The following is a 57671-nucleotide window of genomic DNA, read 5'->3' on the forward strand; positions in this document are numbered from 1 at the left end:
AACGACTGGCTAAACGGATTGGAGGTCCCCATGTCCCATAACCAGAGGAAACAACGACATGCAAGTTATCTTTACGGAGGTAACCCCAGTCCAGTTCGAATAACCGTTTGGTGATCCAGTGATTAGGAGCGATCTGTCCACGGTGCGTATGACCGGAGAGCAGAATATCTACCCCTTCCTGGGCAGCGATATCAAAACCGGTAGGCTGATGATCCATCATGATCACAGGACGCGTCAGATCGAGGCCATTCAATAAGGAGCTTACGCTCAATCTACCACCAGCTTCCATCGTCTCGGCAGTCTTATCTTTTCGCCCTACAATATACGTTCCCGCCACTTCTTCAACCTCATCCTGTAGGACTTTAATGCCTATGCTACTCATCAAATCGGTATATTCCTTAATCGAACCACCGTAATATTCGTGATTGCCCAGCACTGCGTAGACACCATAACGCGCTTTTAATTGCTTCAGCTGTTCACTCATACGATTGCGAATAAAAGGCTCAATACTATCGTCAAGTACATCCCCAGCCAGCAAAATCACATCAGGCTTCATAGCGTTCATCTGTGCAACCATTTTTTTGAGATGCCGATTGCCGACGATATTTCCTAAATGCAGATCGGATGCAACCGCGATGGTAAGTGGCGTACTAGTTCCGATGGATTTATCAATGAGAATAGGATGTGTACGAACTACTGTACTCCAAGCGTTGATCGAACCCCAGACTAGAAAAACTACCAGTAGTATCAGTAGTGTACCACCCGCTTCTGAGATGTAGTGCGTTCGATCGACACCCGTCCATCCCAGCAGCACATACAACAGATCAGCTAATGGCAACATGATAAAAGCGAATTCCATGCAAGCTAGATAATACGATCCAATCACTTTAAAGAATCTGGCTAACGGCTTCACTATTGTAGGCCACGGTATCATTCCAACGACATACGCAAAGGCAACAAGCAGGAATAATGTCCAGAACAGAACAGAAGAAGCACCTGAGAACCATTCATGGACAAGCAGCCAACCGTGATACCCAATGTAAAAATTAACAAGGCCCAGAATAAACAGCATAGCAAACCCTGAAGCTAACATTCGTAATGTTTTCATCGTTCCACTCCCCTTCACCATACTAACGCTATACGTCATATCTCAAATCATAACACAAACCATTAACCCAGTATAAATTACGGAGCTGTCTTCGGAAAACGGATCAAATAACTTACCACAATTCTTTATCACATTCCCTAACAAAAAAAAAAAGAAAATGCCCGTGGCATCTTCATTGGGGGTTTAAGTTATACTGCTCTTTCACGTGTAGCCATACATTCACCGATTAGCTTATCGCATTTATTAATGTGATTCAGAAGCCAATCGGTTAACGTACGGTTAAGTTTAATCGTTGAGAGAACGGAAACTCCTTTGGTTTTGATGGTTTCTTCTAATTCCAGAACGGCTTTTACAAAATTAGCATGCGTCTTACGATGTTCCGCCAATTCAGGAAAATCGATCTCCTCCATCAATTGCTCTTCGTTGCTAAAATGCTCGATGGTATATTCCTTCAAGAATTTCAGCGTTTCTTCGATCTTCTCTTTCCCCTGTATGTCCGCTTCTACTTCATTACTGGTTCTATGTGGACAAGCACATTTGAAACCTGGTGCCGATCTTTCAATTGCTCTTCAATTTCTTCCGTAATATCATGGCTCTGCACCACACTAAGTTCGGAATCTACTAGTACAGTTGTATCTACTAGCACGTTATTCCCGTGGATCCGAGCTTTAATATCTTTAATGGATTGCACACCGTCTATTTCAGCAACGGTTTCTTTCATGAGTTCAAGCTCTTCCGCATCAAAACCATCTGTTAAGTCATGTGTAGCTTTACTAAAGATGTCCCATGCCGTCTTGCAGATGATCAGGCCGACAATAATCGCTGTAAGCGGATCAAGCCATGGAATTCCAAATCCAGCAGCCACAATTCCGACAAAAGCACCCATGCTAACTAAAGCATCGGATCGATTGTCTAGTGCTACGGCTCGCATAGCGTTACTATTAATGGAGCGGGCCAATCTAATGTTGTACATATACACGGCCATCATTATCACAGCACAAAAAATTGCCGTCCATGCTGCTATAAGATCTGGACTTTCCAGTTCAGGTTGGATAAATTTATTCACACCCTGGTACAACACTTGAAGTCCTACCACAATCATAATGAATGAGGCAATTAAGGACGCCACGGTCTCCGCTCTAAAATGACCGTAACTATGGTTGGAATCAGGCGGTCTCCTGGAGATCTTAAGACCGATTAGTACGGCGATAGAAGCGATAATATCCGTACTGTTGTTCAGGCCATCTGCAAGTAGCGCTTGTGATCCCGCAACCGTACCAATAAACAGTTTGATGGCGGATAGGAAGATGTAAGCTACTATGCTCAGCCAAGCTCCTTTTTCACCTTGTTTGATGTCGTTGTAATTTTCCAAAAAAAAGAACCCCCAAAGAATAGTATTGTTCTATACTACACTTCTGGATTCGGGTGGGTCTAGAGAAACAGTGTTGCTAAGAGGCGTAATAGTTCCCTCTGTCAAATAGAGTTGCTAGATCATAACTGTTTTGCGGAGCGCAACATAGTTTGCCTTTGTTCAACTTTACTTCCAAAATATAAGAAAGTATCAGGACGCTGAAGGAGTTTATGTTTGTTCTACGGAATTAGTAACTTTTTGCCATTTAGAATGTCTAATTATTGTAATCACTATTTATAAGGGGCGTGGAACAATGATTCAGTCTTTGCACAAGACAATGATTAAAGTTTTAGCTGTTGCAAGTATTGCATCCCCATTAGCTTACAACGGAACATTATCCGTCATTTCTGCAGAACAAGCAGTCATAAGTACAAGTAATCCCTACTACAATGAAGTCAAAGCACCCCTTCTTGTACCTGTATGGTCATCACCGCTTGCCATCTTAAAAGAAGATAGAATCACTGGGCAGAACGTTACCGCCCTTGCGGAGAATGGGAAGGTATTTGCCTTGCAGCGGAATGGTAAATTAGTCGCGTTGAATGCTACAACAGGTAAAAAAATGTGGGAATTCGGAAGCGCGTTAGCTCCATTATTCTCATACAGTAATGGTTTTATCTACGGACTGACCCAAAGTGGCTCCCTATATGCCGTTAATGAATCAGGTAAAAAAGCATGGTCAGCTTCATTATCACTACCTAAAGCTACAAGTATACAGCGGTTAGGCTCCACCATTTATGTAACACAAGAGAGTCAACTTGCAGCTGTCGATGCCGTCAGCGGGAAGATCAAATGGAAGGCTGCCGAGGAAAGTAATAACTTTACTGGCTTATCAGAGCTTATGGAAACCGATGGGGTTGTTATTCGAAGTTACCTCTCACAAGGAGCCTTAACAACTACTGGTCTTGCCGCTTATGACAGTCTAACAGGAAAAAAACTATGGGACCAGACCCGTCAATGGTGGCCACTAACAGTAAAGGATGGCCTCCTCTACTCCATTACCAATACGTTAATGATGGATGATGACGCTGTAAATCGTAATGTCAAAGTTTCTGCATTCAACTTAAAGTCGGGTGAACTCAAAGGAGAACGTTTATATAAATGGACAGATACCGAGAATAAAGATGGAGCATTCACATTTGGTGGTGTAAATGGGACCGCGTTCTTAGACGGGAATGACTTCTATATTTTCCAGGGCAAAAAGCTTGTGAAATATGATTTCTGGAATTACTCAGCGGAAGGAAAACCGGTTCAAACCTGGACCTCAATGGCTAAAGAGAAAGACTATCCGCTAAACCAAGTCCATCAGCAAAGAATGTTATATTCCAACTATGATACGGGGATGTTATCCGCGCTTAAACTTGGAAATGGGCAGGCTGTAGTTCTCAATAATGGTGAGAATCCTGTAGTTCAGACGGATCTTTTCGGAAATGTGGTCTATAGTGGACAATCAGATGGTCTATTTCACGCTTACGACCTATTGACTTTGAAGCCTATTTTTACCGTGAAGACCGGATCTCGAAACTTTGCCCCTTCACTTAAAACTGGAGACATGCTGATGATCCGAACGGATAATAAACTGCTTGCTATTAAACTGCCTTCATCCATAAAATAAAAAGAAGCCTGATTCTCAGGCTTCTGGGCTACAACTCCACTTATTCAGCAGGAGCTGTAAAAGTACGTGCAGCAAATTCAGCATCCAGCATGTAGAAGGCGTTGCTATCTTTATCAATTCTTTTGAGTTTACTAATGATATTGCTAAAGAGCGCTTCCTCTTCTACTTGCTCGTCAATAAACCATTTCAGGAAATAGATCGTTGCATGCTCACGCTCATCCAGCGCCAAGTCAGCCAAATGATAGAAGCGTTTCGTGTTTTGTTGTTCATGCGCGAACGCATGTTCAAAAGCATCCAGCATTGAAGAGTACTCGTTCTTCGGCTCTGGGAGAGCTTCGAGTGTGGCCCGATTATCACGATCATTAAGGAACTTATAGATTTTCATGGCATGGAATCGTTCTTCTTCAGCTTGAATCAAGAAAAAGTTTGCGAAACCATCCAGACTTTCTCCGGAACAATAAGCAGCCATAGCTAGATAAACATGAGCGGAATAAAACTCGAAATTCATCTGTTCATTAAGTGCGTTTACTAATCCATCTTTCATTTGACAGTCACCTCATAATTCAATTTTAATATGTAAAGATTTAAGTTCATCTTATCACCGTGTATCTAAGTCAGCAAGGATTCATCTTTCTGACATCTAAATAAGCAACGAAGGGACGACTTTTCTGATGACCAGATTCACTCGTAACATCTCTAGACCTATATTCTCCGGTAGCCATTTTATGGCTTCTGCTATGTTATCTATACTTCTCTTAACTAGCTGCTCTTATAGCAGTAACAGTTCCCAACCTGTCGTTACAAATTCGCCGACTGCCGAATCTACACCATCACCTACTACCAGTGCCACACCTGTTCCTTCCTCAGAGAGTGATCCGATTACTCTTCAGGTTTCCAGTATGAGCCTTGAAGAAAAAATCGGACAAATGCTACTTGTTGGCATTGATGGAACCGTTCTAGATGATCAAGCAAAAAAGATGATTACCGAAGACAAAGTCGGTGGAATCATCCTTTATAAGAACAATATTCAAAACCTCAAGGGTATGGTCAGCCTTGTTAATTCCATGAAAGAGAGTAACAGCGGCAACCCTGCCCCCTTATTTATGAGTATCGATCAGGAAGGTGGAAAAGTCAGCCGAATGCCTAAAGAGTATGCTTCCTTCCCCTCTAACGGAAAGGTTGGTACTCGTAATGATGCTAACGCTGCCGAAATGATGGGCAAGCTGCTCGCAAGAGAAGTGATTTCAGCCGGATTTAATATGAACTTCGCTCCCGTCCTTGATATCAATAGTAATCCAGATAATCCTGTGATTGGAGATCGCTCCTTCGGCAACTCCGCTGAACTAGTCAGTACACTAGGGATCGCCGAAATGAAGGGCATTGAGAGCGAAGGTGTTGTTCCTGTTGTTAAACATTTCCCTGGTCACGGTGATACTTCTGTCGACTCCCACCTTGATCTGCCGATTGTGAAAAAGACCGCTTCAGAGCTCGCTGAGTTAGAATGGCTCCCTTTTCAAGCGGCGATTAAAGAGGGAACAGACGCTGTTATGGTCGCTCATATTTTGTTTCCTAAGCTTGATGCTGATAAACCAGCATCTTTATCCAGTAAAATAATTGGTCAGCTGCTTCGTGGAGACATGAAATACCAAGGACTCGTAATCACAGATGATCTAACCATGGGTGCTATCATGAAGAATTATGACCTTGCCACAGCTGCGGTAGATACCGTTAATGCAGGCAGTGATATTCTACTTATCGCTCACGGCTATGATAATGAGAAGCGGGTAATTGAATCGCTTCTAGACCATGTAAAAAAAGGTAAGATACAGGAAACACGGATTGATGAGAGCGTCTATCGGATTCTAGCATTGAAAGCTAAATATAATCTATCCGACGAGCCAGTTCCGGTTCCTGACCTTACCGAGCTAAACAAAGATATTAAGTCTTGGAAACTCTCGATTGAGAAATAGGCTTAGCCTATTTCAATCCTTACTGAAGTACAACAACATCTCCTACCTTCAACCCTGAGACGGCCTCTGTTTTGTCAGACGTCTCCATACCCACTTCAATATCTCTTCGTTCATATTCCCCATTGCCTTTGTCCAGCATCACGTAGGAGATATCTCCTTCATGCATTACAGCGATGCTGGATACAACGATGGCATTTTCTTTGCGGACCGTCTCGATTTCTCCACTCAAGCTTAGTCCACCAATCAAGTGCTCGTTAGACTGCAGTGAGATTACCACTTCAAATTGTGGAACCGAAACAGCAGGAGCATTCGGGCCCGAAGCCGTCTTAGCAAATTTAGATACCTTAGTTACCTCTCCAGAGAGCTTTAAATCTTTTAAAGCTGTCATTTTAACATCAACCTTCATTCCCGTCTTAATACGGAAGACATCTTGCTCACCTACAAGAGCTATAAACTCAAGCTTGTTCATATCTACAATTTTGCCGATGTATTGATTGTCCGTCACCGTCTGCGGAATTTCACTCGCGCTATCGAATAGAAAAACGCCAGATGCCGGAGCATGGTAGAGCGCTGTATTAAGCTTAGTCTTCTTTTCTTTTAATTCACGAGCCTGTATATCAGTATTCACTTGGTTAAGCTCATCCCCTAACCGTGCCGTTTCTTGGGCTGCAAGTGCTTTTATACGTTCGGCTTCTGTTGCACCAAGGGCTGCATTCTCCTGGTCCTGCTGACTAACAAATTCATTTAATTCCGCTTCCAGCTTAGCCTTTCGGATGGTCGCCTCCTGTGTAGCAATCTCATTCTTTAAGACTTCCTGATCGAGGGAAAACAGCAAATCCCCCTTCTTTACTTGCCCACCGTTCTCAACTTTCCATTTTGTTACTTTTGAAGCATATGGTGCATATACAAGCGTTTCTTTCTCATATTGTGAATTCCCTTTGACCTGAACGGAGCTCGTCATTGTTTCCTGTGTCACTTCAAAAGTTATCGCTTGTGGTGGTTCAACAGGTTCTAGCGGTGCCTCGGGTTTATACATCTTGTTGTATACAAAATAACCTGCTGCAATAATGATCAATAACAATACAATCCACTTAATTCTCCTCTTCATCACTTCTGCTTCCTTTCAACTTAAAAATAGCTAATCCCGTTTTATCGCCGTGAGCGCATTCGTTCTGGATGCGCTGATCGCCGGATAAATTCCTGATAGTACTCCTGTCATCACTGCAAATGCAATGCCAATTGGAAGGGTCATCAGAGGAATAGTAATAACCAAGGGTTCACCCATCCCCATTCCTGCGGTACCAATAAGCTTGTTTATGCCAAATACAATCAAGTATGAAAAGACAATACCGAGCAGCCCACCCAGCATTCCGAGCAATGCCGCCTCTGTAATGAACATATTTCGGATCTGCCCCATATTAGCGCCCAACACCTTCATAATGCCGATCTGACGCCGACGTGCATGAGTGGACATGGTCATCGCAACGATGATGGAGATCGAAGCTATAATCAGAATAAATACACCAATACCAAGCGCTGCTTTCTTGATCATGCTGAATTGATCGGCGATTGCCTCTTTTTGATACAAATTCGTACTTGTCGTTAGTGTGAGTTTCTGTATAAGCTTCTCCACTTGTACGATATTGTCCGTACTGTCGACTTTTACTATGGCTGAGTTATAAACATCCTTCTGCCCAGCGGTTCCATTCGTTAGTTTCAGTTGTTCAACCAGACGCTCACCAGTCTCTAGCGACACGTAGATCTTCTTGTCGTACATCGCCATATCTGGGTTCCCCCCGCTATCCAATATCCCAACAATTTGTAGTGGCGAGCTGACTAGCGATTGTCCATTTTGAGAAGCGGGATCATACGATTGTAATTGAACCTGTTGTTTGTACATATCCGACGGAAGCATGCTTAAACTGTTGTACTGTTCCATTAACTTATTATTGTAAGGATCTGTATTCAGTTGTTCAAAAAGACGCTGCCGAGTCTCGGTATCTATCAATCCTACGGTCGCTCCATCGTTTAGCACTGCCATACCAACCAAATCAGAAGGACCACCCTGCTTAAAGCGATGGTCGTATTTCGTTAGCAGTCGAAGATCCGTTCCGATAAGCTGTAAGTCCGTAATTTTGTTATCGATAGTAGTCATTTGTATGTAGCCAAGCTCTTGAAAAGGTGCTGCTGCGGTTACATGTTGCAAGCCCTGGACAATTTTCAGCTTCTGAGCCGTTAGCCTGCCGGGATCAAGTTTTGCATCAGTAGCAGAAGCTCCACTTCCTTCTCTGCCCCCTTGTGAAGGGATACCACCATTTGGCGTCACTGTAATTTCATCCATTTTGAAATTCCGATTAATTTCCCGCTCCGTATAGCTTTGCGCGGAATCTCCTATACTTAAAGCAACAATAATAGCAGCACAGCCAATTGATATACCAGCCATACAAAGACCTGTGACAACTTTCCGTCGTTTGACTTGCTCCCAAGCCAAACGTGAAATATCACTAATCCTCAATGAGTTTACCCCCTTCGAGTTCTGTATCCGAAGAAGTTTGTTTCTCAGTAATCATATATCCATCCTGAAGCGTGAAAATCCGTTGCATTTGTTCTGCAACTTTGAGCTCGTGTGTTACAACGATGAACGTGGTCTTCATTTTTTTGTTCAGGTTAAGCAGGATATTAATAATTTCCTCTTCTGTCTTCGAGTCCAGGTTTCCAGTCGGTTCATCTGCGAAAATAACAGACGGCTCCGTGATCAAGGAACGTGCGATACTGACCCGCTGCTGCTGTCCCCCAGACAACTGAGAAGGGAACAGGTCGGCTTTATCAGGAATGCCGACCCCTTCCAGCAAAGCTAGAGCTTTTTGCTTACGTATTGATGGTGAGACGGATTGGAAGACTAGCGGCAATTCTACATTTTCACGGACGGTCAAGCTAGTAATTAGTTCATAAGCTTGAAAGATAAACCCGATATGCTTTCTACGAAATTCGGATAGCTTGTTCTCGCTCATCTTCACGATATCTTGGTCAGCAATGTAAATGTGACCTTCCGTAGGCTTCATCAGACCTGCCATCAGGTTTAGCATGGTTGACTTACCGGAACCCGAGCTCCCCAGTAAAGCAACCATCTCCCCCTTTTTCACAGAGAAATCTATCTGATGAAGGACTGCCGTCGTTTCATTACCATTCTTAAAAGAATGCGTTACATTTTCCACTCGCAACATTGGAGCTGCTCCTTCTCGTACATTAATAGATATGAATTCCTACTTCTCAGTTACTTGTCTATCGATCTTTATGCTATATGCCTGGCTGGCCAGCTCGATCCGTTCTCCTTGGAACTCATCATACAGTGTGATTCTGTAGGCGCCACCTGACAAGTTTTTATACATATTATTGGTAAATGTTGCAGTATACGAGTTGTTATTTCCTTCAAGAAGTTCAGTACCGATGTTCAAGCTTCGTTCCTGTGATAGGCCATATGGATCTGTCATTTTGAGCACCAACTTATGGGTGAAGGTTCCCATGTCATAGGTACTGTCACGAAGTAGGTTGTAATTCATTACGATATCTATAGTGTTACTGCCTTGCAGCGATCGCCCTTCTGAACTTAGAACAGACATCGTGTACGGATATAGCGCAACCTTCGTCAAGTTATTCTCCGGTGGAGTAGAAACTGGATTTAGACTCAATGAAGCAATGTTAATGAATCCCGTTGGTTCCTGACCAGGTTCAGACAGCTTATTCCCGGTAATTCCTGGACCTAGATACATACTTACGTCTGATGGAATAACGGACTTAGGCAATTTTGCCCAGTATGTTATTAATTGCTTACCACCCGGTGTAGCTGAAGTATCTGGCTGATTCACTGTAGCTTCGAATAGCTGGCCATCTCCCGTTTTAAAGTAACCCTGAAGGCGAGCCATTTTGCTTTGTCTTTTTTCCTCACTGCTAAGCAGTAGCTCTGTATAAACGATATTAGAATTGAGACCTTCATAAATAATTGTTTTGTTCTCTTGAACACTAGCGTTCTTGCCTTTACCGGTGATTGCATAACTTCCACCACGTTCGATAGTGGATACAGCATTCATCGTACTGTTTGTGCTCAACGACAGGAACGAGCTCTTTTCTTCTTTTACCGTTGTAAAGAGGTTCACTTTTAATTTATCGAACTCTTGCGTATAAGGGATTTTGGCAAATACATAGATTTCCGCATTTTTTCCTGGCGCAATCGTCGAGGTTTCCTTGTCCATAAATAGTTCTGTAGAAGAAGACACATCGTCATTGTCTACCTGCACAGATCCTTTTAATTCTGGTAGCGTTAATGCCACCGACTGGGAATTCTTAATATTTATTCTAGCAACAACAATATCATCATCTTTCCAAGGAAAACGCTGTAATGACAGCAAGTTATAAGTGAAAGAGCCATATTCATTCGATGCGCTATACTCCACGCCTTTTTGAATCTCAGGTCGTAGTGTATAGGAAATTGTGTAGTAGGCAACGGGTACTGTCAGCTTAGCTGTATTGCCCGTACTGACATTCTTCCCTTCAGATCCTGTTCCCTCACCTGCACTGCCCGTATCTGTATTAGCTGGAGCTGAAACAGCCTCTATCATTTGCAATTGCAGCGAACTCTGCTCAACCTCAAGCGGAATTTGTGCGGTAAGTGGAATGATTTTTTCCTCCAAAGGCTTTACGGTTAAGCCGCTTAATCCCTTCGCATTGATCGGAAAGGTTGTCCCTGTTGAAGATTTGACGGCAAGCTCATACGTTGGCAACGTAACGGCCGTCTTCCCTACATTTTTCACTCGAAGCTGGAAGGTCCAAATCCCTTTATTATTCTCAGCGTATACGTTTGCGTTGTTTAACTGAGTTTCTATCGGATTATTATTAATGGTGATTTTCTTGGTCACACCTTTACCTACCACCAAATTAGGTGTTGTGGCTGCCGGTAGCTTGTACGAGGATTTAGCGATCTCAAGCTTCAGTGCTTCATCTTTTTGCGTAAATTGCAGCTTCATATTATCCGTCTTCATATAAGGAGGAATCTCGGCAAGATAATAGATGGTCTTTTTCTCCTGCGGCTGGATCTTGTAGCTAATCTGAGAACGATCAAGTGCTAAATCATACGAACTTCCACCTGCAGAGAGCAAATAAGCCGCATAACCCGGATCACTGAGTACCTTACTGCCTTTATTGGTCAGGCTTATGCCCACCTTGGCATAGACCTTTCCATTGTATTTATAGAGCTCCAAGGACTCACTTTTGGCGATGACTGGAATGTCATTCATTGTGGTGCTAACATTTTTCCCATTTACAGCGGTTGGGGAATAATTAGCTGGAACAGTAAAACTTCCTGCGTGCTTTAAATAACCTTTGGTTTTGGAATCCCACACATACATAGGAATCTTGATCCCTTTTAACGAATTAGTCTTGCCTATGTTGACGTAATATGTAACGCGCAAGCTTTCTTTAGCACCAATCTTCTTCTTAAGTGCGTCGGCGCTCAGCGGGTTACCTGGAATAACAGAACCCCCTGGCGTCATCACTCTCGAAAAATAGTACATTAGGTTTGCATTTTTACTGCTACCATTCGAATAATTCAAAGTATAGGTTAAAATATTCCCACCAGATTGTGACCAAATATTGACATCTTCTAATGTGGCTTTAATATTTGCTCCTAAAGAAATGGAACCCAGATTGCTAGTAGCTGTAACTGTCGCCGCTGCTACAGCTTGATTTGTCCGAACATCATTAGCGGATGCCGCAGAAGCGGTATGTCCAGTCAGTTGACTGATGACAAAGGTACTTAATAGTAAAACAACATATGTACTGCTATGCTTTCTCATTTACTTCCCTCCACGAGTGTTTTGCTAGAATTATTATAGTGGTAAGTGCAAAACCAATTGTATCCATGTTGTAACACTTTTGGACCGTTTGTAACCTATTTGTTCCTATTTGCACGAATTTGAAGAATATTCTAATCTATAATTTCAATTCATCTTTCAAAGCAACCACATCATTAGCAGAAGGATTTTCTTCTCCATATCTAGCTTTTTCATATAAATCAATCAATGAATTCGAAGTGTTAACAGCAATTTCATCGCCCTTACGTTTATGCTTGTTTAGAGCATTCCATTTAAAAATATCGTCTTCTGTTTCCTTCGGCGTAAGATAACTCTTAACTTCATAACCATGATCACTTTTCAAATGAAGCCAACGTCGATATAACCACCGAACACGTTCCTGTTCAGTATTCATCTGCTCCCAGCGGTCTTTTCGATTTCTTGGTGTAACGCGGGTGCTCCAGAAATTCCTCAGACCTTGAAGCGTTTGTTCCCACGTAAATACACTTTTCTCCTCATCAAGATAAGCTCTATTGTCCTTGGGAGTATGTTCCCTACGAAGCATGTTTAGCAAGGTATCTAAGACTCTCTTCAATTTCCCTCCGGCATTTCTATACAACCACCGAAGTGTATAATAAGCCGCGACGCCCAATAACACAGCTCCAGCAATATACAAGGCGACATCTAATATAGCGGCTAGTAGACCAGGCTTTTGATCTCCTACAAAAGGTAGTTCTGGGCTTGCTTGCGGTTGTTCTACTGGCGGAGGTTGCGGATCACTTGCCCCAGAGAATAGCTTGCTAATCCATCCGAAGAACGAACGCACCATATTCCATAGCAGTGTTCCTATAGCTTTTCCTACTCCTGCCGCTAACACGGCCGCAACAATTCCTATACCAATGACATATATACGGTTATTCCTTTGTAACCCTTTTGGCAGGGCCTTGCCCTCTTGAGAGAGCGTACTATATTGTAAATAACTACTGTTAGATATAAGTAGGGTGAGCAATAAACATAAACTGCCACACCAGGTTAGAAGGGTAACATTTGACTCTAAATCAGGAATTCTACGAAAGACAATGGTCGCAACAAAATAGATCACAATACCTATCCAATACTTCCTACTGGTCTGATCTCGAGAGTCAGCAGTCAACCCTAGATACGCGCATATAAAACCTGCAATACCTAAAGGCAGACTTTCGATAGATAAACTCCCTGATGACAAAATACCAATCGTTACCCCAAGAATGAATGCAGCCAGCAGCTGTTTCCATCTGACACTACACTGTCTCCGCAGCAAAATGCCCCCTAATGATACTAGTGGCATCGCATTCAACCACATAGGTTCAATTTGCTTCGGTAGTACATAAACCTGAAACAGAATCCATAAAGGTAGAACTAATAATAGTTCTAGAATAGAGAATATCCAGAGTTTGATCGTACTCCATACGTAACCAGATAACGTAAGCTTCATGCACTCTCTTCCCCCTGTTCCGGAATATCCAGCCATTCCACACCGTTACCTAACAGGAATAGGTGGTCAGCGGCCACTTGTAATTCAGCTCCTCTATGACAACTAATGATCAGAAAATCCGTATCACTTATTCCGCTCTCGGCCTGCAGGTCTAGCAATCGGCTCATAGGTAGCGTTCTATCTAGCTCCAGTTTAGCTAACAATTCTAGCAAGTCTTCCAGCTCAGCCATACGTTCTGCTTCAACAGGATCCCTTTCGCCCCCGTTATCCAGTCTGCCGTTACAGATAAACCCCGTCTCAATTCCATGGCGCATAGCGTATTCGGCGATAGTGGCTGCATACCTTATTCCTTGCTCGATACGTTCTACATCCGTTACCGCTCTCCACATAGAATCACTGTCCTCTATATTCAAGCAAATGACGAGTCTGGAATCCGCGGTGTAGTCTTTCTTATGTACCTGCATTGTACCTGTACGCGCTGTAGCCTTCCAGTTTATGAGTCCCATAGAATCTCCTGAGCTATACTCGCGAATACCTGCAGTCAGGAATGGATCTTCTACGATCCACCTTTTCACAGGAAGTTCACCCAGCCAACTATGTATCGGTAGTGGTAGATCATCTAGGCTCAGTAGATTTGGATAGACTAATAACTCTAATTGGAGGGGGAAAGTTTTGTTTTTCCGAATCAAACCAAAGGGATCTCCAGTGGTCATAGTGACCGTCTCCAAACGGTATATCCCACGTCGCTCGCAAGTTACTTGATGGCGCCGTTTAATATGACGGTATGATTTCAGATAGAACAAGCTGATATGATTTTGATAGATTTCACCCGTGCTAATGCCGAGATTATCCTGACTACCAAATTCCAAACCTCTGGCAATACTAGATTCCAGCCGAAGCCAAGGTAATGGCAAAAGCTTCGCATTAACGATCTCCTCTATCATTTCAAGGTTATCCCCTTCATAAGCAACCTTAGTTGAGAAATAGCGCGTATAGCTAAGTGCTCTCAGACCACTTCGTTCATAGATAGCGGCAAGAAGGAACAACAGAGCTACTGTAATGAAAATGAACCAAGGCAAAGCCATAGCTCATTCCACCTTTCCGCCTCTTAAGGATGTAACGAGTTCAGTCGGCACCTCTACCTCACGAAGCACTTGTAACACAATATCTGCAGCCTGTCCTTCTTTTGAACCCAATCCACGATGAAGAAGTAATCGATGTGCAAGCACTGGAACGGCTACGGCCTTAATGTCATCTGGTGTTACGTAAGATCTACCTCGAATAAGAGCATACCCTTGAGAAGATTTGAGCAATGCCCCGCTTGCTCGTGGACTCGCACCTAGTTTTACTGCCGTTGATTTGCGAGTTGCTTCTGTAATCCGAACGATATAAGCTAGCAAATCATCACTAATACTCACGGAAGCGGCCAAACGCTGCGCAGATTGAATATCTTGAGCAGTAGCTACTGCAAAAGTCTCTTCAAGCGGATTATTCTCTCGGAAACGCTGTAAAATATGAATCCCTTCGTCAAAGGAAGGATAACCCGTAGTAATCCGCATCAAAAATCTATCTAATTGAGCTTCGGGCAACGGAAAAGTACCCTGATTGTCAATCGGATTCTGAGTAGCAATAACCAGAAACGGGGCTTCTAGACTATGAGTCACACCATCGATCGTGATTTGCCGCTCCTCCATACATTCCAATAGACTGGATTGAGTTCTCGGGGTTGCACGATTAATTTCATCAGCCAACAAAATATTCGCAAAGACTGGACCGGGTCTAAACTGAAATTCACCTGTCTTTTGATTGTAAAAATTAATCCCGCTTAAATCAGAAGGCAGCAAGTCTGGTGTAAATTGAATACGCTTAAATGTACAATCCAAAGATTTAGCAATAACTTTTGCTAACAAGGTTTTACCAGTGCCTGGAACATCTTCGAGTAGAACATGGCCATTCGCAAGTAATGCGGTTAGTAGCAGATCTACTCCATCTTCTTTACCTACAATGACTTTAGCTAGATTGGTTCTAATAGATTTGATGAGTTCAGTGACTTCTTGAAGATTCATGTAAATACACCATCCAATCTGGGAAAATAATGTAATAAGTCCTTTAATCATAACAGAAAGTGTATCTAATATATAATTCACAAGAAAAGGCCCTGTCCATTAAAAAGACAGAACCTAGATTCCCCCTCTAAATTTCATTTACTTCGCAGTTTTGTTCCGAAATCGAAAGAAGGCTGTGATGGCGTAATAGATCGGAATGCTTTCAACGATTAACCAAATAACAGCAATAGCATAACTATTATAATGTTTATAATAACTGCCTATGTGTCGTGAATACAAAAAAGCTATCGTGATTGAAGCTATTGTTAAGAAAGGAATATACATTTTACTAGCTTTTGTATTAAACAAGCTGGATACACATCTAGAGGCTATGTAGATAAGGAATGAGCTGTGAATGAACATAGAAGACGACCATATTCCAATTAAGAGCGGGTCCGTATTTCCTAGCAGATTATCTTGTTTAGAGCTACGTACCATTTCAAGAAACGGGTACTGTAGTTGCTGGCCCAAATGTGGTCCAAAAGTCATCATCGTTAGTGACCAACCAATTAATACAGTAATTAAGACACAGATTCCCGTAATCACCAATCTTTTTAGCATCTTAGCTTCAAGTTTCAGATCGGGTGCAACAAACAAAAGGACAATCCATTCTCCAAACCATGACATGACTTCAATAGAGTCTTTCATAGCAATCCCGGGATCATGATAATGAATGAAGGCCGGTAGCATATTGAAGTCCGCGTTCGGGAGGAATAAATTAAATAAAACGATCATCATTATAAAAAAAATCAGAAAAAGTCCATCCGCCATATACGCTATTGTTGTAAATCCTAGACTAGCCGTATACATTATCACCAGGCCAATCACGATCTGAATTAATAGGAACGGAGTTCCTCTTAAATAATTTGAGCCGAAAAACAGTACAAAATTCTCAATATCATATGAGACATAATATACACACCAGCTTAGCAGGAGAAGCAGCATGAACTTATGTGGCCATTTGCCTAAAATATCTTTTCCAAAATTCACCCAAGCCTGATTAGGATGCAGCATACCGACATGGAAGGTAAACCACAGTAAAATCAAACCTAATAAAGACCCAACTATTAATGCTATCCAACCTTGATAGGAAGAACTACCAATAATAATCGGTATCAAAAAAATAGTGGTTTGGGAGCTAAAAAAAATAATGAAAAACCGAAACAGCTGCCATTTCGATGCTCGCATAACTTCTCCTTCTGGATGTCTTTATTTTGCTGTTCCAAAATCTACAATGTGAAAATCAGTCTTCACCTTAATATCAGCCTCTTGGGCATAATAATTCTCCCACCGCTCTTTGAGTTGATTCCATTGTTTTGGATCGTTCCATTCCAATAACAACCCGAGTTGCAAAATGTCGGCACCTACTTTTTGGGTAATAAGAATGGCTTGGGTAAGATGATTAGAGACCTTCTCATTAAGCTTCTCAATGATAATTTGGCTGAGTTCCTCTTCATCCCTATTCTTAGGGTCCCTTAAATAAATAATACTAGCCTTCCCCTTTAAATTCACTGTGAAAACAGGACCATTGTCCGTTAGGTTTATTTTCTTTGATGATTTGGTGCTATTAAATACAACGCTTGCTGCGCTTTTTCCCTCATCCCAAGATACGGAATATACTGCTATCTTAAGTCTGCCCTCCGCCCAAGCTAATGCCCTTCCCTCTTTCAGCTTAAGTATTCCCTTCATTTTCTCTCTTTGAAACAACATCGCCCCTTGAATTCCTGCCCAATACTGCGGCTTACCTTCACTAGACTTCTCTTCTTTTTGACCATATGAAAGATTATTTATAGCGAATCCTACATTCGATGCTTCTGCGAACATGCAATCTTTGATCGTAGTAGCAAACATAAATCTTTCCGTTCCAAAGTTTTTTAGGACTTCAGCAGGAAGCTGTTCATAGATTGGAGTCAATGTATTCATTTCTTTTGCACTGCCTGGACTAGCCATAATAAAAGCTCCAAGCGGAAGACTAGGCTCTCTTTTTATCCATAAGAGCAATTCACTAATTCCTTGTTCTGCATAGGATTTCCCTAAGATAATTATTTTCAACTGAGCTAGGCTAAGCTGCCGTGTTAAGTCTGTTTGAATCAATAGCATGGCATCTGCTATAGTTTCTGCTGTCTTAGAAACTGTGGAATAACTGCTTCCTCCACCTCCACCGCTAGCGGGCTGCCCTGTTGAGTTAAGACGATTAGGTAGCGGTGAATTTATAGTTATTTCAACAGTGCCTTCTTCTTTACCAGCGTCTATAAACAATCCGTAAACAAATGTTAATTCGTCCAGCTCTATCTTAGATGTTAAGCAGGCTGTTAGATTTAAGAGCAGCAGTATAATAACTCCTATCTTTAAAGCTCTCATTTTGATTTTTGTCTCCTTTGATTCCTGTCCGTATAGGCGCTACTTCGTTTCGTCATAAAGTTAGTGGGAAACCGAGATAATGTATCTTTCCAATCCTGTAATACTAACGGCGCAACAGGTTGCAAAAACGGCGTGCCTAAAGGTTTAAGATTGGCTAAGTGTCCATAAATCAAAAAGGCTGTAATATATACCCCAAGCAGGCCCATCGTTCCTCCCATAATGAGTAAAGGGAAGCGAAGTAACCGAAAGGTCAAACCGAGTTCATAATGGGGAATGATGTATGAGGCGATTCCGGTAATAGAAACAACAATAACCATTGGAGCAGATACAATCCCTGCTTGCACCGCAGCTTGACCAATAACAATACCGCCTATAATAGAGACCGTCTGTCCGACAGGCTTTGGAATACGTGTTCCAGCTTCTCTAAGCGCTTCGAAGGTAAGCTCCATAATTAAAGCCTCGGTCAGCGCTGAGAATGGAATATTCTCTCTCGCTGAGGCAATCGTAATTAATAGGTTGGATGGAATGATCTGCGGGTGAAAAGTTGTAATCGCTACATAAAGCGATGGAAGGATCATGGATATAATGGAGAACAGAAATCGTACAATTCGAATCCAACTAGCTGCATAAAAGTTCTGATAATAATCCTCAGAGGATTGTAGCATTGTAAAAAACGATGTCGGTGCAATCAACGCAGTAGGTGCGCCGTCTTGTATAATTCCGATCCGACCTTCCATCAACGAAGCTGCTACAGAGTCAGGGCGTTCTGTATATTGAAAAACCGGAAAAGGCGTGAAGCTCCCCTTTCTCAAATGTTCCGAAATATAACTAATACCTAGTATCCCGTCAATATCAATGTCATTCAGTTTCTGCTCAATTTCAGCAAGAACTTCCTTTTTGTAAAGTCCTTCAATGTACACAACATACAAATCAGTTTTTGTATACTTACCAATGATATAATGAACTGTTTTTAGATCCGGATGTTTGATTTTGTGTCTTAGCATCGACAGATTTGATTCAATATCTTCTATAAATGCCTCTTGAGGACCAATAACTACAAGTTCATTTTGTGATTCGGTCACTGATCTTTTTTGATATTGAGTAATTTCAAAATAATGAACATATGGAAGATCCTCTATACAAAGCACTACCTTTCCAGCAACGATCAGATCTACGATCTTCTGCAAGTCAAACGCTTTGAGATAGGGGATAGGAAAAACAACACCTTGATCTAGCCGTTCTAAGAAATTAGACCATTCTAGCTTTGCATCTGCTTCTGTTTTTAGTGGAAAAGCAATACTTTCATGAAGTGTCTTGGAATCGATGATGGAGGGGATATAGATCAGAAAACAGGAATGACCATGAACGGAAATCGACTGATATACCGCATCACTACATCCTTCCAGTTGTTCCTTAATGGTTTCTAAAATTCCTGACATAGGCTATACCTCCTGAGTTGTGACTTTCGAATCTGGCTTAGTTTGCCAATTGTATACGAGGTTTATACTACCTACTCCATTAAGCTGTATACGAAAAAAGAACCGGTGCGAATACCCGGTTCTTTCTTGTTTTTTTGTGTGAGTTTTGGAGTACATCAACTTTGGATTAAAGGCTTTAATACTTTCAAAGATGCTTGCAATTGCTCTGCGCATTGTTCATACATTTTTTTAGCTTTTTCATTCTCTGTCGACAAACTAAACATTTCCAGATCCGCTTCACATTTTTTGAGCAAAGCATATAATTGTGGTTTATCTTGTGGCTGTGGAACTTTGAAGTCATCAGCGTACAAATCGACCGTCAGCTCACCATAAGAATCAACTTGACCGAGAAATACATTTTCAACAGTTAACCCCATTTTCTCTAGAGCACCATCAAGCCAGCTGCGAGTCAGATTTAAAGTATCCAAAGGTTTATCTAGTACTTTTCCATCCATAATGACGGCTTGTGGCTCTTTTTCTGGAGCAACTTTAATACCGAGATGTTTGGGTGTAAGCGGCTGATTCTCTCTCTTAAGCAGCACATTAATCGCTCCATCAGATTCCATAATCGCAAATTCCACTTCAGATATATTGAATACATCCTTTTTACGTAGCTCTTCCAATAACTCATCTGTTGTTAAACGTTCCTTCTTCATATGATCTTCGAGTATTTTTCCGTCCTTAATAAGTACGGCGGACTTAAAGTCAATGAAATCTCTTGCTTTTTTACTCTTCATTTGAAGATATTCAATCCCTAAAGAACAAGCGACCCATACAATCAGTGCAATGAGTCCTAAATGCCAATGCTTATCCGTATCCAAAGAAATATATGCGGCTAAGCTGCCGACGGTTATCCCCGTAATATACTCGAAGAACGAAAGCTGCGATACTTGTCTTTTCCCCAGTAATTTAGTTAATAAGAAAAGCACAACAACAGCAAAGAGCGTTCGTAATATAACCTCCAGCCATTCCGACATCTTAAATTTCCTCCTTTTGAGTGAACCTTTGTTTATTAACACTCATTATTTGTTAAAAAAGGTTCATTCAATCCGAAATCACACTACTTATTTATGGAAAATCGGTTGCCGTGAAACGCTTGTATTTTTTTCCTGCATAACTAAAGTGAAGGTTGAGGACAATAGGAAATGTCATGCTAAAAATTCAAAATAGAGGAGAGAAATCTAATGACAGTAGCCTCACAAGTAAAAACATGTTTATCTTCTTTAAAAGGCGCTCAAGCGAGTTTGGAACAATTTGCACTTGAAACACAAAACGAAAGTGCAAAAACTTTATTCACTAATGCAGCTGAGCAAACACAACAAATCGTAACACAGGTTGAAAATCGGGTAACCGAATTAGAGTCTGAAGAACCTCAATACAAAGGCTTCTAACTATCACTTGAATACTTAAAGGGGTCTTAAGGCTAGTAATAACTAGCTTTAAGACCCCTTTTCTACATTTATTTATTTCTACAATATAACTCCAATACCACTTACTTTCTTTTTTTGGCAGGAATCAGGATCTGAACCGAAGTGCCAATTCCAACACGACTAAAAATAGTTACACCATACTCAGGACCATATTGCAGTTTAATACGTTGATCCACATTACGGACGCCATAACCTGTGTTCGTATGACCTTTCGAATCGAAGATTTGATCAATACGTTCTTGTCTGATACCTATACCATCATCAATGATACGGAACAAAATATTATCACCTTCCTTACGGCCAACAATGCGTAAATGAATGTGATCACCACACCAAGCGTGCTTCAGCACGTTCTCGATAAAGGGTTGTAGAATAAGTTTTATGGTCTCATAAGGCCAAATCTCTGTATCAAAATCAAACATAACCTCCAAGCGGTCACCGTATTTAATTTTCTGAATTTCTAAATAGGCATTTGCCTGCTCAATTTCAGTTGGAACCGGAATCATCGTACGACCTTCATTCAGTGTTAGGCGATAAAACTTCGCTAATTCCAGTACCATCTGCTGCAGCTTCTCATTTTGACCAAATTTGGCTAATTGAATAATAGATGACAAAGTATTATACAAGAAGTGTGGATTGATTTGCGATTGCAGGATTTCAAGCTCTGCTTCCTTCTTCTGGAGCTGTGTCAAATATACCTCTTTAATCAACATATCGATATTCTCACCCATATCATTCAGAGCGGTTGCTATTTGAGAGAATTCATCCTTGCCTCGATATTTAATACGCTTATGAAGATCACCTTCCCGATAGGCATTAAGAACATATACGAACTTATTTATACGGATCGAAAAAAACCGGGATATAAATATGCCCACGAAGCTAAAGACCACACAACATATGAGACACATTAAAATAATAAAGAGGCGTACCTTCACTGCATCCTTTTCAAGGATCGCAATCGGAACTAGCGCAATTAATTGCCACTCTTGGGTAGCAACCACAATCGTTTCTTTAATCGTCAGGTAATCTTTATTTAGCTCGGCTTCATTGTTATAGTTCTCCGGCAGTTCACCCGATTGATACATCGTTTTTCCAAACTCATTCTTTATAACTAGATTACTTCCTTTTCCTATCTTCGTATAATTCACACTGTCAAATAGATCTGGAATCCTTACATTAATCCGCAGGAACCCTATCTCCTTAGGCTTAAGAGGTTCGTATGTATCAATTAATCTACGGAGTAACGAGATGCGATTATTCTCTACATCGCTCTCAATCTGCCACCATTTCATAGTTTCAGCGTATTTTTCTGTTGGAAAATCATAATACCACGATTTCCCTTCAATCCTTTTCATGTGGTATAGATGATAAAAGCTACTATTATCCAGATAGCCCTCAAGTGAGTTCGAATAGATCTCAGGGATCGACTCATTCTTCAAGAATAGCGACATTCCAATCTTCACACCTGTAGATTGAATAGCTACATCAAGCTTCGGCAGTACCTTCTTAGACATCCGATCGTAATTTTCCCAGCCTTCCTCATAACTCCGAAGATTCCGATAGAAATCAAAATCACTGTATAATTGCGTCGATATTCGAGTAACTTCATCCATTTTATAATCAATATTGTCACGAATCTGCAATAACGTTCCTTTAATATTCGTATTGATATGTTCGCGTAATGAATCATTATACATGGAATGAGAGACGAACCCGATCAGAGATACAGGGATAATAATAAAAAACATATATGTCAGCATTAACTTATACCCAATTGGCACATACTTATGTCTTCTTTGCTTTTTCATAGAACATCATCCCCCATCACTTGTCGCGCTTACGATACTCCATAGGTGTCATACCATAAGCCTCTTTGAACTGTCTGCTGAAATAAGGGAGATAACGATAGCCTACCTTGCTCGCGATTTCATAGATTTTGCATGTCGGATCTTTCAAAAGCTTGCCTGCTTGATCCATTCGAAGCTGAGTGAGTACTTCACTGAACGTTTTTCCAGTTTCCTCTTTGAATAAATATCCCAAATAGTTAGGAGAGAAAGAGAACTGCTGCGCAATATCTTTAAGCGTAAAGTTATCACTCATTCTGTCCTGCATCATTTGGATAATTTCTCTAATGAGTTTATGGTTCACAGAATCTGATTTACTACGTAGATACTCTGAGATCTCAAAGGTTTTGAGTACAAGCCATGAGCGAATATCACTGATTGAATCGAATTGATGTAGAACATCTAAACTATGTATCTCCATACCTAAAATTTCAAATAAATCCTCACTAACATCCTTCAACTGCTGATCTAGCTTCCAAATGATATACATTGCCAGATTATGAATCGTGAATTTGGATCTTAAACTACTTACAGAGCGGAACAGCTTGTCGATCTCATCATAAATAAGAACTAACTCATACTCTTTCATCGCTTTAAACAGCGTATCCATGCGGGTATCTAACATACGAGCGTCGATCATCCCTGGTTCGCTGCTAACAGTTTCATACATAATAAGATTACCTTTGCCTATGAACATTTTTCCGTCCACGGCTTCCATAGCTTGTCGATAGGATATGTGGACCTGTTCCATCGAAAATGTTGGTTTCCCTATACCCACGGTCATTGTGACCGGAAACTTCACGCGAATCGAAGCGTAAATATCCTCTGTGAACTTTTCCATTTCCTGTTCGTTAATCAATAACGCAATCCGGTAGGACGATACCTTGTAGCAATGGGGCATACCATGCTTCTGACCTATTCTATTCACTTCATAAAGGAAGTCCTTGGCCATTTGATGTTTCGATAGATTATCCTGTCCTTGAAGCCAGTTAAAATAATCAAGCTCCAAAACAGCTACACGAACAGGCCAATTCAGCTTATCCAGACCGTATGACTTCACAAGCGACAACATTCCGGGCTGGCTCCCCCCCTCTCCATCCCATTCCCCTTCAAATAAACGTATCAACAAATCATTTTTGGCCATTGGAATCATATGCTGATAGGCTTCTTCGACGTCACGGCGTTTACGTTCATCGTCTAAATCCTGCCTTACTTTCTGAAGTGCAGCAATGAGTTCATTGTCATCCATTGGTTTTAGGACGTAGCTATACGCCTTCAACGACAGCGCTTGCTTAACATAACTAAAATCCTGGTAACCGCTTACAAATATCACGCGTATATCTTTTTTTTTCTCTATGGCAATTCGAGCCAGCTCTAGACCCGACATATTCGGCATATTTACATCACTAACAATAATATCAATAACATGCTGATCTAAAATATCGCACGCGGTAAACGCGTTATTTGCTGTCTCCACAACTTCCATACCAAGCTCATTCCAAGGAATAAATTGTCTCATACCTTCTAGATCAAGCATCTCATCGTCTACTAATAATACGTTGTACATCAACAAGTCCCCCTTTGAAACGCATTAAATCTATCCCTGTAAATTCTACCATTACTATTTCCCAGTATACCATTCATTTGTCAAACAGCTTTTAAAAAATGAGTCCTAAAAATAGAACGTAAAACGAAGGCTTGCTAGTAAGTAGCAAACCTTCGAATTACAAATTATTATTTTCCTAAAGCCTTCTTGTTTTCTGTCCATACTTTTGTAACATAATCAAGGAACTTCTCATAACCAACCTTCATGGAATCATCATGTGCTTTGTCAAGAATAGCTAATGCTTCTGCATCAGTCTTCGCATACATCGATTTCGCTCTTGCAGTTAACCAGATATCTCTAACACTTTGTCTGATAATTCCTTCTTCACTGTCTGGAGCCGGATCCCAATTTAGGAACTCTGTAAAGTCGCCTTGTGAAGCCCATGTTACTTCCATCTGCCAACGGTTACTAAAGTCAATCTTGTCAGCTGGAAGAGTTTGCAACATCATTTTCTTCGTATTATCCAAGAAAACCGTGTTACCTACCCATACCAAGTCACCAGCCTTGCCACTAATTTCAGACAATGCTTCTGGTTCATTTAGATATTTATCTTTATTAAATTTAGGAGTAAGTCCATCTGCTTCAAAACCATCCCAGTATGCGTCTGGTCCTGGAGGGCCCCAGTTAAGTACCATAGAACCTTCTGCACCTGTCATCCAGTCAAGCATAGCGAATACAGCTTCTGGGTTTTTAGCGTTTTTAGTGATTGTAGCAACGTTCCAACCTAACTGATTGTACGTTCCCGGTGTGATCTTACTTTGATCCAAGCCCGGTTTGTAAATTGGTTTAATAAACATATATCCATCTTCCGGATTTTTCTTCTTCATCTCTTCATCAGCAGTAGCGAGTAACTTCATCGGATCGAATGTCGCAATGACAGCGAACTTGCCATTCATCGCTTTCTCTCTAATCTGGTCTTCCGTTTGGGTATTCGCATCTTGCGTCATTAGCTTCTCACGCATTAATTTAGCACCAAAGACAACAGACTCACGGAACCCTTCATCTTTGTAAATCGAAGCCATTTTGTCGCCATCAGGTACAGCGTATATTCTAGTATACGAAAGGTTATTCTCTTTAAAAGAGGAGAACAACTGATCAATACCATTACCATCTTTCGCTAAGCCAGTCTCGAACGGAATAACATCAGGGAACTTTGCTTTAACTGCATTTAAGTAAGCATACAAATCATCAGTAGTCTCTAACTTAGGAGAACCGAGTTCTTTGTAAATCTTCTTATTAATCGCATACCCGGCATTTCCGTTTGGTTGTGTTGTATAATAATTCGGCAGCTGATAGATTTTTCCATCAGGGGAACGAAGCAATTCCAAATGTCCAGCTGTTAAGGACTTTTTAAAGTTTGGATATTTATCAATGTATTCATCCAAAGGAACTAGCATATCTGCTTGACGAAGACGTTCTACGTCAGCACCTTTCTCGGTCCATACAATATCCGGTAGCTCATTACCAACGATCATCGTTTGCAGCTTCTGAGCATTATTACCTCCAGAGCTAATTCCAGTGACATTGATTTTCAAATTATCTAAAATCCATTTAGAAGCAGCATCTTTGCCCCATTTCGGCATTTGATACCAGCCGTAGTTTCCGTAGAATGATACTTCAAGCGGTTCTTTCCCTAACTCATACAAATCAGCCGCTGGAGCTTCAGTTGCTGTGTTAACCGCTGTCCCTCCTTCGTTTGCTGGTTCAGCAGTTGCAGCTGGAGCGCTTGAATTGTTGCCACTACAACCCGCCACCACAGTCGACAATAGCAAGGTAGACAACGTTCCGAGAAGCATCTTTCTCTTAGTCTTCAATGTATTTTCCCCTTTCAATTTGTAATCTATGTTCAAAGCAATACGCTCTAAACCCCATCTCATTCTAACATCCTACTCTTTCAATGATCCCACTAAGACCCCTTTAACGAAGAACCTTTGTAGGAATGGGTACACACATACAATCGGAATGGTTGCAACCATGATCGTAGCCATCGTTAATGACTTCGACGTTATTTTCTTGGCTGAGTTTATATGAGCAATGGAACTTGCATCTACATTAGACAGCTGTTCTGAAGCAATATTAGAGAACAATATCTGTCTCAAGATGGTCTGAATCGGCATTAACTCCTCTTTCGTAATATAAATACTCGCTACGAACCACTCATTCCAGTGATTGACTGCTGTGAACAAAGATAATGTTGCGATAACAGGTCCAGACAGCGGAAGTACGATGCGGAGAAAAGTTCCCCAGTATCCACAGCCATCAATCTTTGCTGACTCCTCTAAACCTTGCGGAAGACCTTGGAAGAAGGTCCGGAATATGATCATATTCCATACGCTAACAAGTGCAGGAATAATAAACACCCAAAATGAGTTGAAGAGGCCTAAACTTCTGATAAGCATGTATGACGGAATGAGTCCCCCACCGAAATACATTGTAATGATACACATAATCATGTAGTATTTGCGACCCATCAGTTCACGCTTCGACATTCCATAAGCAAATATCGAAGTGGCCAATATCGCAGTTACTGTGCCAATTACCGTTCGTAATGTAGCAATGACGAATCCACCCATTAAACGAGAATCTTCAAATACAATCTTATAATTCTCAAGCGTGAACTCACGGACCCAGAAAGTAATTCCGCCTTTGGAAGTATCCATCCCCTCATTAAAAGAAATCACAAGTGAATTCCAAAATGGATAAAACGCGGAGAATGCCAGTAAGGTCAAGAATACATATATGAATCCAATAAATAATCGGTCTCCTATGTTAGTACGTTTCATAATTCAGTCCTCCTATATTGTGTAATTCATTACCACAAGCTGTTTCCTGCTTTTCTGGCAATGAAATTTGCAAAGGTAAGTAATGTCACACTGATAACGGCCTTGAACAATCCGATAGCAGTCGCATAGGAGTACCTGAAGTTATCTATACCGACACGTACAACATATACATCAACTGAATCTGACACTTCTCGTAGAGCCGGATTGGAAGCAAGAATCAAAATATCTTCAAATCCTGCATTCACCAGATTACCAATTGCCAGAATCATAAAGATAATTACAACTGGCATAATGGAAGGCAACGTAATCAAATATATCTGTTTAAAGCGACTCGCACCATCCATTGAAGCAGCTTCGTATAAGTGCGGGTCAATACCAGCAATGGCAGCTAAGTAGACGATCGATGCAAATCCAATTTCCTTCCATACATTGGTTGTAACTAAAATGCCCCAGAAATATTCAGTCATGGAAAGGAAGTTAATCGGTTCATCAATAAATCTCAATTTCTCAAGCAGCATATTTATACTGCCGTTATCTACGGATAGCATCGATGTAACCATTGAGCCGATAACTACCCAAGACAAGAAGTGAGGCAAGTATGTAACTGTCTGAATAACCCGTTTAAAGAACATCTTACGAACTTCATTCAGCATTAACGCCAAAATAATCGGTGCAGGAAATCCAAAACAGAACTTCAGTAAGCTGATTATGATTGTATTTTTCATCACCACTTCAAATTCAGGAGCATTAAAGAAGTAAATAAAGTGCTTCAATCCAACCCAATCACTGCTAATAAAGCTATTACCTAACTTGTAATCTTGAAAAGCGATAAGAATACCGTACATGGGGATATAGGCAAAAATAAAAACTAAAACTAGTGCTGGCAATACCATAAGCTGGAGATCTATTTGCTTAAAAAAGCGTCTTATCCCGCTGGTCCGATGCTTGCCGAGATTCGGTCTTGATGTCTTGTCTGGTGCGACGCTTGCGTTCGCCATATGTAAGTCCTCCTAAACCTAGATTCTTATAAATACAGCTTCTTTCATGGCCTTCTCTCTTTTATGCAGCCCAGTATCTCCTACTCTCCCTCCGTTGATTTGCAACCTTATGAATTAATCTTAATATCTAAGCGCTTTCAAAGGTATATGACAAAACAACTATTATTGATACTTTGACACTGTCTTGATATGGCTCGTCCGATTTTATAAAAGATTAATAGAAAAATCCACATGCAGACTATCTGCATGTGGATTTTTCATCATTTCGTAAGAGCATTTAATATGTCATCACTTATTTTCTCAGTAATTACTCTTTGAACCTTCCCATCATCTAGATAGACAATAGAAGGTACTGAATCTATTCCTAGCTTGGCAGCAAGTCCGGGTGACTTATATACATCTACTTTTGTGACCCTGACATCCGAATGGGATTGCTCAAATCCCTCAATTAGAGGCAATAACTCCCGGCAGGAAGGATCTGTGGCATTCCATAAATAAACAACGGATGCTTTGCCTTGATTCAGAATTTGATGCTCATAGACTTCACATTCAGAGATATACTTCTCAGCACCATACCCTGCAATGGCACCATCACCAACAGCGGTAGCAACTTGCTTAAGAAACTTATCGCACACATCTCCTGCTGCAAAGACACCAGGTATATTCGTTTCCATTTTCTCATTAATAAGTACATATCCATTTCGATTCAAATCTACTACACCTGATAAGATTTCTGTGTTCGGCGTATATCCAATAAATAAGAAACATGAATCGACCTTTACGTTTTGCAATTCATTAGATTTTAAATTTTTCAGGACTACGGAATTTAAACGTTCTTCGCCTTCGAAAGAACTTACCACCGTGTTCCACATGAATTCCATTTTAGGATTTTCGAGCGCCTGAGTTTTAGCAATTTCATTACAGTCCATTTTACCAAAATCATGCATAACAGAAACGATCACTTTATCTGCGAACTTGGTCAGAAACATCCCTTCTTCAATAGCTGCATCACCACTGCCAACGACCATAACCGTCTTTCCCGTATTCGCTGCAGCGTCACAGGTTGCACAGAAAGAAATCCCCTTATCATATAAGAACATTTCTTCATTAGCAGCACCGGTAATTCTTGGTTTCCCCCCACTGGCTATTATAATGACCTTGCACTCATAACGAACCCGAAAGGTCTCCACTACCTTAAAATCTTCAGCTACCGAAACAGATTTTACATCTGTCATTTTAAAATCCACACCAAATTTCTTAGCTTGTTTATGAAATAATCCCATAAGGTCTGTACCGGTCGTTCCTTCAGGAAAACCAGGATAATTTTCGATTTCATTAGTATAGGTGGCAAGACCACCTACCAGTGATTTTTCCAAGAGAAGAGTCTTTAATTTTGCTCGTCCACAATAGATTCCCGCTGTTAATCCAGCTGCTCCGCCACCGATAATGACGACATCATACTGTTCTGTCTTCTTTTCCATTCTAAATGTCCCTCCTATGTCGACTATGATTTCAACAAGCTAAAACGCCTTCGGCGTCCTTTAAGGACGGTAAGCGTTTGTGCGAGAATTATAAGGATAAAGTATATCGTGAAACTTATACTTTCTTATAATTTAAAATAGGCTGACTCTCGTCAGCACTATAAGCTCAGCCTATTTCACTTTTACATAAAGAATTTGGCTAATAATTTACTGCCTATAAATGCACCAACCAGCAGGAACAATCCAAAAATCCATCCTGAAAGCGATAAAGAGGCTATAGCCGTAAACAATGCACCAATATTACATCCATTAGCCAGTCTAGCTCCGTACCCCATGAGCAACCCGCCAAGTACCGCTGCTGCTACCTGCTTTTTGGACTTAATTTTCTTCAGCTTAAATTCAGAAGCAAACAAAGTCGCCGCTAGTGCACCTAAGATAATCCCTACATTTCGAATCGATCCACCATCATTCAAAAATCCGGAAGATAATGTTTTTTGAGCTTTCTCCGTACTAAAGTAAGCCCAGTTATCTACATTTCCTCCTACCAATCGATACGCCCAAGCTCCCCAGTCCGCGAAGGCGCTGGTTACTCCCCATCCTTTTGAGAAAACAGCCAGATGTGCTGTAGCGAACACAGCGAGAAGTACAGCTCCAGTTACATAAGTAAACGGTTCTTTGAGCAATTGCTTGTAAAAGCGGTTAGACGATATCTTCAACCAGAATTCGTTCACCGTTTCATTCACCGTCCTTTCCTATCAGCGATCCTATTTCACTTTCTCAATAACAACTTCCCACTCACCATCATCAACCTCTTCGATTTCCACATTATGTCCCTGTTTTCTCGCCCATTCTGGAACGTTCTTCATTGCGCAGCTATGATCTATAGCAACGACTAGAACGTCTCCAACATTTAGTTCAGTCATCTTCTTTTCTGTTCTCATTAACGGAACCGGACAAGCTTCTCCCATGCAATCAAGTGTAAATTCAGCCATCTTGAAAACCACCTTTATTTTTTATTTGGATGTATTGTAGTGAAATAATTCACGTAATAACTCAAACTAATCTGCGCTTCCCATCTTTTTCTCTTGCCATTTAACTGCAGCGATGTACAACAGAAGAATAATCAGGAACTGAACAACCAGTGCCCCAAGCCAACCAAATACATCTGGTAAAAATACTGTTGGTGCATCCTTTATAACATTAGCTCTCCACCAACCCATATCATGTGATCCCCAAAGTGAACCAATGACAAAAAATACAAGTGACAGCATCTGCATCGTGAACCCTTCACCTACACGCATTAATGTGCCCGAAGCGCAACCACCTGCAATAACCATGCCAATTCCGAATAACACAGCGCCAATGATCAAAGCCAAACTGATTTGACCCACATTGTCCATCCCAGGAATCGGTTTGCCTTCCAGGAACGCTGGGTATTTAATGGCTGTAAATCCGATCGTAGCGAGAGAAAATGCAATCAGTACAGCTCTCGTTACCGATGTGCTGCCTGTAATACATGGATCTCTAAGTGATGCAGTAAAGCAGAAACGTGATCTTTGCAAAATAACGCCAAACGAAATACCGAAAAGCAGGTAGATAACCATCTTATTGTGAGCTTGGTCTAAGAAAAAACCAAATCCAATAATGAGAACTGTGACCAGCAATGCGATGGGCAACTGACTCTTTTTAGGTTTTCTAGGAGCTCTGGTTCGGGTTGATCTCGTTTCGGGACTTACGGTTTGCCCCATAGTCTAACACCTCCATCGTTTTTATGTAATTGACTATGTGAAAATAGTAACATACTTATTTGTACTGTGGTTATCTGCTTTCTTTATGCTGTATAAGTGTTACTAATGGCACAGATGGAGCGTAATCAAGTATGCTATAGTTTGCACTAACAGCGGGCAACAGGAGGAATAAACATGAATATGGAAACGCTTAAATTTTTTTTAGATATAGCATCGTTAAAAAGTATATCTAAAGCAGCTCAGAAATCTCATATCACTCAATCCGCACTTAGTCAGCAGTTGAAATCTTGGGAGAATACCTTGGGGTCTGAGCTTTTTGTGCGAAGTAATAAAGGGGCTAGCCTAACCGAAGCAGGGATTATTGCGGAAAAATATGCGGGGCAAATCTGCAAATTGTATGATGATATGATCACAGAAATCAATCATTTACAGCCAACTCAACAAGAGCTGTCTATTTATGCGATTCCGGAGGTCTGTAATTATGCTTTACCCTGTACCTTATATGAGGTAAAAAAACATTTTCCCAATTGCCATATCACTTTAAATGAAGGGGCATCGTCCTTCGTAGAAGAACGATTACTTCTTGAAGAAGGTGATGTCGGCTTTATTTCCGGACCCTCTCCGAAATCCGAATTAAGCTCTCATATGGTGTTTTCAGATCAAGTTATGTTGGTAGCAAGCTGTACGACCGTTTGTCCTGATAAAATTACGTTGAATGATCTCCCTAAATATCCTTTAATCTGGTCCTCACAGCTTCATTGTGTGCAAAGGGCTTTAAATGACTTATCGGTGGGGGATCTTAAATTAAATATACTTTTTAATTTGGACTCCCTTGAGGCGGTAAAGCTTGCAGCAATAAGAGGGCATGGTCTCGCCTTTCTCCCTTATATGTCTATAAAAAAAGAGTTGTATAGTAAACAACTCAAGATTATTCCTATTGATCAGTTCCAAGTGAATAACGATGTCTACATGGTAAAAAAACAAAATCAGCGCTGTGACAACGATACGAAACAATTAATTCGCTATATTGAAAAGACATTGATTGATACTTTATGTTGAGCTTAAGCTTCAATCGTAATCTCCCATACTCCATTGATCACTTCTTGAATGGAACATTTCATATTTGAACCACGGCAATAATCAGTGATGGAAACTTTTGCACAGCTATGATCAGTAACTAACATCACTTTTTCACCCTTTTGAATAGCTTTTTGATGTTTTTTTAACATCATTACAGGTACTGGGCAGATTTCTCCCAGACAATCAATTTCAATCATGAAGTTACCTCCATTCCACAGATCATTAAAGTTCTAATAATGACCCAGCATTATTTTCTTCACAAAAGGTGTTAAAGCAAGGTTGTTTAATTGTTTGATTTCTATCCACTGTGACCCCTCAGAGTCTTGTCCGTCCCCTTCGATCTTAAGCTCAAAGTTCATATCTAACAATGAAACATTATATATGATCCCTATATGGTGTAACTCTTCTAACTGGGTATCATTGTAAGGATAAATTAACGTATAGGAAATGGAATCATGAAGCACCCCTTTTAAACTTGTAATTCCGGTCTCTTCCCAAAATTCTCTCTTAAGGGTTTCATACGGTTCCTCACCAAACTCAATAGACCCCCCTGGAAAGTCCCACTTTCCCGTATGAGGACCTCTCGCTTTCTTAATTAGTAAAACTTTATCGTTCTTCACTAAGACTCCATACACTCCAAGCTGAGTATATTTTATCATTTCCATAAATCTACCTCCCCCACAAACACCGCAGTTCCAGAAATAAAGACATCTATTCTATCAGAATCTAATCGATACACTTCTACATTTACTTTCCCATCTCTACCGATTTCTTGTCCTTGTTCTACATCAAATTGAATCGAGTCCATATGCGGATCAATATATTTTAAATAATAGGCCCCCATAACTCCCGATGCTGTACCTGTTACTGGATCCTCAACGGTTCCTGAATAAGGAGATGAGAAATGTCTGGCATGCATTAAAGCGTGCGGATCAAGCGTTTGGAGTGAAAATGGGTGAACCGATGCTTTTGGAAGCTGCGTCAAAATATCTGGAAACAACGAGTTTATCGGTTTCATTTTATTAAAGCTATCTATTCTCTTAATCGGGACTAATAGAGTCCATGCGCCAGTACAGCCATAAACAATAGGCAGATCCTCTTCTATCTCATCAAGGGTTAAACCTATGGCGTGTGCAAGCCTCGCTCTATCGCCGTTAAATTCAATATACTTCGGTTGATCTTGCTTCATTTTTATTAGTAAGTGATTATTGTTGTCCATACTGAATTGGATGGGTAGCACACCCACGTTTGTTTCGATCTTTACCGAGCTAGCCTCTCCAAGAATACCCTTTGTTTTTAAAGCAAATAAAGATGCCATTGTAGCATGTCCACAAAGATTGATCTCATGGCCTGGCGTAAAATACTTAAGCCTTAAATCAGCTACATCTGATGAGACTACAAAAACTGTTTCGTTAAATCCGACCTTGTGAGCGATGGATTGCATTTCACTTTCGCTCAAATGATCAGCTTCTAATACTACTCCCGCGGGATTCCCTTTGTTCGGATAGGGAGAAAACGCATCATAATGAAACACTTTGATGTTGTTCACTGGTAAGTCTCCTTTAAATTAATTTCAGTAAATCTGATAACTTCATGAAGTGAGAAACTCAGCTGTAAAAATCGCAATCTCACTTAAATACTCTTGGGGGTTAGATATCGCATTACATATAAAAAACGGTCTTTATTGTGCTCAAGAAATGATTTAATCAAATTAGGCTGCTTGATGATTATTTCATTGAATTCTTTTTTAAGAGCTTCACAATCAATTTCAGGATGAGTATTATGAAGTTCCTTGAGTTCAAAAGCAATGACATCTTTTTTACACTGGATTATTTCACAGACCACATCTTTTGCGTATATAGCGTGAGTTAATAAGATTCTCAACGCCGAAAGGTCGTTGGCTTTTTCCTGTGAAATCTTAATTAATTCTGCTTGTATCTGTAGGACTTGTACCGTATTCCAATGATTAATTAATACTTCAAATATCCAGTACACCCATTCTTGATCATCACTGTGTTGATTTAGTATATCTTTAACATATGGAATCACCGGATCCCCTATTTCAAGTAAAAAAACACCTATTTGCCCCGCGCCTGGCCAATTCCTATCTTGTATCCATTCAAGTAAACCCGACAATATGCTTTTCACACGTGGATATCCTAAACGCACTACTGTTTCAGCTGCTCCATCCCAATAATCTTTTGAAATGGGCTGCAATAATAAATGAAGATCCTCTTCCTTAATATTTTGCAGCTTATGAATTGCATCTTCCTTTTCCTCTTCGGGTGTGCCCCAGGATAACTTTTCGATTAAACTCGATACATTTTCCATTACATCCACCTTCTCATAATCATTTCGTCATCATTGCAAGCTTCATGGATAGCCTTATAGGTAGTGCAGCATTCCCCATCTGGTTCAAATCCCCCACCATAAATATATCTTTAACCGGATAAAAAAAGGCAAACGACCCTGTTGAACCAGAATGCCCCATTAACTCACCCTTGCCCATAAAAAGCGTAATCAACCCATCCAAAGGAATCCTCATGTAACCACTGCCATAATAGATAGGTCCCATTGACGCTTGAAGTTTATTAGATGCCGTTAGTTTTTCAAATATCACTTTATTAAACAGCTCGCCACCAAAGAAAGCCTTCATAAATATCATTAATTCACGAGCAGTGGTGATACAGCCTCCACTCGCACGGCTACTTCTAATTACTTTGGGTCGATAAATAGATTTATCCTTATAATAGATATTCGGTATAAAATCATTTTCATGTTCAGGGAGATATGTACTCTCGAGTGCTAGTGGTTCAAATATGTATTTCTTATATGCTTCTGCTAATGTTGTATTTGTTGTCTTCTCAATAATTTCACCAAGCATATCAAAGTTAATATCGGCATAGTATGCTTTTCTCTTAGTTCGAGGTGCAAAATGTGGCTTCAGCTTCTTTACCATCACCACTTGCTCACTGAAGGTTGTGTAATAATCCTCCTCAATGGCACGACTCTTAACACTATCTTTTCCTTCCTCAAACACATCCGGTAACCCACTGACCTGAAACAACAAATCAGACAGTGTCAGATCAAATGAATATTCTTTACCACCATACACATGAATACTACTTAACAGCGCTTTATCAAAATACTTTGAAAGCCTATCCTCCAAGGAAAGTTGGCCCTTCTCCAGTAAAGCTATAATACAAGTGGTAGTAAATAGCTTGGTGATACTGGCCATAAGCAAAGGGGAGTCCATATCTTTACCCCCATATCCCTTACTGTAAGAGAAGTCGCCATCAGTATTCTCTACAAATAGGACGCCTTCATGAATTTGTTTAGAACTTGTAGTTTTTTTAAAGATCTTTTCAATGGTTTGTATTCTTTTGGTTGTCATGGGTTATCCATTCCTCCTATTACATTGGCTCTGTAGATTACAATTAAAGTTGTCTTTTCCAGTGAACGGTTTAAGGGACATAGTATAATCGATAGGTAGTGATTAGTATTTTGAAGGGGGATTGAAATGGGCGTTATATTTAGGAATTTCGAGAATTCCGATTATAATAAAGTTTGTGGTTTTTTGATTGATTTATCAAATGATGACCGCACTCATATGAATTGGAATTGGGCAAGGTGGGAATGGATGTTTTTTCATCCTGACTTTGATAGTAACTTAACGGACAAAATTGGTTTGTGGTTTAATGGTGATGATTTAGTAGGTGTTGCGATCTATGACCACTATTTTGGCGAAGCATTTTTTGCAACTAAACCAGGATTTGAGGCGCTAAAAGAAGAAATTTTAGAATATACCCTAACTAATTTCAACAATGAACACGGACTTGGGATCGCAGTGAATGATTTGGATGCTAGAACATTAGACTTATTACACCGTTGGAAATTTGTAAAGAATGATCTGACTGAGAACATCCTTGAAATCACATTGGAGAAGGTTAACCTTGATTCCATAACTCCCAAAGGCATAACAATTAAGAATCTGGATATCCAAAACGACTTATATAAACATCAAAAAGTGCTGTGGGAGGGCTTTAACAACGAAGGACCTGTACCCACCGATGAAACTTCGATGATTAAACAAAAAGTAATGTTGTCGGCACCAAACTTGAATCCTACCTTACATATCGCTGCCCAAAATGAAAACGGGGAATATGTTGCATACTGCGGCTTATCGTTTAGTACAAAAACAGATTACGCGTATGTTGAACCTGTATGTACCATTCCGGAATATCGGTCTAAGGGAATCGCTAAAGCACTGCTTTCAGAATCCTTAAAAAGATGCTACGCCTTGGGAGCAAAAAGAGCATATGTTATCTCCGATGATCCTTTTTATAAGTCTTTAGGCTTTCAGCAGCATTCACATTATACTTTTTATTGGCATAACGGATAGCTCTACAGCACTGATTTCTTTCGTTTCATTATCCATATTATTAATAACACAATAACTAAAGACCCTAGTATAGAAATCCAGGTTGTTTTACTTTCCAATTGACCATTGGCATATCGACCTTTATTAATGGCTTTGACAAATTCAGCTTCGTTGGTCTTAATGGCAATGATTTCTTTTGGATCGATATTCTTAATCGAATAATATGGCGTGCCCTTAGGGTAAGTATTTGAAAAGTTGCCGTTATACGTACCTTCGTGATCAGAATATCGTGTTACTTGCCCTATCTTCTTGTCGATTTTATCCGAAGGTACGAGTTCGTCGGGTGATATTTCATAAATATCACCCGAGTACACAACAAAAGAATAGGCCCAGTCCGCATACACAGAACCTATAGGTATTAATGTAATTAAGGTTAGAATTATTATAAATATTTTTTTCATCTTAACCTCCCTTATCTACAGGATTCAATTGCTTTATACAGTTCATTAAACCCTCCGCCTTTATTTAATCCCTCAATAAGTTCCGCTAAACCTATTTTTCCTATGATCCCAAGCCATCTAGTAACTTCTGAATGGGCGATCTCATAATTTTCTTTTACTTGTGAGGGATCATAGAAAGCATCTTTATCAAACCATACAGGAACCTTATCTTTACTCTTTAATCTATGCCTGAGGCGATTGAATATAGAATGGTTGGACTAGCGCGTCTAGTATACATTCTCTTCCACTAATCCCATCTCCTCCACATAAAGCCAATCTAAATCCCTTCTATTTATATGAAAAAAGCCTCTGCTTCAGAGATTTCTTCTCTTAGACAATGGCTTGATCTGCGGTTATTATGTTGAGCTAATTCGATTGAGTTTTTTCCATTTACGAATTTTCGAACGAAAAGTCTTGAACGGTGCAACTGAATTGATATGAATCCATTTGACCATAGGCCATCTCGGATTATTCCCTGTCCATTTCCGGACGCCTTGCGTAAAGAGTTCTTCATCACTTAAAGAATCAATCCAGTCCTGCCATTGCTGTTCTGTTTCTTTTAATAAAGATCTTAATTCGTCTAATGAGTAAGCAGCATACGTATGATAATACGATTGATATAAGCCGCCAAGTTGATTCCATTTATAGTCCGGTGAAGGTGTAATGACAGTACCCCCTGCTTTTTCATCCCTATCCCATTTCATCACAAGGTTCAACCAACCCAATTGATAGGCAAGGTTTTCTGCTGGAGTACGATCGACCCCTTCCAAACGAATATCTTTTTGAGACTCATCAATATAATCAAATTCATGATCTAGAGACAGATATGCGATATGAATCGCATTTTTCAGTTCTTCTTTAGATAGATAGTCGTGTGTTGACATCATACCCCTCCTTAATGTGCTTAACCCCAGAACATTCCTCTACTATCGTTATCAACAATTTCCAGTTGTTTTTCAAAATCATCTTGGGGGGCAAAATCATCGACAAAATGCCACTTTTTCTTGCTATCTCTCCAATAGATCTTCCATTTATTTTCTTCAAATCGAAATTGTGCGATGGGTAACTCTACCCATACTTCACTGTTATATGCAGGTCTTTCTTCATTTAAAGTAACGCTATCCCCTCTGAACTTATAGTTAAGCCTTATTTGGTTTCTAATGTGCTTTGGTATCTTTGCTTCAATGTATTCTGACAATATTTTTTCAATTCGTTTTTTAGTAAATAAATCCAACATTATCGACACCTCATTAGTAAATTTACTCTTACAAAGTAATATTCTCACCAATAATAATACACTTACTGTTACTACCATGCCCGATTTCGCTTGTCTTCACGATAGGAATTCGGCTGATTTCCTTCACATAAGCTTCGACGATTGAAAATTCATTATAACTTTCAAGCTCAGTAAACGATCCAAGAATCAGTCCAGCGCATTTATCAAAATACTTAACTTGCTGTAGCTGAGCAAATAAGGAGACGATTTTGTTCGCTCTACCACTTAAACTCTCTAAGAATAGAATCTTGTTCGAAGGGTCTGGAAAATAACTTGTTCCTGCTAACTTCATAAAACATCGAATATTCCCGCCAATTACAATCCCGCTCATCTGGTTCCCACGGATCCAAAGATATTCGAAATCATAAAGATCGTTATGACCTTCAAAAAATGTTCGATAAAAAGCAGCTTGCTGCTCCGCCCCATCAGAAGAAACGAGATTCATTATCTGATAATGATAGGATTTCGAATTACTTTTCGTATATAAAGCGTTCAAAATAACCGACAGTCACTCATTCCGAAAAAAGGCTTCGGATGCAGACGAATATTATCGTAGTCGATATATTCCAAGATCTGATTCGCGGAATCCCCACCTGAAATATCAAAAATCGAACGAATTTCATTTCATAATTCTAATTAGTTCTTCTACTTTAGATAGGTTCTCCACTCTCACACCATCAGAACAAGCGATAAGTCCAACTTTATTTCCAACAGTGAGCTTTTGAGCTATACTCATCTCTATTATTCCTCTCATTTCTAATATAAGCGGTTCTCATAGCTATCCTTTAAAGACTTGGATACATCATCTTGAGAAAGCCCAAGTTTCTTCGCATGTTCTGCTATGATTACCGAGGGTTTAGGCAGCATTTCTTTTAACGGCCAATACGTATCATCCCATAGATGTGATCTCTTAAAAGCTTTAGCACAATGCATATAACACTCTTCAACCTCAACGGCAATGCCCAATTTTGGTAGTTTACCTTGAGCCTCCATATGAACCATTATTTCTTGATCTTTGATAATTCTTGCATGTCCATTTATTCTCAAGGTTTCTTCAAGTCCGGGAATAATGAATATCAGACCCACTTTTGAATTTAACAGGATATTACGCAAAGAATCAAACCGTCGATTTCCTGGTCGTTCAGGAATTACTAAATGTTTGTCGTCTAACACATATACAAAACCTGCAGCATCCCCACGCGGAGATACATCACAATTGCCAGATGAATCACTTGTTGCTATAAAGAGTAACGGTGACTTGGATATATAATCTCGGCAATGGTGATCGATGAGGGTTATACTCTTGTTGTTTACCAATTCACTGGGATACCCATACATTGACCTTAATTCTTCTTCAGAGTCTATAACTTCTTTGAAAATTTTATGGTTCATATTTCTCCCTCCTACTTCCGCAGTTTAACAAAAAATCGCTACGATGATCATTTGATCAACTTTAAATTTCTGAAATAATCCATTTTACTATCGATAAATCCATTGTCAAAGTCAGCTGCACCAATAAGTTCACCTTCACTGAAACATAAAGCAAACAGCCAAAGCTGTCTAAGCGCAACAAACATAGGAACAGCACTAATATCATTGTCACTGAGATTTCTTAAACTCTTGTATCCATTTAAAAATGCTGCCCATAACTGTTCAACTTCATCTTTATTATGGCCGCTATGAATCTCTCTTGCCAATCTAAACTCTGCGATATCATAGGCTCTCCATCCGTAGCCACAAATATCGAAATCATAATGTGTTAGTTTCCCCTCGTCCGTAAAGGCCACATTCGTATTTCCATGCAAATCGCCATGGCAGATGCCCCAGTCGAGCCCCGCTTCCAGATGTACTTCAATCTGCGCTTTTAATTGCATTACAAGTTCATACAAGAATTGATAATCCTCTTGTCGATGGTCCATATGCAGTTTAATCGTATGAAGCGGTTTTTCAATTAAATGTTCAAAATCAAGCATACCTCTCACATATTCACTCTTAAAGTTATCCGTAGCTTTGTGGATTTGTGCAACTGACTGACCAAATAAGTAGCTGTCTTCTACCGCATGAATAGGCTTTTCATTTCCTTCAGCAAAACTAAACATAACGCCATACCTCACACCCTCAGGCACCAAAAATTCATTAATCATGATTCCATCTTTTCGAGGAATAGGAATGGAGACGTTTATACCTTTTTCGTTCAAATCGTTCAATAGTTCTAATTCAAAATCAATGTCCGATCTACTCCGTCTATCCGCACGATAAACACGAAAGATGTATTTTTCTAATGCTGTTTCTAAGATATATGTATCGTTCATCCCTCTAAGAAAATACTGTAGTTTAACTGGTTCATGAATCTCATAATGATCTTTAATATGTAATAATAATGCGTCTGTTGCCAAGAGTGAGTATGTAATAGAAAAAAAACTCAAGTGTATCCCATCCCTTTATGTTTATTGATAGTAATATTTACACCATACCATATTTAGGGAATCGAATCATTTTCTTCTTGAATCTGCGAAACCAATGTATGGTTATATAAGTATAATAATACAAAATCAATTACATGGGGGTGTTCGAATGCGTAAATCACCGTTTATATTGAGTATGATTTTATTATCCCTAACGTTAATTATGGGCTGTAGTTCAGAAGTGGATGATGCCACTAAAGCCGCTGAGAAGTACAAAATTGTTGAATATACCATCAAGGTTTCTGATGATTTATTTTCTGAGGAATCCATTCTAGCGCGAAATGAAGAAATGAAACCGTACTTTACAGAATATTATACCGAAAAAGCTATGGGGAGCCGAATCACAACTATCCCTTATCAAATCGCAAATAAACAAAAGCTTTCTTTAAAACCAGATAACCTAAAATTCACCCTTTCCGAACAAAAGAAAGATATTGTTGAGTTAAAATACACTTGTGATCTTGTTTTGTTGGATAAGGATGACAAAGAAAGTAAACGTGTCCCTTTGGAGGGAATACTGACTATGTTTGATGTGGATGGTCAATGGTTAGTGCAAGGAGATCGTTTTGACTCGGAGGCTTTAATGAAATTGATTTATGACTAAATACCCTTCATATACCATATTATTACTGGAATATATTGTCTATCAATAGCAATATTAATTTCCAGTACATTGTAATATGATAAGGAGCTAATGAGTCATGAAGCGAACTGCATGGATCATAGTAACATTACTTTTATTATTAGGGAGTATTCCAATTACTGCGTCAGCAAAAGCTGAAACTGCAAAATCATGGAAGACACTTTACTCTGAGTATATCAAGAAAACGTTAATAGATGCTACTAGAGACAGGTCTTACGACGATAACTTCAATTATTTCACTTTAGTAGATTTGAACTTTGATGGTACTCCTGAACTTATACAGGGATACAGACTTGTTTAATAATGAAGTTAACAAATTCGTTCCAAATGGAATCGCTAATTTTATAAATCGTTATTCTTCATCTAAATAAAGCTTGTTGATTGATCCTCCTTCATTAGATAAAAAAGCAGACTGCTCACCATAGCAATCTGCTTTTTTGATTAAATTAGTTTTTTACTCATCCGATAATTAACTAACTGAACCCCTTTTCGTTCTACACTTTGTTCCGAAATAAGCTGGTATCCCTGTCGTTCAAAAAATGGCCTAGCTGTAATACTTGCTTCGGTATCCATTTCATGAAGAACAAGCTCCCTCGCTTTCTTTTCAAGCTTGTTCACGAGAGCAGAGGCTACGCCTTGGCCTTGGAAATCTTTGTGGACAAATAGACGATCCAAATGTCCTTCCAACGTCATATCTGAAAAGCCAACGATGTAACCATTAATTTCGGCTACATAAGTAATATTTTGACGCAAAGAAGTTCTCCAAGTATTTAGTTTGAGGGCCTTATCCTCTTTAGGTGCCCAAGCGTCAAGCTGTTCCTGTGAATAATGTTGTTTGTTTACGGAATGAACCGTCTCATAGAACAATGAGATCAGCTGACTAATATCCGATTCTTGGTAAGCTCTAATATCCATTTTGAGTTCTCCTTGCTGGCATTGCTACAATCCCACAACATCTACAAGTTCCGAAAGAGAACTAATGATATAGTTAGGTTTGAGATGATTAGGGACCTCTATATTTTGGCGATTATAGTAGCAGAAGTCAATTTCAGAATTCACAGCACCATGGTAATCATCCTGTAAAGAATCCCCAACAAACAGAACCTCGTGATTACTTAGCTGTAGATCTTTTAGGGCCATTTCAAAAATCTCTTTATTAGGTTTTCTGATTCCTACTTCATCGGAGATCATTATGGATCTGAACATTTCATAGATCTTACCGGCTTGCAGTCTTTTTCTTTGCGCTTCACTGATCCCGTTGGTGATGATCCCCATATCATATTTATCTTTAAAAGAGGATAAGATCTGTTCTGCTCCTTCTTCAAAATAACAAGAGTTGCAAAAATAATCCCAATAAGTGTCTGACAACTTGCTATGAAATAGCTCCTCCAGATTAAGCGTGTCTCTAAACGAATATCTCAATACCTCTCCTATGGTCTTCACCTCTCCTCCGCTAACAAAGTTCATCCAATGGCGAAAATTGTGACCTGAAAACTCTCCATAAAATAAAGACCAAGCATCAATATCTTCTACAAAAAGTTTGTGATCGTTACAGGTTCTTTTCATAGCTTCAATTTCACAAGCACTATAATTAATTAATGTATTATCCAAATCAAATATAATGGCTTTGTACATAATATCCTCCCCGAATAATGTTCTTATCTATCATAACATGAACATTATCGTTTGGATAAAATCAACAACTACTTTTCACAGCTCTGAAGCACTCATGAACTCGATAAGATCAATTTTCCGGCCTGTTTTAGCACTTTCCAGCGCTCCGAATACCATTGCCATACTATACCGATTATCTCTACAATTCGTCTCTGCAGAACGCTCTTCCGCTAGTGACAGGAACATTTCCTCCAGACAACCTTGATGGAAGGTTTTATTCATCTCAATAGCCTCTCCATTTATACGCTTCACGTCACGAATAAATTTATCGCTCTGATCTCCTGCTACGACCACCTCTGCATATGGCAAGTCATGACCATCCCAAATCGCAGTTCCTTTTTCCCCATTCATCCGCCAAGCTGCTTCCCATGAGGTAGAGGCGCCTTCTGCACACCAAGAACCCTGATAAGTAAATACAGACCCGTCCGACATCTCAAAGATACACACTGCCGACGCATTCCCCTTATACCATGAACCGGGAGGATTAAACTCCTGACAGTAAACGGATATCGGATTGGCTCCACTTATAAATCGTGCCTGATCAAAGGTATGAATCGCCATATCCAGCAGCAAAGGACTTTCCATGACATCGCGGAACCCTCCGAAATGTGCACCAAGGAAAAAGCTTGCGCTGATATATCCTACTCTCCCAATGGTATCAGACTCGATTAAGTTGCGTAAAGAACGGATTCGAGGGTCATAACGGCGATTCTGCATCACAGCATGGGCATTTCCGGTTTTTTCTGAGATCTCAACAATCTTAGTGCACTCTTCCATAGTCTCGGCCAGTGGTTTCTCACTAAACACATTACATCCGAGTTCTAATGCAGTGCTGGAAATGCTGTAATGGCTTCCCGGAACTGTAACGTCAAACACAAGATTAGCTCCAGTCGCCTGAATCGCTTCTTTAATGTCAGTAAACGTTAGACAGGAAATCTCATGCTTTGCAGACATCGCTTGTGCTGACTCCAATCGTATATCTACTAGAGCAACAATTTGAGTATCTGAACGTGATAAAGCGTATTCAATCCAGGCGTTAGCCATTCCTCCGCAACCTGCAACCGCTACACGGTACTGGGCTGTCATAATTCTCCCCCTCTAAGGTTACAGCGGATTAGGTACAAAGCTACCACCCCTGCATTGTTTTAAATAATTTAAAGCATGTACTTGTCCCATCATTTCCAGCTCATCCCGATAAACAGGATCATGCCAGCCTTCAATATCAATCGTACCTTTATAACCTGCCTGACGCAAAATAGAAATTACATCGGTCCAGTTCGTATCTCCAAAGCCCGGAGTACGGTGCCATACATAAGGATTTGGGCCATGAATACCATATTCTTTTACGATATCCCAAGCGATGGTGGCATCCTTACCATGTACATGGAAGATCTTATCTGTCCATTTACGGAGCTGCGGAATCGGATCAATCAATTGGACCATCTGATGACATGGCTCCCATTCGAGCCCAATATTATCAGCAGACACAGCATTGAACATCTTCTCCCAAGCTAATGGATTGTGAGCTATATTCCAGTCACCTGATCCCCAGTCTCCACCCATGGAACAGTTCTCGAAGGCAATTCGCAAACCACGATCCGCCGCTCTTTTGGACAACTCCCCAAACACCTCGGCAAACTTCGGAATGGATTCATCAATGGATACCTCTGGCAGCCTTCCTGTAAAACCTGATACCATATCCGTTCCGAACAAATGAGCATGATCAATCAGTCGCTCCCAGCTCGCGATTGCATCGGAATTATCACCAGTATTCGTCAAAGGATTGCCGAAGATCCCAACAGATGAGATCACGAAGTCATGTTCTGCTGCAAGCTCTTGCACACGCTTTCCAGTTTCCACGAGATCTGTTTCCCCTGTAGTTTGCCAGAAGGTTAAGCTAAAGGATTCAAATCCATGTCCTACAATTTGCGGAATCACTCTTACAGCATCGCCGCCACCCACTAATGTTCCAATTCGCATTGTATCCTTCATCTTGTGACCACTCCAATATTGGTTTATAGTAAGTTCTATAACCCGAGTATATACTGCTTATGAGCTTAAAACTCTCATTATCTTGTGTTTATATAGTCGTATCTTGTGGGAGTGGTGTGAAATATGAGTTATCCTAATGATCTTAAAGAATATCCTCAATTAGAAGAAAAAACGTATCCATTCCGATTATTTTTTAATGAATGCAAGAACGCAAAGATCGGTCAGAATATCCTGTATTTACACTGGCACGAGCATTTCGAAATCATCATTATGCAAGAAGGCAGCGCCATTTTTCACATAGACAGTAAGCCCTATGAACTGCATGCCGGAGAAGTACTGTTTGTTTCCTCTGGAGGATTGCATGTTGGGTACAGTCTGCGGGATGATCATGTTCGTTTTATCTCCGTCGTATTTCATAGTTCTTTATTTAAGGATTGGAAGCAGGATCCACAGCATGAGCAGTTTGTAGTCCCTTATTTAGAGAATCGTTATCAGCTACCGGTCAAACCTGCAGAGCTTGTACCTACCTGCTCCACTTATTATTCTCTTCTGGATACCATCGTTGATGAAGTGCTGCAGAAAGGGCCTGCTTTTCAACTGGTCATTAAGAATCAGCTGCATTTACTCTTTGTGCTGCTCGCCCGCACCTTTCTACCTGAACAAGTATTCAGTAGAACAAATGAGCGTCACTCCTTTAATCGCGAACGTTTTAAGCCACTACTAGAGTACATGGAGAACCATTTCGATGACAAAATGACCGTAGAAAGCGCCGCAAGATCCGTAAATCTAAATCCATATCATTTCTGCAAAACCTTTAAGAAGCTAACAGGACGAACCTTCATCGATTATGTTAATCTTTGCCGAGTAAATGAAGCAGAGCGATTGCTGCTCGAGACAGATTTTACAGTGACTGAGATTGCAGGGAGAGTCGGCTGCGACAATCCCAATTATTTTACCAAGCTGTACAAGCAGTATAAAGGTATTACCCCTTCAAGGGTTCGGAAATAGGAGATTCGGTCTTTGTTCACAAAAAAACAGCACCGTTTGCCTCTCGCAAACGGTGCTTTCTATAGGATTATTCCGTAGCAGTAAGCTCTAGCCTCCGCACACTTGCAAGCGCGGGAAAAGATTCTTCCACCATACCAGTACTCCATAGCTTGATAGATTACATCTCGGATATATCGACCCAGCGGCGCTGCTCAATAGAGCGTTCTACGGCTTCTAATACAGCTTGGCATTTCACTCCATCATGGAAATTAGGTACAGGCTGACGTCCTTCTTCAATCGCGTTGGAAAGCTCCAACATCTCGTGAATAAACGTATGTTCAAAACCAATCGTATGACCCGGCGGCCACCAAGCCTCCGCATATTCATGCGCAGGATCCGTGGCTAGCACACGCCGAAAGCCCTGTACATCCTCAGCATCTGAGCTTAAATAAACCTCGAGTTCATTCATTCGCTCGAAATCAAATTTCACACTACCGAGGCTTCCGTTGATCTCAAAAGAATTGGTAGAGCGATGACCTGCTGCGAATCTTGTAGCTTCAAAACTACCTAAGGCACCGTTATCAAAACGGGCTAAAAACAATGTGGCATCATCCACTGTAACCTTGCCCTTAGGTGCATCCTTATCACCTTTGGCACTTAATCCGGTCATTTCAGCAGCAAGTGGACGTTCTTTAATGAAGGTCTCACTCATGCCGATGACTTCCTTCACATCACCTACTAAGAAATGTGCCAGATCAATGAGATGCGCACCCAAATCACCATGTGAGCCTGAACCCGCAATCTCCTTCTGCAATCTCCACACTAACGGGAACTCCGGATCAATAATCCAGTCTTGCAGGAACCAAGCCCGAAAATGATAGATCTTCCCAAGCCGCCCGCTCTCTACTAGCTTCTTAGCAAGTCTAACCGCTGGTGAAAAGCGATAATTAAAACCAACCATATGTGTAACCCCTGCATCTTCAGCGGCTTGCAGCATTTCACGGGAATCCGCCAAGGTCAGCGCAAGAGGTTTTTCACAAAAAATATGTTTACCTGCTTTGGCTGCTGCCAGAGCAATCTCCTTATGTGCATTACTGGGAGCATTTATATCAATAAGATCAATATCCTCACGAGCGATTAGATCTTTCCAATCCGTAACACAATCCGACCATCCTAACTGAGTGGCAGCCTCTTCAAGCGCTTCAGCATTACGTCCACAAATCACAGACATCTCAGGTTTAAGCGCTTTCGGGAAAAACATTGGCAAACTGCGGTAAGCATTACTGTGAGCCTTGCCCATAAATTTATAACCGATCATTCCAATGCGAAGCTGTTTCATCTTATTCCTCCTTAGGATTCATAATTTTTGATGAAGCTCGTATAACTAGTTCTGTCGGCAGTTTAATATGGATGACTTGGGAGGACGATGATGTTTCAGAGGGGCTACAACCCAGTAATTCTAATACCTTAGTTACAGCGATTTCGCCCAGCTCATAAAAGGGAACACGCACACTGCTTAAGGCAGGTGTGGTAAGCTCAGCGGCATCCGAATCATCATAACCCACGATGGCTGGGATGTGATCCCTTGGGATACCTAGCTCCTGAAGACCTTGCTGCAATCCAATAGCCATTCGATCATTCGCGGCTACAATGGCATCAATCGCATTCAACAGAGGCAACATCTCCTTGGCAGCAATAACACCGCTTTTACGACTGAAATTCCCTTCGAATAAAAGTGAATCATCTAAAGGAAGGTTCGACTCCTCCAAAGCGCGTAAATAACCAGTTAAACGATCTCGACTATTCGAATAAGATGCTGGACCGTTTAAAAAGGCAATCCTTGTAAATCCCTGATTCAGTAAGTGCCTGACCGCTTGCCAGCTTCCTTCAACATGATCAGCATCCACCTCATGAAAAGCTTCCCCTTCAAAATGCTGATTAATCAGGCAATACGGATGACCTTCCTCCTTCAAACGGCGAAGTGAGTCTAGCTCACCTGGCTCTTCTTTGGCACCGAGTACAATACAAGCATCAATCTTCCGCATCTTAAACAATTCACTATAGTCCATGGGCTCTTCAGCATTTCGAAACAGCATTAACAGATCATAACCCTCTTCTCGCGCCTTACTCCCAATTCCACTTAATATTTCTGAAAAATAATAAGTGGAGAACCATCGAGTTTTTGGCAAATAAGGCATTACTACACCCAGGTTCCCACTCCTTCTACGAGCAAAGCTCTGCGCGAGTGAACTAGGGGTATATCCCAGCTGGAGAGCAGCTGCCAACACACGTTCCTTCGTTTCTTCCTTGAGCGGACCTACGTTGTTTAACACGCGAGAGACTGTGGCTTCTGAGACTCCGGCAAGCTCGGCAACCTCTTTACGGCTGGCGATAGAAATCCCTCCTACGAAAGCGCATTCATTAGATGTACGCGCGTACATTTTCTCATGAACCAAGTTCTTCGTCAATCGTTATTTTGGATATTTATAAATAATAAATCCCCTGAAATGAATCAGGGGATTTGCTCATTCGAAACCGTGTATTCTTAAGGTTCAGGGATTCCCCATCAACCACGCTTGTACATGCTTCAAGAATTTTTTAGTGGCAGGAGAAGCATATTTCATGGAATGTACAGCGATCCCCAGCGACCTGAAACTACGTTCCTCCAATTCAAGCATCGTTACATTATAATTCTGACGTGTTAATACAAGCTCTGGCAAAATACTAATCCCAAGCCCCTTCTCCACCATGGCCATAATGGCATAGTCATCGCCTGCTGAGAACTTAATATTCGGTTTGATGCCTGCCTTATCCAGCACACGTCTAACGTCATAATCTGAACCTGCCTTAGGAATGATGAAATCCTCTTTAGCAATTTGGGATAAGGACAGAAAAGGTTCAGCACTAAGCGGATTTTCTTTGGATACGATACCTAACATCCGGTCCTTTTTTAAGGGAATCACTTCGAACTTCTCTCGCGTAGGCAGAGAAATAAAACCACAGTCAACGACTCCAGCCTCGATCCATTGCTCAACCTCTAAGTAACCACCTTCCATCAACCTGATTTCAATATAGGGGTACTCACTGCGAAATTGCTTAATCATTCCTGGCAGCCAATGCACAGATACACTGGTGAATGTACCAATGGTTATGGTCCCGACCTCTAGCCCATGTATATCTGCTACCTCCTGCTTCAATTTTTCATTCCACTTTAGAATTTCACGGATAGGCTGTAGTACTTGCTCCCCATTTACCGTCAATTTAACGCCAGATCTATTTCTAATTAATAACGTGAAACCAAACTCCATCTCCAGGCTACTAATCGTGTGGCTAATTCCAGATTGCGTAAAACCCAGCACATCTGCTGCTTTTGTTAAGCTGCCTAGCTCTACAACTTTTAGAAAAATCTCATACTTATTAATGCTCAACCTTTATCCCTCACCTTTATATATTGCATAAGTTTTACTCATGTATCCTATGATAAACATTCAGTTACCTTATGTATAGAGCCGTATTATACTAAATTGAGTTGAAAATGAAGAAGGATGGATGAAGAGATGAAACCGCTCAAAGCTGAGCTGATGCTGTTATTTGTAACATTATTTTGGGGTTCCTCCTACATATTTATGAAGATGGGTTTAGGCACATTAGGCGAATTCAACCTGATTGCACTCCGCTTCGGACTTGCTTTTATATTAGCCGCAGTGATCTTCCACAAACGTTTAAGAAAAGTTGACATCAAAACATTGAAATATGGTGCTCTACTCGGATTCTTACTCCTTGGCGTGTTCACATGTATAACGTTCGGACTGAAGACTACAACCACCTCCAACGCTGGATTTTTAGTAGCCCTGACAGTCATTTTTGTACCGATATTAGATCGTGTTATTTTCAAAAAAAGAGTCGCACCTCCGCAAGTTTTCGGCTCCGTACTCGCTATAGCTGGAATTGGACTCCTTACATTAAACGCTACATTAAGAATCCAACCCGGTGACTTCCTCTGTGTTCTTTCGGCGGTGTTCTATGCGATACAGATCTTATTTACCAGCAAGGCGGTGAAAGAATGTGATTCACTGAATATTGGAATCTTGCAGTTAGGATTTGCCGGAGGATTTGCTTTAGTGTTATCGGCACTGTTCGAGACGCCTTCACTTCCTTCGACTTTACCGGCTTGGATAGCGATCCTCGCGCTTGGGATTCTCTGTAGTGCCTGTGGCTTCATCCTACAACCCATTGCTCAGAAATATACTTCCCCAACACGCACCGGACTGATCTTCTCCCTAGAGCCGGTATTCGCCGCGTTGTTTGGCTATTGGTTCGCCGCTGAAAAGCTATCGATGCAAGGATATGCTGGTGCAGCCCTTGTACTACTAGGGATTGTAGCATCGGAGCTACTCGGTAAAGTTAATTTCTTCCCTCAATGGACTCAGAAGAAACCAGAACATCTATAGGATGATTTTCTAATACAAAAGAGGCGTCGTTAGCTATGCAAGCTGAACGACGCCTCTTTATGTTATCTAGGATAATCGTATGAATTAATGTCCCATCATCATTGCTGCATCCGCCTTCTGACCCTCTTCGGAGGAGGAATCAGTTGAAGGAAGCTTCGGTTTGCGCAGGATAATACTCATGAGTACACCGACTACAGCTATACAGCCAGATAGGAAGAATACATCATCAAAGCCTAGAACTGCAGCTGTCAAAGGATTGCTTCCTGCTTTCAATGCTCCCATATGCACAGTAATTTGACTTGTCAGATAACCCGTCAAGCCTGCTACGGCAAAAGCCACAACCACCTGCTGTGCCGCTGCTGTAAGCGATGTGACCCGGCTCACCAATTCACGCGGCGCTGCATTCAGAACATGTGTATTGAGTGGCATCATCGCTATACCCATCCCAAATCCTAATAATGCAAGATACAACATAATTGTGTTTAAACTTGTTGTAATCGTAATCCCTGATAGGAGGAATAAGGTAATCGTAATGATGCTCAGACCCACAAATGCCAGCGGTCGTGCCCCTATCTTATCAAACAATTTACCACCAAGCGGCATGCCGATTACACAAGCTAAAGCTTGCGGAAGCAGAATTAGACCCGTCTCTAGTGGTGTATAAGCCCGAATCTGCTGTAAGTATAGCGGCACGAACAACATGGAACCAAACAATGCGGCTTGCATGACCCATGTTAAGATAATGCCGCGGGTGAAATCTGAGGAACGAAAGACGCGCAGATCCAGCAATGGTTGTTTGTGCCGCAGTTCAACGATTATAAATAGAATCAGCGCAACACCTCCAACAGATAACCCGAGAATTGCTGGAGTCGATGACCAACTATTAGCCCCACCTTCATTTACTCCATAAGCCAGCATGGAGAATGCAATCGGAGCCAGTATAATGCCTAGTATATCGAGGTTACCTTTACCGATCTTCTCCGTCTTGGGTAGATACTTAACACCAAGAATAATACCAACAATCCCAATCGGCACGTTAATCAAGAAGATCCAATGCCAGCTAACATATTCAACAAGCCATCCGGACAATATTGGGCCAAGTGCAGGCGCAAGCAACATGGGAATTCCTAGCATCCCCATAATCGACCCTCTTCTTTCTGCTGGAGCCAGCTTAAAAACCATAGCCATCCCTATGGGAGCAACCATCCCCCCACCAAGACCTTGGATCACACGAAAAATAACAAGCTGCGAAGAAGTTTGAGCTACGGAACATAACATGGAGCCAAGAATGAACAACGTGAGCGTCACCAGAAACACCTGTTTTGAACCGAAGCGATCTGTCATCCAGCCTGCGAGCGGTATTACAGCCGCTAAAGCTAATGTGTACCCTGTAATCGCCCACTGAATCGTTTGGAGATCGGAGCCGAAGTAGTCCACGAGCTTGGGAACTGCTACATTAACCACCGTACCATCCAGAATAACCATAATCATACCGACGATAATTGCAAGAAGCGGGGGGATGATAGCTCTTAGCGAGAATGGCTGTTCTTCTGTGTGGCTACTCCCAGTTATTGATTTTTTCATCCAGTGCTCCACTCTTTTCTCTAATTTAGTTAAATGCTTTAACGATTATTTCAAATTTTAATTTACCTTCGATGAAGGCGAAAGTCAACAAATAAAACCCTTTTTTACAATAAAAATACATTGCAATCTCAGAATGTTTATTGAAACGCAAAAAAGACTATGCATGGTCCCAATAAGAAATTTCTTCTTAAGGAACGCACGCATAGCCTATTGCATTAAACTATATCATTAATATTCTCCAGGTTAAATGGAGGGCAGATTTCCCTTTAATTCAACAATCTTACCAGACTTATCAAGAACAAACTCAAGGGATGCATCCGTTACAGCAAAGCCAAGTACACATTGTATTGACATTTGATCTTCTTTTTGAATACTTTCAGTAGACTTTATGCCATGATAAGTACCAGCTCGTGCAGTAAAATCAGCCCAATATTTCTGTAAACCCGTTGTGGAAAGCGAACGTTTCATTTCATCACTAAAGAATCGATTCTCTAATTCTTGAAATTGTCCAGTGCTCAGCAGTCCCGCTATCACGCTTGCTGTAACCTCGGGCGCATATACTTCCACTAGATTAGCGTCAGCATTATAGGCGGTCACTAGTCCTACACTAGTGAAAAAGGAGAGCGGAACATATAAGTGTTCCTTCCTAAACACAACATTATCCTTAAAATCTCTTTTCTCAGTATTATTAATGGTAATGTGGTCGTCTCCTACTTTATATTCAATCTTTTGTTTGACTCCGCTTAATGTAATGGTGTCCGTACTTTTTTGATAAGTGGTTTGATATTTTAAGATGCTTGCTGCCTCTCTAAGGGGAAGCATGACTGTAGAACCGTTAGGATAAGCTGAATATTGATCTAATTTCAGAACCTGACCATTCAAGACCACCTTTACTTCACTAGAATCTGCCCAAGCTGTAGAATAGGTAGTTCCACCAAATCCATTTACCAATAACAGTACACTTAATACAACAACAACCGCGATTTTGTTCATCCGTTCGAAACCTCCCTTTTTTTGACTATTAGTATTATGTGCGTTTCCAGCATCTGCTAATCCTAATGGTAGTAAAGCTCAACAAAAAAAGTGAATCGCTTCTTTCATGGATATTCAAGTTTCTAGGTTATTCTACCTTAAAGTCAAAGTATTGTTTTGGATAAGGTTCCTTGATCAATGTAAAATGCCACCATTCCTTGCTGTAAGGTTTAAATCCCTGTTTTACCATCGCCTCTTTGAGGATTGCCCGATTTGCTTTCTGAGTCTTGTTGATTAAGGACGTATCGTAATTGGAGATGTCTCCGAAAAAATCAAACGGGCTGCCCATATCTACTTCAGCTCCCGTTTCTATATTTACGATCGTTAAATCGACGGTGCTACCTCTGGAATGTCCAGATTTTTTAGCGATAAAACCAAGTTTAAATAGATTACGTTTATCCAGTCGCGGATAATATTGCTGTTTCATCTTAGTATCTGCGGCATTCTGCGACCATCTTACAAAATGATTCACTGCCGTCTGCGGGCGATAAGCATCATAAATTTTAAGGATATAGCCTTTGTTCGCTAAATCCTCACTTACAGCCTTCAAAGCCGTTGCCGCTGTCCGCGAGAATATCGCTAAGGGCGCCTTGTAGTCATCAATCCGCTTCCCCACAAAATTATTATCCCCGTAATAACGAATCTCAAATTGTGCGGTAGGAATCACTTCATCCAGATAGACAAAACCTTGCGGTAAATGGTTCTTCTTCTCCATTTGCATCTGCTGTAGCACGGAGTCTGTTGAAGAGCCGACATAAGCAGCATCAGCACTGCCCATAAATATAGTGTTTGTCCACAACAACAGCACAACTGCAAAAACTGCGACTCTTGTTCCTCTAGAACCCAATCTCAATTCATCCAGCCTCTTCTCAGTTGTTGTCTTCACATACTCAAATAATTACGAGTTTACGGTTTCAACTAGAAATTTTTCTATTACAGGTGTAAATTTATTATTCGTGGAATTAAGTAATTGTAGTAGCTTTTCTAAAATCGAAAGAATTCTAGTATCAACTTTTCTATCTTTTAGTGCATCCTCATACGCCTTTTTCACTTCTGGTTTGATAACTTGCTCATCATAGTCATATGCAGGTGTATTACTACTTCCATATAATAAGCGAGACGTTGCAATGAGAAGTTCTTTTTGAAGAGCGGTTGAACGGTTAGAAGCAGGATATTTCGTCACAAAATCCTCTATTGCAAGCGCTCTATTCGTTAACTCGGCCCATGGAATTACAATCGCTGCATCAGATACACTCGGTTGATTAGATTCTGTGGCCATAATGTCAATATAAGCTGCGATGTCTTTCGTAACATATGGCTTAAAAGTCTTAAAACCCTCATAATGCATTACCGGATAGTACATGCCCTCACTGGTCTCCAACTTATATCCCTTATCACGGCCTTCTATTAACACATTACGTACGTTGGAATCTTTAATCGTATTAAGGAGTGAGGTATAAGTTAGATTTTTGCCTTTGGAAAAAGCATTATTTATCTCTTTCTGCACCTTCTCCGGAAAAACCTTTTCTGAGTATACAGATAAATGAGCTTTTTGTGTATTCTCTAGCTGAAGAGTCATCTGTGTCGCTGTCCATTTATCCACTTCATCAATATGATTAATCAAATAATTACGTGCGTTAGCAAGAAATGTTGGCTTCTGTACATACTGCTGGAATTGATTATAGACTTTTACAGTTTCCGTTGCCGTTGCGGCAAGTACTGGTTCAATGCCCAAAGTACTTAATCCTGTCACTGAACCAAGGGCAATAGAAATACTTAACAAGCCGGTTTTTTTCCAGTTCAATAAATAACCTCCCTTTTGCCATATATGTAATTGTACTTAATATTTAGACATACGGGAATAACCTGAAACTAATTGGTTCATAGTACCCATTCCAAACAATTCCCAAAGTGCACGAGGTTTATGAATTTGATGAAGTCTCTTGTATCAAAATAATATATATTGACACAATATATATTGAACCGATATATTATAAGTGTGGTATACAAATATTTCTAAACTACAAGGAGGCTCTATTTTGAACAGTCAGGATGTTATTTTAGGCATGCTTATGAAAGAATCGAAGACTGGTTACGAAATAAAACAGTTATTGGAGAATGTATTCTCTAATTTCTATAGTTCTAGTTATGGAACGATTTATCCTACACTTGCTCGAATGGAAAAGGAGGGTTTGATAACTAAGGAAAATGTGCAGCAAGAAGGCAAGCCTAATAAGAATCTTTTAAATATCACGGATAAAGGAAGAGAAAGTTTTAATGCCTATTTATTAGCCCCACTCGAGGCAGACAGTATTAAGAAATCTGATTTTATGATGAGGTTATATTTTGGAGAATTTGTTGGGTATGACAAGGTGATTATTTGGTTGAAGCAAGCACAAGAGGAATCACAGAATAAGTTAGATCAATTACTTGACCAGTATTCACTTTATAAAGATGAAATGCATCCAGCACAGATCATCTGCATCCAAATTGGTATAGAAGAATATAAAGCAAAACTCAGAATCATAGCCGAAGGTTTGTCAAACATGGAGCAGATAGTGCTTACGAAGTAAGTTTTGTATTGTACGCACCAAATGAAGCTGTAACGCTCATAAAACTTTTAGGAGGAATTGTTAATGAAAACCATTTTTATAACGGGTGCTTCGTCTGGCATTGGGAGAACTACAGTAAAACATTTTGCTGAAAGAGGATGGAACGTCGTAGCCACGATGCGTTCTCCTGAACAAGAAAGTGAACTTATCACTCTTGATAATGTATTGGTATTAAGACTTGATGTTGAGAAAGTAGATACGATTCATTCTGCATTAGCGGAAGCAATTAATCGGTTCGGTAAAATTGACGTTCTTCTCAATAATGCTGGTTATGGAACAATGGGTCTTATAGAAGTAGCTACAGATGAGCAGATCAGAAGACAGTTTGAAGTGAATGTTTTTGGTCTTATCAGTATGACTAAAGCTATGTTGCCACATTTTAGATCTAATCAAAACGGTTTGCTGATCAATATCTCTTCTATGGGAGGGAAAGTAACCTTTCCTACGATGTCTCTGTATCATTCAACTAAATTCGCCGTAGAAGGTTTTTCTGAATCCGTATCTTATGAATTAGCTTCACAAAACATCAAAGTAAAGTTAATTGAACCAGGTGCTATTCAAACAGACTTTGGTGGAAGATCGATGGAGTTCTTTTTTAATGATGCATTAACAGATTATAAGCCCTTTACTACTGCATTTTTAGGTAAATTGGGTGAGATGGAAAAACAACCTGCGTACGCTTCGCCTCCAGAAATTGTTGCGGAAACCATATATCAAGCCGCCACAGATGGGACAAGTCAATTCCGATACGTTGTTGGAGATGATGCCAAAATGCTCATTCATATGAAAGAAAATACAGATGAAGAAGAGTATCTGACTAATATAGCCCAGCATTTTTCTTAAAAAGAAGTTAAGTGGCGGACACTTCTCGGTTTTCTGCTGGGGAGAGGTCCCACTCTCATCTATTGCAACCCTATGATCATAACCAAAGGGGTACATAATCCGCTAATCAAGCTCCATAAAAAAAAGCAGTTCAATGTGGTGTTGAACCGCTTCTTTACATTAGACTACTTTAAGTCAAATAATTATTTTGAATTTATGGTTTCATTTAGAAATTTTTCTACTTCAGGTGTAAATTTATTATGTGTAGAATCAAGTAATTTCAGCAGCTTTTCTAAAATTGTAACGATCCTACTATCTCCTGTGGCATTCTTCACCGCCGCTTCATAGGCTTGTCTGACTTCTGGATCAATTACTTGCGGATCATCACCATATACAGACGTGTTGCTTACTCCATATAATAAATAACCGGTCGCATTTTGAAGCTGTTGTTGAATAGCTGTTGACCGGTTCGAAGAAGGATATTTCGTCACAAAGCTCTCCATCGCAAGCACTCTATTTGTTAAATCTGACCAGCTTATCGCAACTGCCCCATCCGATAAACTCGGTTGATTGGTCTCAGTAGCCATAATATCAATGTAAGCAGCGATGTCCTTCGATATATACGGCTTAAATATTTTGAAGCTTTCATAATTCATCGTTGGATAATACATACCCTCACTGGTCATTATTTGATAACCCTTATTCGAGCCTTCAATTAATACGCTGGACACTTTGGAATCTTTGATCGCATTGAGTAGGCCAGTATACTTAAGACTTTTGCTTTTAATATAGACACTATTTATCGCTTTCTGAACATTCTCTGGATAAACTTTTTCTGAGTATGCACGCAAGTGTGCGTTCTGTGCATTCTCAAGCTGTAGCGTCATCATTATCGCTGTCCAGGTATCCACTTC

The 57671-nt window shown here is 40.5% G+C and carries 59 protein-coding genes (2 of these 59 cut by a window edge); 11 read left to right on the forward strand and 48 right to left on the reverse strand.

Annotated features, from left to right (window positions below):
- The 3 genes from UQ64_RS13450 to UQ64_RS13460 form a co-directional block, all read right to left on the reverse strand.
- On the reverse strand, positions 1-1108 hold the 5' portion of the coding sequence (locus UQ64_RS13450; RefSeq protein WP_060623981.1) for a metallophosphoesterase. The gene continues 86 nt to the left of window position 1, outside the view; only the first 1108 of its 1194 coding nucleotides appear in the window; its start codon is at positions 1106-1108; the stop codon falls past the left edge of the window.
- A gap of 188 nt (positions 1109-1296) precedes the next feature.
- Entirely contained in the window at positions 1297-1671 is a 375-nt protein-coding gene (locus tag UQ64_RS13455; protein WP_060623982.1) for a bacteriohemerythrin, read from the reverse strand.
- Positions 1611-2480, reverse strand: coding sequence for a cation diffusion facilitator family transporter (locus tag UQ64_RS13460; protein ID WP_060623983.1), 870 nt, complete (start codon positions 2478-2480; stop codon positions 1611-1613). The genes UQ64_RS13455 and UQ64_RS13460 overlap by 61 nt, the downstream gene beginning before the upstream one ends.
- Before the next feature lie 292 nt (positions 2481-2772).
- On the opposite strand from UQ64_RS13460, the gene UQ64_RS13465 reads away from it, so the two are divergent.
- Complete coding sequence (locus UQ64_RS13465; RefSeq protein WP_060623984.1) at positions 2773-4131, forward strand: outer membrane protein assembly factor BamB; 1359 nt, start codon at positions 2773-2775, stop codon at positions 4129-4131.
- A 40-nt stretch (positions 4132-4171) separates the two neighbouring features.
- Here the strand turns inward: UQ64_RS13465 and UQ64_RS13470 are convergent, their stop codons facing one another.
- On the reverse strand, positions 4172-4675 hold the full coding sequence (locus UQ64_RS13470) for a ferritin (protein ID WP_042127399.1): 504 nt from the start codon (positions 4673-4675) through the stop codon (positions 4172-4174).
- A 127-nt stretch (positions 4676-4802) separates the two neighbouring features.
- On the opposite strand from UQ64_RS13470, the gene nagZ reads away from it, so the two are divergent.
- On the forward strand, positions 4803-6101 hold the full coding sequence (nagZ, locus tag UQ64_RS13475) for a beta-N-acetylhexosaminidase (protein ID WP_245237959.1): 1299 nt from the start codon (positions 4803-4805) through the stop codon (positions 6099-6101).
- Positions 6102-6120: 19 nt separating this feature from the next.
- On the opposite strand, the gene UQ64_RS13480 is transcribed toward nagZ, so the two are convergent.
- The 11 genes from UQ64_RS13480 to UQ64_RS13530 all read right to left on the reverse strand — a co-directional run bounded on the left by UQ64_RS13480 (position 6121) and on the right by UQ64_RS13530 (position 20342).
- Positions 6121-7209 (reverse strand): efflux RND transporter periplasmic adaptor subunit, encoded by a 1089-nt coding sequence (locus UQ64_RS13480; protein ID WP_060623986.1) that lies wholly within the window; start codon positions 7207-7209, stop codon positions 6121-6123.
- Positions 7210-7239: 30 nt separating this feature from the next.
- Positions 7240-8616: an ABC transporter permease gene (locus tag UQ64_RS13485; RefSeq protein WP_209445789.1), complete on the reverse strand. Its 1377-nt coding sequence runs from the start codon at positions 8614-8616 to the stop codon at positions 7240-7242.
- Positions 8606-9325, reverse strand: a complete 720-nt coding sequence (locus tag UQ64_RS13490; RefSeq protein WP_042187870.1) for an ABC transporter ATP-binding protein — start codon at positions 9323-9325, stop codon at positions 8606-8608. The genes UQ64_RS13485 and UQ64_RS13490 overlap by 11 nt, the downstream gene beginning before the upstream one ends.
- Before the next feature lie 39 nt (positions 9326-9364).
- On the reverse strand, positions 9365-11950 hold the full coding sequence (locus tag UQ64_RS13495) for a hypothetical protein (RefSeq protein ID WP_060623987.1): 2586 nt from the start codon (positions 11948-11950) through the stop codon (positions 9365-9367).
- Positions 11951-12086: 136 nt separating this feature from the next.
- The gene (locus tag UQ64_RS13500; RefSeq protein WP_060623988.1) at positions 12087-13421 is read right to left on the reverse strand and encodes a hypothetical protein; all 1335 of its coding nucleotides are present in this window, start codon (positions 13419-13421) and stop codon (positions 12087-12089) included.
- The gene (locus UQ64_RS13505; protein ID WP_060623989.1) at positions 13418-14506 is read right to left on the reverse strand and encodes a DUF58 domain-containing protein; all 1089 of its coding nucleotides are present in this window, start codon (positions 14504-14506) and stop codon (positions 13418-13420) included. The genes UQ64_RS13500 and UQ64_RS13505 overlap by 4 nt, the downstream gene beginning before the upstream one ends.
- A 3-nt stretch (positions 14507-14509) precedes the next feature.
- A complete protein-coding gene (locus UQ64_RS13510; protein ID WP_060623990.1) occupies positions 14510-15487 on the reverse strand; it encodes an AAA family ATPase in 978 nt (325 codons plus the stop codon).
- Between the two features lie 138 nt (positions 15488-15625).
- The gene (locus UQ64_RS13515) at positions 15626-16714 is read right to left on the reverse strand and encodes a GerAB/ArcD/ProY family transporter (RefSeq protein ID WP_060623991.1); all 1089 of its coding nucleotides are present in this window, start codon (positions 16712-16714) and stop codon (positions 15626-15628) included.
- Between the two features lie 21 nt (positions 16715-16735).
- Positions 16736-17887: a Ger(x)C family spore germination protein gene (locus UQ64_RS13520; protein WP_060623992.1), complete on the reverse strand. Its 1152-nt coding sequence runs from the start codon at positions 17885-17887 to the stop codon at positions 16736-16738.
- Positions 17884-19326 (reverse strand): spore germination protein, encoded by a 1443-nt coding sequence (locus UQ64_RS13525; protein ID WP_060623993.1) that lies wholly within the window; start codon positions 19324-19326, stop codon positions 17884-17886. Before UQ64_RS13525 ends, UQ64_RS13520 begins: the two co-directional genes overlap by 4 nt.
- 155 nt (positions 19327-19481) lie before the next feature.
- The gene (locus UQ64_RS13530; RefSeq protein WP_060623994.1) at positions 19482-20342 is read right to left on the reverse strand and encodes a DUF421 domain-containing protein; all 861 of its coding nucleotides are present in this window, start codon (positions 20340-20342) and stop codon (positions 19482-19484) included.
- Between the two features lie 207 nt (positions 20343-20549).
- Here UQ64_RS13530 and UQ64_RS13535 point away from each other — a divergent pair, with 207 nt between their 5' ends.
- Positions 20550-20756, forward strand: coding sequence for a DUF1657 domain-containing protein (locus tag UQ64_RS13535; RefSeq protein ID WP_036678243.1), 207 nt, complete (start codon positions 20550-20552; stop codon positions 20754-20756).
- A 101-nt stretch (positions 20757-20857) separates the two neighbouring features.
- On the opposite strand, the gene UQ64_RS13540 is transcribed toward UQ64_RS13535, so the two are convergent.
- The 9 genes from UQ64_RS13540 to UQ64_RS13580 all read right to left on the reverse strand — a co-directional run bounded on the left by UQ64_RS13540 (position 20858) and on the right by UQ64_RS13580 (position 31258).
- A complete protein-coding gene (locus UQ64_RS13540; protein WP_060623995.1) occupies positions 20858-22606 on the reverse strand; it encodes a sensor histidine kinase in 1749 nt (582 codons plus the stop codon).
- 16 nt (positions 22607-22622) lie between these two features.
- A complete protein-coding gene (locus UQ64_RS13545; RefSeq protein ID WP_060623996.1) occupies positions 22623-24209 on the reverse strand; it encodes a response regulator in 1587 nt (528 codons plus the stop codon).
- Positions 24210-24376: 167 nt separating this feature from the next.
- Positions 24377-26062 (reverse strand): extracellular solute-binding protein, encoded by a 1686-nt coding sequence (locus UQ64_RS13550; protein WP_156417550.1) that lies wholly within the window; start codon positions 26060-26062, stop codon positions 24377-24379.
- A 72-nt stretch (positions 26063-26134) separates the two neighbouring features.
- Complete coding sequence (locus UQ64_RS13555) at positions 26135-27031, reverse strand: carbohydrate ABC transporter permease (protein ID WP_042127373.1); 897 nt, start codon at positions 27029-27031, stop codon at positions 26135-26137.
- A 29-nt stretch (positions 27032-27060) separates the two neighbouring features.
- Positions 27061-28029 carry an ABC transporter permease gene (locus tag UQ64_RS13560; protein WP_060623997.1) on the reverse strand — a complete coding sequence of 323 codons (969 nt, stop codon included), beginning with the start codon at positions 28027-28029 and terminating at the stop codon, positions 27061-27063.
- 260 nt (positions 28030-28289) lie between these two features.
- Positions 28290-29510, reverse strand: a complete 1221-nt coding sequence (locus tag UQ64_RS13565) for an FAD-dependent oxidoreductase (protein ID WP_060623998.1) — start codon at positions 29508-29510, stop codon at positions 28290-28292.
- A gap of 182 nt (positions 29511-29692) precedes the next feature.
- Positions 29693-30241, reverse strand: a complete 549-nt coding sequence (locus tag UQ64_RS13570; RefSeq protein WP_209445790.1) for a YeeE/YedE thiosulfate transporter family protein — start codon at positions 30239-30241, stop codon at positions 29693-29695.
- A gap of 33 nt (positions 30242-30274) precedes the next feature.
- Positions 30275-30502, reverse strand: a complete 228-nt coding sequence (locus UQ64_RS13575) for a sulfurtransferase TusA family protein (RefSeq protein ID WP_036678256.1) — start codon at positions 30500-30502, stop codon at positions 30275-30277.
- Between the two features lie 66 nt (positions 30503-30568).
- On the reverse strand, positions 30569-31258 hold the full coding sequence (locus UQ64_RS13580) for a YeeE/YedE thiosulfate transporter family protein (RefSeq protein ID WP_060623999.1): 690 nt from the start codon (positions 31256-31258) through the stop codon (positions 30569-30571).
- Positions 31259-31432: 174 nt separating this feature from the next.
- On the opposite strand from UQ64_RS13580, the gene UQ64_RS13585 reads away from it, so the two are divergent.
- A complete protein-coding gene (locus UQ64_RS13585; protein ID WP_060624000.1) occupies positions 31433-32317 on the forward strand; it encodes a LysR family transcriptional regulator in 885 nt (294 codons plus the stop codon).
- Positions 32318-32319: 2 nt separating this feature from the next.
- Here UQ64_RS13585 and UQ64_RS13590 read toward each other — a convergent pair whose 3' ends face one another.
- From UQ64_RS13590 to UQ64_RS13610, 5 genes are all read right to left on the reverse strand, one after another.
- Complete coding sequence (locus tag UQ64_RS13590) at positions 32320-32535, reverse strand: sulfurtransferase TusA family protein (protein WP_060624001.1); 216 nt, start codon at positions 32533-32535, stop codon at positions 32320-32322.
- A 33-nt stretch (positions 32536-32568) separates the two neighbouring features.
- A complete protein-coding gene (locus tag UQ64_RS13595) occupies positions 32569-33003 on the reverse strand; it encodes an NUDIX hydrolase (protein ID WP_245237960.1) in 435 nt (144 codons plus the stop codon).
- Positions 32994-33887: a PhzF family phenazine biosynthesis isomerase gene (locus UQ64_RS13600; protein ID WP_060624002.1), complete on the reverse strand. Its 894-nt coding sequence runs from the start codon at positions 33885-33887 to the stop codon at positions 32994-32996. Before UQ64_RS13600 ends, UQ64_RS13595 begins: the two co-directional genes overlap by 10 nt.
- 83 nt (positions 33888-33970) lie before the next feature.
- Positions 33971-34669: a DUF5071 domain-containing protein gene (locus tag UQ64_RS13605; RefSeq protein ID WP_060624003.1), complete on the reverse strand. Its 699-nt coding sequence runs from the start codon at positions 34667-34669 to the stop codon at positions 33971-33973.
- A gap of 19 nt (positions 34670-34688) precedes the next feature.
- A complete protein-coding gene (locus tag UQ64_RS13610; RefSeq protein ID WP_060624004.1) occupies positions 34689-35732 on the reverse strand; it encodes a serine hydrolase domain-containing protein in 1044 nt (347 codons plus the stop codon).
- A gap of 126 nt (positions 35733-35858) precedes the next feature.
- Here UQ64_RS13610 and UQ64_RS13615 point away from each other — a divergent pair, with 126 nt between their 5' ends.
- Positions 35859-36740 carry a GNAT family N-acetyltransferase gene (locus tag UQ64_RS13615; protein ID WP_060624005.1) on the forward strand — a complete coding sequence of 294 codons (882 nt, stop codon included), beginning with the start codon at positions 35859-35861 and terminating at the stop codon, positions 36738-36740.
- Positions 36741-36742: 2 nt separating this feature from the next.
- Here UQ64_RS13615 and UQ64_RS31665 read toward each other — a convergent pair whose 3' ends face one another.
- From UQ64_RS31665 to UQ64_RS13645, 7 genes are all read right to left on the reverse strand, one after another.
- Positions 36743-37180 carry an LPXTG cell wall anchor domain-containing protein gene (locus tag UQ64_RS31665; RefSeq protein WP_209445791.1) on the reverse strand — a complete coding sequence of 146 codons (438 nt, stop codon included), beginning with the start codon at positions 37178-37180 and terminating at the stop codon, positions 36743-36745.
- A 395-nt stretch (positions 37181-37575) separates the two neighbouring features.
- The gene (locus UQ64_RS13625; protein WP_060624006.1) at positions 37576-38103 is read right to left on the reverse strand and encodes a ClbS/DfsB family four-helix bundle protein; all 528 of its coding nucleotides are present in this window, start codon (positions 38101-38103) and stop codon (positions 37576-37578) included.
- A 20-nt stretch (positions 38104-38123) separates the two neighbouring features.
- Positions 38124-38456: a DUF3024 domain-containing protein gene (locus tag UQ64_RS13630; RefSeq protein ID WP_245237961.1), complete on the reverse strand. Its 333-nt coding sequence runs from the start codon at positions 38454-38456 to the stop codon at positions 38124-38126.
- 28 nt (positions 38457-38484) lie between these two features.
- Positions 38485-38940 carry a S66 peptidase family protein gene (locus tag UQ64_RS31670; RefSeq protein ID WP_245237962.1) on the reverse strand — a complete coding sequence of 152 codons (456 nt, stop codon included), beginning with the start codon at positions 38938-38940 and terminating at the stop codon, positions 38485-38487.
- 47 nt (positions 38941-38987) lie between these two features.
- Positions 38988-39113: an LD-carboxypeptidase gene (locus tag UQ64_RS32875; protein WP_209445799.1), complete on the reverse strand. Its 126-nt coding sequence runs from the start codon at positions 39111-39113 to the stop codon at positions 38988-38990.
- A 138-nt stretch (positions 39114-39251) separates the two neighbouring features.
- Positions 39252-39887 carry a pyridoxamine 5'-phosphate oxidase family protein gene (locus tag UQ64_RS13640; protein ID WP_060624009.1) on the reverse strand — a complete coding sequence of 212 codons (636 nt, stop codon included), beginning with the start codon at positions 39885-39887 and terminating at the stop codon, positions 39252-39254.
- 47 nt (positions 39888-39934) lie between these two features.
- Positions 39935-40921, reverse strand: a complete 987-nt coding sequence (locus UQ64_RS13645; RefSeq protein WP_060624010.1) for a phosphotransferase enzyme family protein — start codon at positions 40919-40921, stop codon at positions 39935-39937.
- Positions 40922-41069: 148 nt separating this feature from the next.
- Between UQ64_RS13645 and UQ64_RS13650 the strand changes: the two genes are divergently transcribed.
- Positions 41070-41564 carry a hypothetical protein gene (locus UQ64_RS13650; protein ID WP_060624011.1) on the forward strand — a complete coding sequence of 165 codons (495 nt, stop codon included), beginning with the start codon at positions 41070-41072 and terminating at the stop codon, positions 41562-41564.
- A 97-nt stretch (positions 41565-41661) separates the two neighbouring features.
- Entirely contained in the window at positions 41662-41904 is a 243-nt protein-coding gene (locus UQ64_RS13655; RefSeq protein WP_060624012.1) for a hypothetical protein, read from the forward strand.
- 140 nt (positions 41905-42044) lie between these two features.
- Here UQ64_RS13655 and UQ64_RS13660 read toward each other — a convergent pair whose 3' ends face one another.
- The 4 genes from UQ64_RS13660 to UQ64_RS13675 form a co-directional block, all read right to left on the reverse strand.
- Entirely contained in the window at positions 42045-42518 is a 474-nt protein-coding gene (locus UQ64_RS13660; protein WP_060624013.1) for a GNAT family N-acetyltransferase, read from the reverse strand.
- 24 nt (positions 42519-42542) lie between these two features.
- On the reverse strand, positions 42543-43238 hold the full coding sequence (locus tag UQ64_RS13665; RefSeq protein WP_060624014.1) for an HAD family hydrolase: 696 nt from the start codon (positions 43236-43238) through the stop codon (positions 42543-42545).
- A gap of 75 nt (positions 43239-43313) precedes the next feature.
- Positions 43314-44363 carry a Gfo/Idh/MocA family protein gene (locus tag UQ64_RS13670; RefSeq protein WP_060624015.1) on the reverse strand — a complete coding sequence of 350 codons (1050 nt, stop codon included), beginning with the start codon at positions 44361-44363 and terminating at the stop codon, positions 43314-43316.
- 18 nt (positions 44364-44381) lie between these two features.
- Positions 44382-45269: a sugar phosphate isomerase/epimerase family protein gene (locus UQ64_RS13675; RefSeq protein WP_060624016.1), complete on the reverse strand. Its 888-nt coding sequence runs from the start codon at positions 45267-45269 to the stop codon at positions 44382-44384.
- A gap of 123 nt (positions 45270-45392) precedes the next feature.
- On the opposite strand from UQ64_RS13675, the gene UQ64_RS13680 reads away from it, so the two are divergent.
- Positions 45393-46277, forward strand: a complete 885-nt coding sequence (locus tag UQ64_RS13680; RefSeq protein ID WP_060624017.1) for a helix-turn-helix domain-containing protein — start codon at positions 45393-45395, stop codon at positions 46275-46277.
- A gap of 157 nt (positions 46278-46434) precedes the next feature.
- On the opposite strand, the gene UQ64_RS13685 is transcribed toward UQ64_RS13680, so the two are convergent.
- From UQ64_RS13685 to UQ64_RS13695, 3 genes are all read right to left on the reverse strand, one after another.
- A complete protein-coding gene (locus tag UQ64_RS13685; RefSeq protein WP_060624018.1) occupies positions 46435-47595 on the reverse strand; it encodes a Gfo/Idh/MocA family protein in 1161 nt (386 codons plus the stop codon).
- A gap of 1 nt (position 47596) precedes the next feature.
- The gene (locus UQ64_RS13690) at positions 47597-48697 is read right to left on the reverse strand and encodes a LacI family DNA-binding transcriptional regulator (RefSeq protein WP_209445800.1); all 1101 of its coding nucleotides are present in this window, start codon (positions 48695-48697) and stop codon (positions 47597-47599) included.
- Positions 48698-48808: 111 nt separating this feature from the next.
- Complete coding sequence (locus tag UQ64_RS13695) at positions 48809-49684, reverse strand: LysR family transcriptional regulator (protein ID WP_060624019.1); 876 nt, start codon at positions 49682-49684, stop codon at positions 48809-48811.
- Positions 49685-49813: 129 nt separating this feature from the next.
- Between UQ64_RS13695 and UQ64_RS13700 the strand changes: the two genes are divergently transcribed.
- Complete coding sequence (locus UQ64_RS13700) at positions 49814-50707, forward strand: DMT family transporter (RefSeq protein WP_060624142.1); 894 nt, start codon at positions 49814-49816, stop codon at positions 50705-50707.
- Between the two features lie 84 nt (positions 50708-50791).
- Here the strand turns inward: UQ64_RS13700 and UQ64_RS13705 are convergent, their stop codons facing one another.
- From UQ64_RS13705 to UQ64_RS13720, 4 genes are all read right to left on the reverse strand, one after another.
- Positions 50792-52291: a DHA2 family efflux MFS transporter permease subunit gene (locus UQ64_RS13705; RefSeq protein ID WP_060624020.1), complete on the reverse strand. Its 1500-nt coding sequence runs from the start codon at positions 52289-52291 to the stop codon at positions 50792-50794.
- 243 nt (positions 52292-52534) lie between these two features.
- Positions 52535-53284 (reverse strand): stalk domain-containing protein, encoded by a 750-nt coding sequence (locus tag UQ64_RS13710; RefSeq protein WP_060624021.1) that lies wholly within the window; start codon positions 53282-53284, stop codon positions 52535-52537.
- 127 nt (positions 53285-53411) lie between these two features.
- On the reverse strand, positions 53412-54209 hold the full coding sequence (locus tag UQ64_RS13715) for a M15 family metallopeptidase (protein WP_209445793.1): 798 nt from the start codon (positions 54207-54209) through the stop codon (positions 53412-53414).
- A gap of 12 nt (positions 54210-54221) precedes the next feature.
- Positions 54222-55127, reverse strand: coding sequence for a hypothetical protein (locus UQ64_RS13720; RefSeq protein WP_060624022.1), 906 nt, complete (start codon positions 55125-55127; stop codon positions 54222-54224).
- 235 nt (positions 55128-55362) lie between these two features.
- Here UQ64_RS13720 and UQ64_RS13725 point away from each other — a divergent pair, with 235 nt between their 5' ends.
- Positions 55363-55896, forward strand: coding sequence for a PadR family transcriptional regulator (locus UQ64_RS13725; RefSeq protein ID WP_060624023.1), 534 nt, complete (start codon positions 55363-55365; stop codon positions 55894-55896).
- Positions 55897-55959: 63 nt separating this feature from the next.
- Complete coding sequence (locus UQ64_RS13730; protein ID WP_060624024.1) at positions 55960-56778, forward strand: SDR family oxidoreductase; 819 nt, start codon at positions 55960-55962, stop codon at positions 56776-56778.
- Between the two features lie 182 nt (positions 56779-56960).
- Here UQ64_RS13730 and UQ64_RS13735 read toward each other — a convergent pair whose 3' ends face one another.
- Positions 56961-57671 carry the 3' portion of a hypothetical protein gene (locus UQ64_RS13735; RefSeq protein WP_060624025.1) on the reverse strand. Its footprint extends 198 nt past the window's final position, so 711 of the gene's 909 nt are visible here — the last part of the coding sequence; its start codon lies off the right edge, out of view — the gene reads right to left on this strand; the stop codon is at positions 56961-56963.

It is taken from the genome of Paenibacillus etheri (assembly GCF_001012825.1).
Classification (GTDB): Bacteria; Bacillota; Bacilli; order Paenibacillales; family Paenibacillaceae; genus Paenibacillus_AQ; species Paenibacillus_AQ etheri.

Coding starts and splice junctions, on each gene's coding strand:
- UQ64_RS13465 (WP_060623984.1), top strand. CDS start 2,773: ATGATTCAGTCTTTGCACAAGACAATGATTAAAGTTTTAGCTGTTGCA.
- UQ64_RS13470 (WP_042127399.1), bottom strand. CDS start 4,675: ATGAAAGATGGATTAGTAAACGCACTTAATGAACAGATGAATTTCGAG.
- nagZ (WP_245237959.1), top strand. CDS start 4,803: ATGACCAGATTCACTCGTAACATCTCTAGACCTATATTCTCCGGTAGC.
- UQ64_RS13480 (WP_060623986.1), bottom strand. CDS start 7,209: ATGAAGAGGAGAATTAAGTGGATTGTATTGTTATTGATCATTATTGCA.
- UQ64_RS13490 (WP_042187870.1), bottom strand. CDS start 9,325: ATGTTGCGAGTGGAAAATGTAACGCATTCTTTTAAGAATGGTAATGAA.
- UQ64_RS13495 (WP_060623987.1), bottom strand. CDS start 11,950: ATGAGAAAGCATAGCAGTACATATGTTGTTTTACTATTAAGTACCTTT.
- UQ64_RS13500 (WP_060623988.1), bottom strand. CDS start 13,421: ATGAAGCTTACGTTATCTGGTTACGTATGGAGTACGATCAAACTCTGG.
- UQ64_RS13505 (WP_060623989.1), bottom strand. CDS start 14,506: ATGGCTTTGCCTTGGTTCATTTTCATTACAGTAGCTCTGTTGTTCCTT.
- UQ64_RS13510 (WP_060623990.1), bottom strand. CDS start 15,487: ATGAATCTTCAAGAAGTCACTGAACTCATCAAATCTATTAGAACCAAT.
- UQ64_RS13515 (WP_060623991.1), bottom strand. CDS start 16,714: ATGCGAGCATCGAAATGGCAGCTGTTTCGGTTTTTCATTATTTTTTTT.
- UQ64_RS13520 (WP_060623992.1), bottom strand. CDS start 17,887: ATGAGAGCTTTAAAGATAGGAGTTATTATACTGCTGCTCTTAAATCTA.
- UQ64_RS13525 (WP_060623993.1), bottom strand. CDS start 19,326: ATGTCAGGAATTTTAGAAACCATTAAGGAACAACTGGAAGGATGTAGT.
- UQ64_RS13530 (WP_060623994.1), bottom strand. CDS start 20,342: ATGTCGGAATGGCTGGAGGTTATATTACGAACGCTCTTTGCTGTTGTT.
- UQ64_RS13535 (WP_036678243.1), top strand. CDS start 20,550: ATGACAGTAGCCTCACAAGTAAAAACATGTTTATCTTCTTTAAAAGGC.
- UQ64_RS13540 (WP_060623995.1), bottom strand. CDS start 22,606: ATGAAAAAGCAAAGAAGACATAAGTATGTGCCAATTGGGTATAAGTTA.
- UQ64_RS13545 (WP_060623996.1), bottom strand. CDS start 24,209: ATGTACAACGTATTATTAGTAGACGATGAGATGCTTGATCTAGAAGGT.
- UQ64_RS13555 (WP_042127373.1), bottom strand. CDS start 27,031: ATGAAACGTACTAACATAGGAGACCGATTATTTATTGGATTCATATAT.
- UQ64_RS13560 (WP_060623997.1), bottom strand. CDS start 28,029: ATGGCGAACGCAAGCGTCGCACCAGACAAGACATCAAGACCGAATCTC.
- UQ64_RS13565 (WP_060623998.1), bottom strand. CDS start 29,510: ATGGAAAAGAAGACAGAACAGTATGATGTCGTCATTATCGGTGGCGGA.
- UQ64_RS13575 (WP_036678256.1), bottom strand. CDS start 30,502: ATGGCTGAATTTACACTTGATTGCATGGGAGAAGCTTGTCCGGTTCCG.
- UQ64_RS13580 (WP_060623999.1), bottom strand. CDS start 31,258: ATGGGGCAAACCGTAAGTCCCGAAACGAGATCAACCCGAACCAGAGCT.
- UQ64_RS13585 (WP_060624000.1), top strand. CDS start 31,433: ATGAATATGGAAACGCTTAAATTTTTTTTAGATATAGCATCGTTAAAA.
- UQ64_RS13590 (WP_060624001.1), bottom strand. CDS start 32,535: ATGATTGAAATTGATTGTCTGGGAGAAATCTGCCCAGTACCTGTAATG.
- UQ64_RS13595 (WP_245237960.1), bottom strand. CDS start 33,003: ATGGAAATGATAAAATATACTCAGCTTGGAGTGTATGGAGTCTTAGTG.
- UQ64_RS13605 (WP_060624003.1), bottom strand. CDS start 34,669: ATGGAAAATGTATCGAGTTTAATCGAAAAGTTATCCTGGGGCACACCC.
- UQ64_RS13610 (WP_060624004.1), bottom strand. CDS start 35,732: ATGACAACCAAAAGAATACAAACCATTGAAAAGATCTTTAAAAAAACT.
- UQ64_RS13615 (WP_060624005.1), top strand. CDS start 35,859: ATGGGCGTTATATTTAGGAATTTCGAGAATTCCGATTATAATAAAGTT.
- UQ64_RS31665 (WP_209445791.1), bottom strand. CDS start 37,180: ATGAAAAAAATATTTATAATAATTCTAACCTTAATTACATTAATACCT.
- UQ64_RS13625 (WP_060624006.1), bottom strand. CDS start 38,103: ATGTCAACACACGACTATCTATCTAAAGAAGAACTGAAAAATGCGATT.
- UQ64_RS13630 (WP_245237961.1), bottom strand. CDS start 38,456: ATGTTGGATTTATTTACTAAAAAACGAATTGAAAAAATATTGTCAGAA.
- UQ64_RS31670 (WP_245237962.1), bottom strand. CDS start 38,940: ATGAATCTCGTTTCTTCTGATGGGGCGGAGCAGCAAGCTGCTTTTTAT.
- UQ64_RS13640 (WP_060624009.1), bottom strand. CDS start 39,887: ATGAACCATAAAATTTTCAAAGAAGTTATAGACTCTGAAGAAGAATTA.
- UQ64_RS13650 (WP_060624011.1), top strand. CDS start 41,070: ATGCGTAAATCACCGTTTATATTGAGTATGATTTTATTATCCCTAACG.
- UQ64_RS13655 (WP_060624012.1), top strand. CDS start 41,662: ATGAAGCGAACTGCATGGATCATAGTAACATTACTTTTATTATTAGGG.
- UQ64_RS13660 (WP_060624013.1), bottom strand. CDS start 42,518: ATGGATATTAGAGCTTACCAAGAATCGGATATTAGTCAGCTGATCTCA.
- UQ64_RS13665 (WP_060624014.1), bottom strand. CDS start 43,238: ATGTACAAAGCCATTATATTTGATTTGGATAATACATTAATTAATTAT.
- UQ64_RS13670 (WP_060624015.1), bottom strand. CDS start 44,363: ATGACAGCCCAGTACCGTGTAGCGGTTGCAGGTTGCGGAGGAATGGCT.
- UQ64_RS13675 (WP_060624016.1), bottom strand. CDS start 45,269: ATGAAGGATACAATGCGAATTGGAACATTAGTGGGTGGCGGCGATGCT.
- UQ64_RS13680 (WP_060624017.1), top strand. CDS start 45,393: ATGAGTTATCCTAATGATCTTAAAGAATATCCTCAATTAGAAGAAAAA.
- UQ64_RS13685 (WP_060624018.1), bottom strand. CDS start 47,595: ATGAAACAGCTTCGCATTGGAATGATCGGTTATAAATTTATGGGCAAG.
- UQ64_RS13690 (WP_209445800.1), bottom strand. CDS start 48,697: ATGTACGCGCGTACATCTAATGAATGCGCTTTCGTAGGAGGGATTTCT.
- UQ64_RS13700 (WP_060624142.1), top strand. CDS start 49,814: ATGAAACCGCTCAAAGCTGAGCTGATGCTGTTATTTGTAACATTATTT.
- UQ64_RS13705 (WP_060624020.1), bottom strand. CDS start 52,291: ATGAAAAAATCAATAACTGGGAGTAGCCACACAGAAGAACAGCCATTC.
- UQ64_RS13710 (WP_060624021.1), bottom strand. CDS start 53,284: ATGAACAAAATCGCGGTTGTTGTTGTATTAAGTGTACTGTTATTGGTA.
- UQ64_RS13730 (WP_060624024.1), top strand. CDS start 55,960: ATGAAAACCATTTTTATAACGGGTGCTTCGTCTGGCATTGGGAGAACT.